The sequence below is a fragment of the Thauera aminoaromatica genome, from assembly GCF_000021765.1.
GTDB lineage: Bacteria > Pseudomonadota > Gammaproteobacteria > Burkholderiales > Rhodocyclaceae > Thauera > Thauera aminoaromatica.
This window is the reverse complement of record NC_011667.1, coordinates 1-54,931: the sequence shown is the minus strand read 5'-3', so window position 1 is coordinate 54,931 and position 54,931 is coordinate 1. Positions and strand designations below refer to the sequence as shown.

The following is a 54,931-nucleotide window of genomic DNA, read 5'->3' as shown; positions in this document are numbered from 1 at the left end:
TCGATCCCCGACAGATCCTTCCAGGCCGTATAGGCCGCCACGGGGCACAGACGCGACAAGGCCGGCACCTTGAAGCACCGTCCGGCCGCCTGCCGGTCGCCCTTGGTTCGAGGCAGGAAGCAGGTCATGCCTTGGGCGGGCACGAGTTCGACATCTTGCGTTTCCAGGCGGATCAACTCGTCACTTCGGAATCCGCGCCAGAAACCCAGGAGGAGTAGCGCCTTGTCACGGGTGTGGCGCAGTCGCGCGACCGCGCCCTGGGTCCCGATCGCGTGGTCCAGCCATGTCACGGCGTGGGACAGTTGGCCAATCTGTAGCGGCACCGCCTGACGGGTTTGCGGCGGATGCACGGTTTGAATGCCCTTCATGGTCTGTCGTACCAGAGGGGCCTTGGTAGGATCGGCAAAGCCGTGATCCTGGTGCCAGCGCGACAAGGCTGCGAGGCGCTGTCGCAGGGTAGCGATGGACAGCAGTTCGGCATGCCGCGCCAGATAGCGCGCGATGCTGTCCGCGCTCGCCGGCAGGAAGCCACCCCATTCCTCCTCGAAGTGGCGCACGGCGGAGGTGTAGCTGCGACGCGTATTGGCGCGTGTTGCCGCGTGTACGTAGACATCGACCTCATTCATGGGAGCGTCCTGATGACCGACTCAAGCATAGCGTGCGGCGTGGCTGAATGTCGTTCATTTTCGGACGCCGCCGTGCGCGCCATGCACGTGCCCGCCACTGATAGGTGCTCCCGGACACGCGGGCTGTGACAACTCGTGCAGGATGCCACAGTGGGCAGCATCCCGTGCCTGGGGACATTGTTCGCGCAGGCTCTTGAGTTGCCGCTCCAGCACACGCAGTTCGCGGATACGTGCCGCGACGTGAACGATGTGAGCATCGAGCAACGTGTTCACATCGCCGCAGTTCGCGCCCGGCGCATCCTTGAAGCGCAGCAGGATGCGAATCTCGTCCAACGACATGTCCAGCGATCGGCAATGGCGGATGAACGACAAACGCTCGGCGTGGGTGTCCTCGTAGATGCGGAAATTGCCGTCCGTACGTGCCGGGGCGGCCAGCAACCCTTCGCGCTCGTAGTAGCGGATGGTCTCTACCGGGGTGCCGGTCACTCTGGCCAGCTCACCGATTTTCATCGTGCTTGCCCTCCAGGCGGGAAGGAAGGTCCTACCGGCATTCTAGGTCCTTGACTCTGTAGTGACTACGGATTGTTAAATGACTGCAAGTCCAGACAGGGGAACCAAGCATGAGCAAATGCAGTGTTGGTAGTTGCGGATGTTCCATCGTGTCGCAGTCGCCGGGTGATTCGTCCCCCGACGGCCCCAACGGGAAGCTATACGGCGTCGACAGCACGGACTGCCCCACCGATGCGGCGCTGGTCCGCAACAATCTTGAACCCCTCGACGGCGTGACGGGACTCAACCTCACCGTGACCCGGCAAAGGTCGGACGTGAGCGATCGCCCCGACCCGCCGGTCGCGGCCGACGCCGCCGTGCCAGCCATCGGTGCGCCGGCACAGCGCATCGATAAGACCACTGCTGCCGTGCACACGACGCTCGCGATCGCCGGGATGGACTGTCCGACCGAGGAGGCGTTGATCCGGAGCAAGCTCGCTGGCATGGCCGGAGTGGCGGCGCTCGATTTCAACCTCGTCCAGCGTCGGCTGAGCGTGACGCATCGTCCGGGAGCATTGGAAGCGGTCCTCGGCGCCCTGAAAGCCATCGGTCTCGAAGCGAAGGTCGAATCGGCAGGCACGGAGAGCGCAGCGCCGCCGATCAAACCCGCGCCCAAGACCCACTGGTGGCCGATGGCGCTGGCCGGAGTCACCGCGACGTTGGCCGAGGGGGTGTATTGGCTCAACGGCGGTGACCACTGGACCGTCCTGGCTCTCGCGCTGGTGTCGATCTTCAGTGGCGGTCTGGCGACCTACAAGAAAGGCTGGATCGCGCTCAGGCATCGCAATCTCAACATCAACGCACTCATGTCGATTGCCGTGACCGGCGCGATGCTCATCGGACACTGGCCGGAAGCGGCCATGGTGATGTTCCTCTTCGCACTGGCCGAGGTGATCGAAGCGAAATCGCTCGATCGGGCGCGCAATGCGATTCGCGGTCTGCTGGAACTCGCGCCAGACACCGCGACGGTGCGCCAGGGCGATGGAAGCTGGGTGGTCGTGCCGGCCAAAACGGTGCCGCTGGAGGCCATGGTGCGCGTGCGCCCCGGTGAGCGCATCGCGCTCGATGGCGTGGTGATCAGCGGACGTTCGACGGTCAATCAGGCGCCCATCACCGGAGAGAGCCTGCCGGTGGACAAAGGCGAAGGCGATAGCGTGTTCGCGGGCACGATCAATGAAGCGGGATCGCTGGAATATCGCGTGACAGCGGAGGCGAAGCATTCCACCCTGGCCCGCATCATCCACGCCGTCGAATCCGCCCAGGGCAGCCGCGCGCCCACCCAGCGCTTCGTCGACCGGTTCGCCCGGATCTACACGCCCGTCGTGTTCGCCGTCGCGCTGCTGGTGGCCATCGTGCCACCGCTAGCTTTCGACGGCGCGTGGATGGACTGGATCTACAAGGCGCTGGTGCTGCTGGTGATTGCCTGTCCGTGTGCCTTGGTGATCTCGACGCCGGTCACGATCGTCAGCGGTCTCGCCGCGGCCGCCCGCAAGGGCATTCTGGTGAAAGGTGGCGTCTATCTCGAAGAGGGGCGCAAACTCGCCACGCTGGCCCTCGACAAGACCGGCACGATTACGCACGGCAAGCCCGCCCAGACGGACTTTCTGGTACTGAGCGGCGACGCGAACCAGGCGCATATCCTGGCAGGCAGTCTCGCGGCGCGCTCGGATCATCCGGTCTCGCTGGCGATCGCCCGTACCGCGGTTGAAATCGGATGGGTGCTGCGCGAGGTGACCGATTTCGCCGCCATTCCGGGCCGAGGCGCGCGTGGCAGCATTGATGGTCACGTCTATCAGCTCGGCAACCATCGACTGATCGAGGAAATCGGCCTGTGCTCACCCGACATCGAAAAAGCGCTCGACACGCTCGAGCGCCAAGGCAAGACGGCCGTACTCTTGGCGAACCATGCAGAGGTGCTGGCCATCTTCGCCGTCGCCGACACGCTGCGCGAGACGAGCCGTCAGGCGATTGCCGATCTGCATTCCCTGGGGGTGAAGACGCTGATGCTCACCGGCGATAACACTCACACGGCCGAAGCGATTGCCCGCGCGGTGGGTATCGACGAGGCAAGGGGCAATCTGCTGCCCGAAGACAAACTCAGCACCATCGAATCACTGCTGACGCACCGGAAGGGGGGCAAGGTCGGCATGGTGGGAGACGGCATCAACGACGCACCCTCGCTGGCCCGCGCGGACATCGGTTTCGCGATGGGGGCGGCGGGCACGGACACCGCGATCGAGACCGCGGACGTGGCGTTGATGGACGACGACCTGCGCAAGATCCCCGCCTTCGTGCGCCTGTCACAGGCCACATCCGACGTGCTGATCCAGAACATCGTAGTGGCGCTCGGCATCAAGGCGGTGTTTCTGCTGCTCACCGTGAGCGGGCAGGCCACGATGTGGATGGCGGTATTCGCGGACATGGGGGCGAGTTTGCTGGTCGTGGCAAATGGACTCCGCTTGTTGCGGAGATAACCGGCACACTTGGACGGCTTACCGGCTTGAGGCAAATGCAAGAATACTGAAACCGATCGTCGTCCTGCCGGCGGCCGATCGGGCGAACGGCTTGCCGCCATGCATGCGCGCGATCGCTGCGACGATCGACAATCCGAGTCCGTGATTGGTGCTTCCGTGTTCGCGCGCCGCGTCCGCCCGGTAGAAGCGGTCGAACAGGCGTGGAAGATGTTCCGCAGGAATCACCGGCCCGACGTTGCTAACGGACAGGCGAACGCCGCCGGCAGCGTCCGGCTCGATGTCGACGTCAACCATCGACCCGCGCTCCGCAAAACGGGTCGCGTTGGCGAGGAGGTTCGATATCGCCCGCCGCAACAAACCCGCATCAAAGCCGCCGCCGCCGTCCCCGCAAACCCGAACGCTGACGCCCGCCTCCTGGAGTGCTGCATCGTGGAATTCGACCACCTCGGTCGCAAGAGCGGCGAGGCTGCCGACAGGGCTTCGGCGCGCCCGCTCGCCGCGATCGGCCTTCGACAGGAACAGCATGTCATTGACGAGACTCGCCAGGCGGTGCAGGTCCTCGAGGTTCGATCCCAGCACGTCCCGCAACTCGGGAATGCCGCGTTCGCGGCTCAGGGCGAGTTCGGTCTCGCCGATCAGTGTCGCCAGCGGCGTACGCAGTTCATGGGCGACGTCCGCATTGAAGCCTTCCAGTTGCCAGTATGCGTTGTCCAGCCGCACGAGCAGCGCGTTGAACTGCGCGACCAGCGGCTGCAGTTCCTGCGCCTGCGCGGAACCATCCAGCGGCTGTCCGACGTTTTCCGGACTGAGCGCGGCGGCTTGCCGAGCCAGGTCGCGAACGGGCAGCAGCGCGCGTTGCACGAGCCACGCCCCCCCGGCGGAGACGACCACGGCGCCGGCCAGCGCACTCGCCAGTAACGTCCACGCCAGTTGCCTCAGCAATTGGGCATCGGAACTGCTGTCGAGCGCCAATTCGGCACGCAGCACGGCCGTGCCCGACCACGGTGAAGGGATCTCGAATTCAACCCGACGCAGGTGCGCGGGGGGCTCGGGGGCCGGCGGCGTCATGTACAGGAGCGTCTCGGCGTCCTCGGTCAGCCGCAGTTTGAGGTCGGCATGGCCGATGAAGAAATCGTCGAGCTTGTGACGTAGGCTCGGCAGTTCCTCCGGTGTCGCGATCTCACGAACAAGGTGGCGGATCACGTCCTGCTTGTGCCGAAGCTCCTCGGTCTGCTTCGCAGAAAAGTTGAGGCTGGTGGCCACATACACGACGACGCAGACGAATCCGAGTCCGATGAAGGTCTGTACCGCGAGCCACCATGACAGCCAGCGGCCCAGCGAACGCGGATTGCGCATCCTCAGGGTTCCCGGTCTTCCAGCACGTAGCCCATGCCGCGCACGGTGTGCAGCAGCTTCTTCGCGAAGGGGTCATCGAGCTTGCTGCGCAAGCGGCGCACCGCAACCTCCACGACATTCGTATTGCTCTCGAAGTTCATGTCCCACACCTGCTCGGCCAGTGCCGTGCGCGACAGGACCTGCCCGTGCCGGCGCAGCAGCAAGGTCAGCAGCGTGAACTCCTTGGCCGTCAGATCGAGGCGCTGTCCGGAGCGCGACGCCTTGCGCCGGACCAGATCGAGTTCGAGGTCGGCCAGTTTGAGAACGGTGGAATCCTGACCCGGTGTTGGGAGGGCGCCACGCCGTAACAGCGCCTGGACGCGTGCGAGCAGTTCGGACAGGGCGAAGGGTTTCACGAGATAGTCGTCCGCACCCGCCTGCAGCCCCTTCACGCGATCCTCCACCTTGTCGCGCGCGGTGAGCATCAGCACCGGTACGTGCTTGTCGCGCCGCAATTCGCGCAGGACGGCGAAACCATCCAGGCCAGGCAGCATGACATCGAGCAGGACGAGATCGTAATGCCCTTCGATCGCGAGGTAGCGACCCTCGGTGCCGCTGTGTGCGACATCGACGACGTAGCTGTTTTCGGTCAGCGCCTTGCGCAGGTATTCGGCGAGTTTGAGTTCGTCTTCGACGACCAGGATCTTCATGCGCGGATTATCTCGAAGAGCGCAGCGCGCCGACATTACGAATTCGTAATCGGGCTGTTCGCGATTCGACGTGGGCGGTTTTCTACAGTACGCCCCGTACCCGGCACATGGCGTATGCAGCGGCCACCGCCGGGACGCATATCCCGTGTCAACGATAGGAGCCTCATCATGTCAAAAATCCGAACCGCCACCGTCCTCCCTATCCTCGCTGTCGTCCTGGTCGTGCCGAGCGTCGCTCAGGCGAACTCGGAATGGCATTTCACCGGCGGCGAGGTGGGTTACACCTCTTTCCCCGATCACGTGACGAGCACCAAGACGCGTGCTGAAGTGTTGCGTGAGCTCGAGCAGGCCAAGGCGGACGGAAGCTATTTCTACCTGCAGCGGGGCGTGCCCGTTCCATCACGCGATACCGGCCCGGGTAAAACGCGCGAGCAAGTGCTCAAGGAGCTGGTGAACATATCGCCCGAGGAGCGGGCGCGCATGGACGAACTCTACTTCGGGCAATGATCGCGGCGGTGTGAGCACGGAGCCCTTGGTCCCTCGGGGCGGGCGGTCATGCGTCGCAACGATGACGGGCAACAAGATGTTGGCAACGCTATTTTTCATTTCCGTTCGTACCGCTACAATCCGTCCCCATGCGCCGCTGGTTCGCGATTCTCTTCCTGCTGTTTCTGCCAATCCAACTCAGTTGGGCGGCTGTGAGTGCGTATTGCGAGCATGAAGCCGGTGCTGCGGCGGACCATCTCGGCCACCATGAGCATAAACATCAGAGCGAGGTCGACGACGAGTCCTGGCCCAAGGGCGGCGGAGTCGATGTCGACTGCAGTTTCTGCCATGCGGCCAGTTGCACCGCGTTGCCGAGCGGCACGGGATTGCCGACCCTCGACCTCGCGATTGCGACGATCCGCGGGGGAGCCCAAGTGTGGCTCCTTGCCGGGCATTTCTCGGAACCAGAGCGCCCCAAGTGGCGACAGCCCGCCTGATCGGCAGGGCGGTCGCATCCATTCTCATTCCGGCAGTTTCACCGTTCTGAACGGTGTTGCCGCGCGCCCATTGCGATCGAGCTGATCGCGCCCTGCCGATTTTCCGTGTGTCTTGTCATCAACGGAGAATTGGATGTTTCGAAGAATTGGCATCAACTGGCTGCCGGGCCTGCTGCTCGGACTCGCGGCCAGCGGGGCGTGGGCGCAAGCCGCGTCCCCTGCATCGCCTGTCGTAACGACGCTCAGGCAGGCGTTCGACGCCGCGTGGGCGCGTCAGCCCGAGGCGCAGTCGCTCGACATGCGCCGGGCGGCTGCGCTGGCGCGACGCGAGAGCGCCGACAGCTGGTCGGCCGAACCACCGGCCTTCGAGGTGTCGGGCAAGACCGACCAACTCCACCGCAACGACGGCAGCCGCGAATACGAGATTGGCCTCGCGGTGCCGCTGTGGTTGCCCGGCGAACGCGCATCGACCGCAGCCCTTGCCGATGCCGAAGTGCGTGCGAGTACGAGCCGCACGCTTGCGGCACAACTGCGCACGGCCGCCGGGGTGCGGGCCGCGTACTGGGATTGGCAGCGTGCGCGGGTCGACGTCCTGATCGCCCGCGAGCGGCTTGCCAGTGCTCGCGAACTCGCAGCGGATGTGTCGAAACGGGTTCGGGCCGGCGAACTCGCACGCGCCGACCAGCATCAGGCGGACGGAGCGCTGGCGACCGCCGAAGCGTCGCTCGCCGAAGCCAGCGGCGCGCTCGCGGGTGCGGAACAGCACTTGCGCGCCCTGACAGGCATGACACCAGCGCTTGCCGCGGAAGGACTTTCCGTGGCCGAAGCCGAACCCGCCCCCGCCGCCCCCCCTGTCGCCCTGGGGGCGGGGCATCCGGCCATCGCCGAGCTGCGCGATCGGGCGGAGCTGGCACAACGCAGCATGACTCTCGCCGGGATTCAGGGGCGCGCCAATCCCGAGCTGAACCTGGCGACGACGCGTGAGCGCGGTGCATCCGGCGAATCCTGGCAACAGACGGTGACGATCGGCGTACGCATTCCCTTCGGATCCGATACCCGCAACCGCGCCCGTGTTGCCAGCGCCAGCGCCGAGGCGATCGAAGCCGAAACCCAGCTGAGGCTGGAACGCGAACGCCTGACGGCCGAAGTGGATACGGCGCGCGTCCGGGTCGAATCGGCGCGCACCCTGGTCGCCTCTGCCGAACAGCGCGCGCAGTTGGCCCGCGAGTCGCGCGGTTTCTTCCAGAAGGCGTTCCGCCTCGGCGAAACCGATCTGCCGACCCGCCTGCGCATCGAACTCGAAGCCGCCGAAGCCGAGCGTCAGGTGGCGCGTACCCGCATCGAACTGGCCGCAGCCGTGTCCGCGCTGCGGCAGGCCATGGGCCTTCTTCCCGAATGAACACCAGGAACCCGAACATGAAAGCTTCCCTTACCCTGGCGGCGTGGAGCCTTGCCGCCGTCCTTGCGGGCGTCACGCCCCAGGCCCTGGCCGGCGAAGGCCACGACCACGGCGACGCCCCGGCGCCCGTGGCGGGCCCGGCGCTGCCGCGATTCACCGCCGTTTCGGAGCTCTTTGAGCTGGTGGGCGTGGTCGATGGCAAGCACATCACACTCTATCTCGACCGCTTCACCGACAACAGCCCGGTCAAGGACGCGACGCTGGAGCTGCAACTCGACGGCAACGCGATCCCCCTCGAAACCCATGCCGACGGCGAATTCGAAGCCACGTTGCAGGACGCACTCAAGCCCGGGGTCGTGTCCGTGACGGCCACGGTCGTCGCCGGACAAGACGCGGACCTTCTTGCGGGCGAGCTGGATCTGCATGAACAAGCCGCCGAGGTGCACGACGAATCGGCCGGGCCAAGCTTGCAATCTTACGCAGGATGGCTCGGCGCCGGCGTTCTCGTGATCGGACTGGTCGGCTGGGCCGCGCTGCGCAAGGGAAACGCCCGCAACCGTTCGGCCGGAGGTGTCGCATGAAACCGGGAATCCTGCTGGTCATGCTGTGCCTCGTTACGGCAAGTGCATCGTGGAACGCATTCGCTGGCGACGGGCACGATCACGGCGACGAAGGCTCCGCGCCCGTCGGCGGCAACGGTCCGCGACGCTTGCCCGACGGCAGCGTATTCCTGCCCAAGCCGGCACAACGGCAGATCGGCGTGCGCACGCTGGTCACGGAAGCGGGGGAGCTGCCCCGCACCGTGGCGCTCGCCGGCAAAGTGGTGATGGACCCCAACGCGGGCGGAAAAGTGCAGGCGCTGGTCGCCGGCCGCCTCGAAGCCGGGCCGCGCGGCTTGCCCGGAGTCGGGCAGACCGTGAAGAAGGGCGAGGTGCTGGCGTATGTCGTGCCGTCGGCGGGGCAGATCGAACGCTCGAACCAGATGGCGCAGCTCGCCGAGTTGCAGGCCGCCAAAGTGCTCGCGGAGAAGCGCGTGGCGCGGCTGAAGGAGCTCGCCGACACGGTGCCGCGCAAGGAGATCGAAGCGGCCGAGAGCGAACTCGCGAGTCTCGCGGCCCGCGCGACGGCGGTGGGTGCGGGGCTCAGCAATCGCGATGCGCTCGTGGCGCCCGTCGCGGGCGTCATCGCGTCGAGCAACGCCGTCGCCGGTCAGGTCGTCGATGCGCGCGAACTGGTGTTTGAAATCGTCGATCCGAAGCGCCTGCGCGTCGAGGCGCTGGCCTACGATGCCGACACCGCCATCGATGTGGCCGGCGCGAGCGTTGCGGTGGGCGAGCAACGAGTGAGGCTCGACTTCCTCGGCGCGGCGCGCAGTCTGCGCGAGCAGGCGCTGCCGCTCGCTTTCGGTGCCGCGGGCGATTCCCTGGCGCGTTTCGCTGTCGGGCAACCGGTCGAGGTGTTCGTGCAGACGCGCAGCACGCTGCAGGGCGTGAGCGTCCCTGCAGGATCGGTGCTGAAGAACCCGGCGAACCAGATCATCGTGTGGGTCAAGACCGCGCCGGAACGCTTCGAGCCGCGCACCGTCACCATCGCCCCGCTCGATGGGGCGAACGTCGCCGTGACGTCGGGCCTCGCGGCCGGGGAGCGTGTCGCCACGAACGCGGCAACCCTGATCAACCAGATCCGCTGACGGGGAGCCTGACCGATGTTCAAATGGCTACTCGACAACAGTCTGGGCAACCGGCTGCTGGTGATCATCGCCAGCCTGGTGCTGATGGCCTACGGCGCGTTCACGCTCACACGCACGCCCGTGGACGTGTTCCCGGACCTCAACAAGCCGACGGTCACGATCATGACCGAATCCGGCGGCATGGCGGCGGAGGAGGTCGAACAGCTCATCACCTTCCCGCTCGAAACGACAATGAACGGGCTACCCGGGGTGGAGTCGGTGCGCTCCATCTCCAGCGCGGGGCTGTCCTTCGTCTATGTGACCTTCGAGTGGAGCACGGAGATTTTCCGCGCCCGGCAGATGGTGTCGGAGCGCCTGTCGGCGATGGAGGAAGGCCTGCCGGCGGACGTGATTCCGCGCATGGGGCCGATTAGCTCCGTGATGGGCGAGATCATGCAGATCGCGATCCCGATCGATACCGCTAAGATCTCGCCGATGCAGGTGCGCGAATACGCTGACTGGGTGCTGCGTCCGCGTCTCATGGCCATCCCCGGTATCGCGCAGGTCATCCCGATCGGCGGAGAAGTGCGGCAGTTCCAGGTGCAGCCAGATACGCGGCGCATGGCGGAACTCGGCATTTCGCTGGAACAGATGGAAGCGGCGATCCGCGGCTTTTCGTCGAACACCTCGGGCGGCTTCCTCGAACTCACCGGGCGTGAATACCTGATCCGCAACCTCGGACGCACCTCGAGCCTGGAGGATCTGAAGAATCTCGCGATCACGGCACGCGACGGTCAGCCGATCCTGCTGCGCCAGATTGCCTCCGTGACGTTCGCACCGGCGCTGCGCCGCGGCGATGCGGGTTTCGAGGGCAAACCGGCAGTCATTCTCGGTATCCAGAAGCAGCCGACCGCGGACACCATTCACCTCACCCGCTCGATCGAGGCCGCGCTCGACGAGATGAAGAAATCGCTGCCCGCCGGCATGGAAGCGCCGCAGGTTACGTTCCGGCAGGCGAGCTTCATCGAGGCATCGATCGGCACGCTGCAGGGCAAGCTGATTGGCGCCTCGGTGTTCGTCGCGGCGATCCTGTTCTTCTTCCTCGGCACGCTGCGCCCGACGGTGATCGCGCTCACCGCGATCCCGGTGTCGATCTTCATGACGGCGCTGGTGTTCAAGTATTTCGGTCTGTCGATCAACACGATGACGCTCGGGGGGCTGGCGATTGCGATCGGCGGCCTGGTCGACGACGCGGTGGTGGGCGTCGAGAACGTGTTGCGCCGGCTGAAGGAGGATCGCGCGAAGCATCATGACCATCGCCTGCACCCGATCGAACTCGTGGCTCATGCAACGATGGAGGTGCGCTCGGCCATCCTCTACGCGACGATCATCATCGTGCTGGTGTTCCTGCCGTTGTTCGCGCTGCCCGGGATGGAGGGGCGGCTGTTCGTGCCGCTCGGCGTGGCATTCATCGTCTCGACGTTGGCGTCGCTGGTCGTTTCGGTAACGGTGACCCCGGTCCTGTCCTTCTATCTGCTGCCGCGCATGAAGTCCCTCGACCATGGCGACACGCGCGTACTTGCCTGGCTCAAGGCGCGCTATCGCAACGGTCTGCAGGCCGTCCTCGAGCGGCCCAGGGCGGCCGTGTTCGCCGGCACAGTCGCGGTGATCGTCGCGGCCGCCGCCGTGCCCTTCTTTCCGACCACGTTTCTGCCGCCCTTCAACGAAGGCACCCTGCTGATCGGCATGCGGCTCAACCCGGGGGTGACGCTCGCCGAGTCCACCGCGCTTGCGCAACAGGCGGAGGTGCTGGTGAAACAGGTGCCGGAGGTCACGCACGTTGGTCGTCGCAGCGGACGTGCGGAACTCGATGAACATGCTGAAGGCGTGCACGTCAGCGAGCTCGATGTCGGGCTCAAGCCGGCGTCAGAACTCACCCGTTCGATGGGGGAGATCGCCGCCGACATCCGCGCCCGGCTCGTGAACCTGCCCGCTGCGATCGCGATCGGCCAGCCGATCTCACACCGCATCGACCACATGCTCTCGGGCGTGCGTTCGCAGATCGCGATCAAGATCTTCGGCGAAGACCTCGACACGCTGCGGGGGCAGGCCGATGCGCTGCGGGCGCGGCTGGCCGGCATCCCCGGACTCGCGGATCTGGAAATCGAGAAGCAAGTGCTCGCGCCGCAGATCAAGGTGCGCATCGACTATGCCGCAGCGGCCCGCTATGGCGTGCCGGCACCGCAGATCCTGGCCGCGCTGCAGAACCTCGTCGAGGGCGAGAAAGTCACCCAGATCGTCGAAGGTGGAAGGCGTTTCGCGCTGGTCGTGCGCCTGCCCGAATCGGCGCGTTCGGTCGAGGGGCTCGCGCAGATCCTCATCGAAACGCCCACCGGCCACGTCCCGTTGTCGAAACTCGCGTCGATCGAGGATGGCGACGGGCCGAACCAGGTCAGCCGCGACGACGGCAAGCGCCGCATCGTGCTGTCGGCCAATGCGCAGCAGCGCCCGCTCTCGGAAATCGTCGAGGACATCCGCGCCGTGGTGGCCGACATGAAACTGCCCGAAGGCTACTTCATCACGCTCGGTGGGCAGTTCCAGGCACAGGAAGAAGCGTCGCGTCTCGTGGGGCTGCTGTCGATCGTGTCGCTCGTGCTGATGTTCGTCGTGCTCTACAGCCGCTACAAGTCGGTGCGTCTCTCGGCGCTGATCATGGCCAACATTCCGCTCGCGCTGGTGGGCGCAGTGATCGGCCTGTGGATCTCCGGCCAGCCCTTGTCGGTCGCGGCGCTCATCGGCTTCATCACGCTCGCCGGCATCTCGGTGCGTAATGGAATCCTGAAGGTCAGCCACTACATCAATCTGATGCGCATCGAAGGCGAGAGCTTCGATCACCAGATGATCCTGCGCGGCTCGCTGGAACGGCTATCGCCGGTGCTGATGACGGCGCTGGTGACGGCCTTTGCGCTGGCACCGCTGCTGTTCGAGGCCGAACGCCCGGGTACCGAGATCCTGCACCCGGTCGCGGTGGTGATCTTCTCGGGGCTCATCAGCTCGACGCTCCTCGATACCTTCCTCACCCCGGCGATGTTCTGGCTTTTCGGCCGCCGCGACGTCGAGCGCCTGCTCAACGACCGCAATGCCGAAGCGTTCTGACGCTGATCCGCTTACACAATCGAATCCTGAAAGGAGAAAACATGAAACTCTCGAAGCTCATCACGCTTGCCGCCCTGGTGGCCGTCGGTCCTGCCTTCGCGGCGGACAAGCACGACCACGCGCACGAACATGAGTCCATGCACGGCGGCCTGGTGGTCGAGGTCAAGGATGTCGACCTCGAACTCGTCGCCAAGCCGGACGTCATCCAGCTGCACCTGCGCGATCACGGCAAACCGGTTGATGTGACCAACGGCAGCGCCAAGCTCACGCTCCTGTCCGGCACCGACAAACAGGAAGTCGAACTCAAGCCTGCCGGCGACCGGTTGGAGTCCAAGGGAAGCTTCAAGGTGGGCGCCGGCACCAAGTTGGTGGCCGTCGTCACGCTGCCGGGCAAGCCCTCCACCACGGCGCGCTTCACGCTGAAGTGACGTCGTCCGCTTGCCCGCAGCACGTCGCTGCGGGCGGCCAACTCATGTAACCCAGAGGTGACCCAATGAAAACTCTTGTGGCAGGAATGGTTGCCGTTGCCGTCGGTGGACTGGGCGGCTGTGCGAGCCCCACCGTGTTCGAAGGGAAATACGCGCAGGACGATGGGTGGCGCAAAGGAACTGTTGTCGAAATCGGTCCGGCGAATAGCTTGAAGCGGCCTTCGTTCTATGACTGCAGGGCCGAGGCGTCCGACGCGGAAGGCGACAAGCCGTACGTGATGGTTGCGTTTCTGCGCAATGGCCACCCGTACGCGCGCGCCGCAAAGTTGCCTGCCGATGCGCAATTGCAGGTCGGTGACAAGGTGTATGTGAACTTCAAGGACTGCAACGCACCGATCCCGAAGCGCAGCTCATCAACATCTGACGAGAAGGACTTCAATTGATGCGCCTGTCGCGCGGGACGCCAGGGATTGTTGCGACGGATCAACGCCCCAAGGGTCCGGGTTCGCCTCGTCAGGACCAAGACGATGCATGACGACGTCCATCACGAAGCCTGGCGCGATCGAGTGGCCCCGGAACTGCTCGACGCGGTTCGCCAGGGCAAGATCCCGGAAGTGCTGAGATGGCTGGAGGACGGACTTCCCGCCGATTGGCAAGATACCGAGGGGTGCAGCTTGATCTTCCTGGCGGCATATCACCGTCGGTGGGCCGTTATTGACGGCCTGTTGGCGCACGGCGCATCAGTCGACCTGCCCGATCGTCGGGGATGGACGCCGCTCTTCTGGGCCGCTTTCAACGGCCATGCGGACATCGTTTCATTCCTGATCGGCCGTGGCGCCAATCCAGACGTGCGGAACGAGGACGGGGAGTGGCCCTTGTTCTGGGCCGTCTACAAGGGGCACACAGCAGTTGTCCGGCATCTCCTGATCGGCGGTGCGAAGCGGAACCAAATCGATGCGGACGGACACGACGAGCTCTGGCTCGCAAAAAATTTGGGCCGACAGGACATCGTTGCCATCTTGGAGGGGCCTCGAGGCCCGCGCCCAAACCGTGCCCTGCGTGGGACTTCGGACGAGGGCATTTGATTCGGCCTCTCCACCCTTGCTCGCCAGCCGCGCGGGGCCGGGAACAGCGGACCTCTAGGCAAGATCCTGGCAACAGACCCGGAACTGACCGCATTCCCGGTGCAGTTGTACCGAAAATCTCGTTCTTGCCCCAGAACGTGGCCAACAGGCGTGATAATCCGCGATTATCCCGTGTCGTAATATGCATTTTCATACGCGTACGATCATTGACAATAGTATGTACAGGCGTACCATGTAATACAGTACGTAAAAATCAGGGGTGTCGCGATGGCCAGAAGCGGGATCTACAAGTCCGAGGTGGTGCGGGCACGTGACGCGTTGCGCGCGCAGGGGCGACACCCATCGATCGACGCCATTCGGGTCGAACTCGGCAATACCGGCTCAAAGGCAACGATTCACCGCTACTTAAAGGAGATCGAAGAGGAAGAGGGCGGAACCGGCGGCACACAGGTTGCCGTGAGCGAGGCAATCCAGGACCTCGTCGGCAGGCTGGCCGGCCGCTTGCACGAAGAGGCCGATGCCCGGATCGCGGAGGCAAAAACCCGCTATACCGGCGAAATTGCCCAACTCAAGGACGCGCTCCGGCAGCAGCGCCAAGAGGGTGAAGCACTCAAGACCCAGTTGCAGCATACCGAATCCCTGTTGAGCGAGGAGAGTGACCGTCATCGCCAGACGGCACTCACGCTGCAACAGGAGACCGTGCAGCGCGCGCAGGCCGCGCAACAGGTTGCCGATCTGCAGTCACAACTGGCGCAAGGCGAACAGCACCGGCAATCACTGGAGGACAAACACCGTCACGCCCGCGAAGCCCTGGACCATTTTCGGCAGGCGGCCAAGGAACAGCGCGATCAGGAGCAGCGCCAGCATGAGCAGCAGACCCAGCACCTGCAGGCCGAACTGAGGCAACTGAATCAGACGCTCGGAACCAAACAGGATCAACTGACCGGGATCAGCCGGGACAACGCCCGCCTGGCGGCCGAGTTGTCGCAGGCCCATGCGCAGCTTCACCAGACTCAGACGGAGGCGCGATCGCTCCGAGACGAATTGTCGGTGGCCAAGGAAACCGGGCAACGCGTCGAGGCGCTGGGCCAACGCCTGGCGGAGCGGGAACTGCAGATCGAGGATCTGCTGCGCGGCAAGAGTGTGGTCGAAGCTACGCTCGCCGAACAGGCCGAACGTCGTCAAGCCCTGGAAATCGAGCTTGGGGCCGCCCGGGCGTCCTTATCCATACAGGAAAAAGTGATTGCGGACATGCATGCACAGCTTCTACGTCATGGCAGCCGCCGGAAACAAAGCGGCAAACAGGACCACGTCGCGGGAGTCGGCGAGAAAGCCGCAACGCCCACCGCACCATAATTAAACATTTAAAACATACGCTTACAGCTCGAAAGTCCTAATATTGGCTTCATCCCGGCGCCGCAGGAGCCAAAATCTTTTGTTGCAAAACAACGGTTTGCGGCGGATATGTACAGTTTTTCCCTTCATCCCGGTCATACCCCGAGTTGGCGAAGATCGCCGGAGTCCATGTGCGCACGGTGCAGGCGTGGCTGAGGAAAGCGCGCACGGACGGTGTCGGGGCGTTGGTCGAGAAGACGCGAGGCCGTCCCTATGGGGCCTGCCGGAAGCTGACGATGGCGCAGGAGGTTTGGGTGCGGCAGCGCATCGTGGCTGCGGTGCCCGAACAGCTGAGCTTGCCTTTTGCCCTGTGGACCCGGCGGGCGATCCAGGCCTTGGTGGAGCAGCAATTTGGACTGCAGTTGTCCGATCGCCTCGTGGGCAAGTATCTGAAGCGCTGGGGCTACACCGCCCAGCGCCCGGTCAAGAAGGCGATGGAGCAGCGCAGCGATCTGGTCCAGGCTTGGCTGCGCGAGCGCTTCTTGAAGTCCTTGTCGGCCTCGGCGCCGCGGTACTCCTGGCCGAATTGCTCACGGAGAGACTTCCAGTGGAGCGTCACCGGACGGCCGCTGATGCGGTGCAGGCGCTCGGCCAGCATCGCGTAAATGTCCATGGCCAGGGCCGAGCCCTTGAGCGCGTACATGGCGCGCACGTCCTGCGGAACGGCGTGATCCATGAGGGACTGAAAGTAATCGTCGGAGAAGGTCACGGTGCCGGGCCACAGCGGGCGCTGCTGGGAGTCGCGCGGCTGAATCCACGCCTCGAACTGCCGCACCGGCTGGCCGTTGTAGGTGTAGGCCCGGCCGGCGGCGTTGAAGCCTAGCGTCATGTGGCAGGCGGCCAGCGCCTGGATCTGCTTCTTGAAACTGGTCAGCGTGCCGTTCCGGCCTCCGGTGGTTTCCTTGCCCAACATCCGCAGGAACTCGGTCGCGCTGTCGCCGACCGGGATGATCGGCGACCGGGTCCGCACCGCCTGGGTGTTCAACCAGGCGAGCACGAGCCGCGGGTTTGCGCCGTAGGGAATCGGCTGCTGCACTAACTGCCTGCCGTCCCACAGCGCGCCCGCGGTGACTCGCAGCGCGGCGCCGCCGCACATGCGCTCGAAAACGGTGAGGCCCTCGACGGCCTTCGGTCCGCGGGGCAGGCCGACTTGGCACAGGATGGTATGCAGGTACGCGATTTCGCTACCGCTCGGCGGCTCGGTGCCGATCGTCGAGGCGGCATCGAGTAGCGTAGGCGCGATCTGCTCGCGTGGCGTCGGCGGAACGATTGCCGTTCCTGCAGAACGCGCCGGCTCGACGGCAACGCCGAAGAGGTCTTCAGTCTGCGAGTCCGACTTCCTTTTCCCGGCAGTCTTGCGCGCGACCTCGCGCGCCTTCGCCGGGTCGATCCCCCCGGCTACGAGCGCCTGGGCGTAGCTCTCTTCGCTGTCGGTCCCGTCGATCCTGGCAGACATAGCAGCCTCGGCCGGTTGGTTGTTCAGGCCTTGCGTAGGCCGTCGATCTCGAGACCGTGCTCGACTGCGCGATGGATCGCGAGATTGATTAGCGCGGCGCGGCTCTGCCCGAGCTCGGCGGCGAGCTGGTCGACGCGCTCCAGGAGCGTGGGCGCGATCTTCAGGCTGATGAGTTTTTTCGTTTCGCGTCGAGCGGTCTGCGGCTTCGGCGTCGAGGCATCGGGCGCACCGCTGATGAAGGCCTCGGCTGCGGCGCTGTTATCTGCCACGGCAGGCGCCGCCTTGGGTTTCGGTTTGGTCGTAATCGCCATATCTGCACCTTTTCGATATCGTTACGATATCATATCGATATCTATTAAATCGCAAATCAAGATCAGAACAGCGCGTTCACCAGTGCGCTGATCTCGTCGCATGCCTTCTTGTCGAGCGGCTTCGCCTCGAGTACGGAGAGCCCCTGGCCCGCCGCGTTGGCGAAGGACTTCCGGCGCCGGATCGGCGTCTGCAGGAGCTCGAGCTGCGGCACTTGGGCGACCGCCTCCTCGGCGCCGACGTTGTCGGCGGAAGCCTCGCCCGGATCGGCACAGTTGAGCACCGCATAGGCGCGCAGACCGTCACGGACCGAACGCGCTTCCTCGATCAGGGCCGCGATGTCCTCCAGCGCCCACACGTCGTAGCTGCGCGGCTGGAACGGCACGAGAAGCACGTCAGACAGGATCAGCGCCGCGCGGAGCGCGGTCGAGTCCCGGCCGCCGGCGTCGATGATGATGTCGTCGAACTTGCCGCGCTGCTGCTGGACCTGGCTGCGCAGCGTCGGCCCGTCCGGGTAGGTAGCGCAGGCGATCCCGGGCTGGTGGCCGGCCTCGGCCCGGATCGCGATCGCGGTCTGCGCGGTGCCCTGGCGATCGCCGTCGATCAGCCACACGTCGCGACCGGCGAGGGCGCGCGCGATGGCGATGTTCACGGCGAGGGTGGTCTTGCCCACGCCGCCTTTGGTGTTGCCGACTGTGACTATCACTGACAAGCTCCCCGCAATCGTTCGGATATTTTAAGTATATCGTATCGATAGCGTAACGATACTTATCCACGACTTGAATAGCACCTAGCTTATCGCTAGGCGGGAGTCGGCGCGGCTTGATGCCCTCACCTTGATTGACTCGCTCAACTAGCCGCTGAGGAGCAGATTCTTGCGGTGCCACGCAAAAGCATCAGGATGAACAGAGCGCCTAGGGTCACTGGCCTCCCTGATTCGCCTACCCAAAAACGTGGAGATGCTTTTGTTCTGCACAAGTGACCGTACTGAGCTTGGAACAACGACAGTGCGATCATCCCCTACGCCGAACAGGCCTCTATCGAACGCCCAGTGATGTGCCTTACACAGTGAAACACCGTTTCGGGCATCATCCGCACCGAACTGAGAGCGGGGGACAACATGAGCAGCTTCAACCTCAGTAGCCCCAGCAGGTGACTTCAGCCCCTCTCCACAAACTGCGCAGCGTTCGTCGTAAAGCGCAATAACGATCGTCCTAAACGCAAGCGCCCGGGCAACCTTCTTCACAGTTACGGTTGTTGTGCCAGCTTCGTCGTCAATGAGTTTGAAAGGCTTGCCCTCACGCTCGAGTTCTTCCTTAAACGCATCTGTTAGATCATCGTCTGCAAGGGGAACTCGTTCTGGGTAAAGCACACCCCAGCGCCTCCCCGCCGCAAGGCGCATGACCAGCGCAAAATCAGGGCTCGACTGACGTACTAGTACGAGGCGGTACTGATCGAGAGTGCTGATATTCCGCTGGATGAGTAGGATGTCGCCACCGCTTGCGCGATTTCTGAGAGTAGAGAGCTGATCCGTCAAACGCGACTCTGGACTGCGCGCGCCGCCCCATGTCTGATACTGGTAGCGAGTGTTCACTGTCGCTAGAAATTTGTCTCCGTCAAAAAGCTGGGCATCAATACGTTGATCAACCGTTGGCCGGTAGTGCGACGTGTTGTCCACAAGCCCTGGAAAGAAAGAACGCAGATCCTTCGGGATAACAATCCCGCCCTGATGCCCCGGAGCACTCCCGGTGTCGTTGTTCGCCAGAATCTTGAAGATCGGAGCATCCCAGTCTGGCTGAGGTGTTAGGCAGATTATTGTCATATGCGTAGCGAGATCTGACTGAGCAAGCACCATTCTAACTGTGCATGGCTGGCAGATCGCCCTACCAGTGACCAGTTAGCCTCGAATCACCAACTGCGGGGCACCAATCTTGAGCCATGCCTGCAGGGATTCAGCTACGGCCATGACGCCGGCCTCCTTCTTTCCACGTATGGCGCACTCCCATATCACTGCAACGCGCCAACCCTGCGCGGCGAGTTCACCGCAAGCACGCTCATCGCGCGCGCGGTTCGTGTCGATCTTGGTACGCCAGAAATCGGTATTCGATGCCGGCAGCCTAAACAGGCTGCAGTCGTGCCCGTGCCAGAAACAACCATGCACAAACACCACGGCGCGATAGCGCGGCAGGACGATGTCAGGCTTGCCCGGCAGGCGGGCATCATTGATGCGGTAGCGGAAGCCCTGCGCGAACAGGGCCTTTCTGAGGCTGACTTCGATGCGGGTGTTTTTCGACCTGATACCAGCCATCATCCGGCTGCGGGTTTCCCGGTCGACAATGTCAGTCACGCTGCACAGGCGAGCGCTTCGGGCACATCGTGTCGGTCTTCTCGCCTAGCCAGAATGTGCGGAACCATGGCCCGGGCCACCTCACGCATGACAGGCATTACAACGCTGTTACCGAACTGCTTGTAAGCCCGCGTATCGGAGACCGGGATCCGGAAACTGTCCGGAAAGCCCATCAGGCGCGCGCACTCCCGCGGCGTGAGCCTGCGCGGGTTGATACCCTCGCCCTGATAGACAAGGATCTCCGAGCCATCCTTGTAGTACCGCGCGGACAGGGTTCGAGCCACGCTGCCAGGGTGCACCAGACCGAAGCCGAAGCCGTTGCCCTTTGCACGGTGCTTGTCTGCATAGTCCTGCAGGTAGCGCCAGAGCTTGGGGGTCAGTGTGTACTTGTCCTGAACCCTACGACCGGCATGATCGAAGAACCGGTCACCATCCCACGGGAGGACTGGTTCGGTACCGTCGGTACGGTGCAGGATGTCACGCATCACATGGACTCCCTTCTGCGGCAGGCCCACTGCATCCCAATCGAAGCGGATACCGTCCTCATTCCGGAAGCCCACGATGAGGATGCGTTCACGGTGCTGGGGCACGAAGTGGGCGCCATCAACCACACGCGGAGAAATGTTGTAACCCAGTTCGATGAGCGAGCTCTTGATGACATCCCATGTCCGGCCCTTGTCGTGGGACATCAGGTTCTTGACGTTCTCCAGCAGGAAGGCACGCGGGCGCTTCTCCTCGATGATCCTGCACACATCAAAGAACAGCGTGCCTTGAGTGTCGCAGGCGAAACCGTGCGCGCGCCCTAGCGCATTCTTCTTTGAGACGCCTGCGATGGAAAACGGCTGACAGGGGAACCCGGCCAGCAACACATCGTGGTCAGGGATGTCTGCAGCTTCAATCTTTGTGATATCGCCGTTCAGGGGGTGCTCGGCAGGGAAGTTTTCGGCATAGGTTTTCTGAGCATAACTGTCCCACTCGCTCGTGAAGACACAGCGCCCACCATGAGCCTCAAAGCCCATCCTTATACCCCCGACCCCTGCAAACAGATCAATGAAGGTGAAGTCCGGCTCCGCGAGCTCTTGGAGGCGCGGCGTGCGAAGCATCTCCCTTAGCGCGGGCTCGAGGATTGCCGGACATGGCGTTTCACCTTTCTCCCAGCGGCGAACGGTTTTGATGTCCTTGCCCACATAATCGGCAATCTCGCGCTGCGAAAACCGAAGGCGAGCCTCTTTCAGTAGGTCGATCGGGTTAGACATGGATGCTTCCTCTGGGAAAATTTGCGGACATTATGTCCTAAAATTGTTCCTTAAAACACACGTAAACTGAATTTTTTTACAGCTCTGCGGTTTCGATGCTGAACCGATAACCGCATCAGGAAGAAAACCATTCCGGATGGCGTTCGCGATCCATGCTCTGGACGGACTTCACCGCCTGAAGCAGATGCTCGACCGGCAGCACATCGCGGCCGCGAGTGTCGGCGGGAAGGGTGAAGGGCCTGAGCATCCCGTGTTGCTCGCCGGGCTCGCGGTAGTAGCTCACGATGAAGTGACCGCCCCCCTGGAGGCCGTTAGCAAGCTTGTAAGCCTGGGTCGTCCCGGCGTAGGCGGCCAGCATGGCGCCGAGCACCTGCTCCCACGAGGTCGAATCTTCAAGGTCGGGCGCCACCCCATCGGCCGCTCGGGAGATCACGTTACCGAGCTTGCCGCGGATGGCCTCGACCATTGCGGGCCGCTCGCGAGAAGCTTTCTCGCTGACCGCAGCGAACGCCTTCCGGGGAACAGAACAGAGCCAGGTCCAACCTGATGCGCTGTCCCATACGTAGAGGAGGACGCTCGGCGACGAGGCTGCTTGGGCGTCATGGATCTCGACGGACCAACCCGCCGCGCCGGCGCAAGCCGATGTGACGATGGAAGCCGAGCGCCAGAAGTCGGTGAGGGCCTGCTGTGCGATCGAGGTTTTCATGCTCCGACTCCCGTCGATTCGACATGCAGCAGGGCGCCGAGCGCACGCTCGAAGTCCTCGATGCGGGACTCGGCTTCTTCGTGCGTATGCCAGGAGTAGGCAAGAGCGGGGGTTGGCGTGAGATATGGGCCGGTACGGGTGTCGTAGGTAGCGAAGCTACCGTCCTCGGCCATCAGGACGAACAGCGGCGCGCGCCGCGTCCCTTGTGGGAAAATGGCATCAGCCATGGCACACCTCCTTACAGGTGGATTGTGGTCAGGCAGGGCAACGGTTGCCGCCGTTGCTTCTGCCGCTAGAACGATATCAATATGATATCACTTTGATATCATATTGATATGCTTTTGATGTCGAATCACCACCTTAAAGCATCCGATCAGCTGCTGGAGGCTGAGGGCTCGGACGCTGCCAGGAGCTCCGGCCGCCGCCGCTGCAACCACCGGTAAAACGTGTTCGGGGAGCACCCGCACAGCTTGGCGATCGCCCGACGGTTCAGGCCCAGGGCCAGATAGCGGTCGATCTCTGCAGCCTTCTCGTCGAGGCTCAACTTGGCAGCGTGGCCGGGCGTACGGCCGAGCGGCACACCGGACGCCTTCTTTTGCAGCAACGCCTCTTTCGTCCGGGCGCTGATGAACTCGCGCTCAATCTCGCCCGCCAGGGCGAGCACCGTTGCAGTGATCTTCGACGACAGCGACCCGTCCAGTACCAGGCGGCTCTTCACCACGTGCACGCTGATCTCGCGCTCGGCCGCGAGCTTGAGCATTTCGAGCACCTGGAGGGTCGACCGGGCGAGGCGCGTGATCTCGGCCGCCACGAGGACCGAGCCGGGCGGCATCGCCGCGAGGAGCTCGCCGATCTTCCGCCGCCGCCAGTCGATCTTTCCGGACACCGTGTCCTCGACGAGGGCCGGGGCACCGAATCCCTGCTGTGCGCAGTACTCGAGCACCCCGAGCTTCTGGTTTGCCACGTCCTGGGCGTCGGTGGAGACCCGCAAGTAAGCGAAGGTCGGCCCCTGCGGGTCGGCGGTGCGATCGGCCTGGTTGGTCATGTGAAGTGTCCCGTTTCGGCGAGTGTCCCGGAAAACTTGACTATAGCGTTTTAACGGGACGATATGCGTCCCGTTTTTCGGGTCGCCGGTGTGCGGGGAAAACCATGGTTTGTTCTGCGCAGAATTCCCCAAAACGTTTTACTCGAAGTGTGAAGAACGCATCGCCCATCATCGCCACACCTCCCCGACGCGCACGAAGCCCTTCCCTTTTTTTGCGCCGAATAGCTCCAGAAGATGGAGCTACTGACTGGACAGGACGATAGGCGATGAGAATTTCGATCAAGTGCAAGCACAGAAAGAGTTCGTTCCTCTTGAAGATGGCGATACGGAAGGCACGGACATGGATTGTTCTTCTGCTTACCTTCTCGATCATGCTATGGGCCGATAGGCCCCATTACATAGATGAAAGCGGGCAGTTCCAGCGTCAAGGGCCGGCCTCCGGCCGGGCGCCGCAGGCGCGAACCCTTGACGCCGCGCAAAAAAATACGCTTGCTCGAGGGCTGGGGGTGGCCTTTTACCCCCAGCCCCCGAGCCCCCCGCGATAGGGGCGGGTGTGGGCGGAGCCCACGGTTTTCCGGCGGCGCAGCACGCACCGGCTGCCGGCACGACCAGCCCGCCCACGGCCCCGCCCATAGCGACACCGCCGGCCGAAGGCACGACACCCTAAACACCGACACCGATGATGGCCGCGACACCCTCACCAGGGCGGGGCTGCGCGCGCCCCTCGCGGGGCAGCGCGCAGAGTGGGCGGGCGGGGGACGTGGCGGCGCATGACCGGAGCGCAGCGCAGGCCGTGCACCCACTGCCTTTGGCCCGACCGCGCAGCGGTGGGGCCACTGAAATGCTGGTAGGCCATGAAGCGGCCTGCGCAGCGGGCCGAGTGACATGACGAGCGGTGAGCGGCGACACGGGTGCATGCGCGAGGCGTGCGCCGTGCGCCCTAGGTTTTTCAGGGCGCACGGCGCTGGCCGAGCGCACCGCGGTGAGGGTCGAGCGGTGTAGGTGGTAAGCCACACTGCTGGCCTGCGCAGCGGGCCTGCTGACTTGGCGGACGAGGAGCTGCGGTGCGGGTGCTGCGCGAGACTTGCCGCGAGCGCCCGCAAGGGCGGGCGCGGCAGGACGAGCGCACGGCGCAGGAGGTGGAGCGCCGATGGTTTTCCGGCCGGCGACCGGCTTCGGGCGTGGCGGGGACTGGCGCGGCGCTTGCCGGCGCTGACCGGAGCGGGGTTAGGTGGGGCTGGCCGCTACGGGCAGTGACCCGCAAGCGCCGTGACAGGCCGGGAAGGGCGCCGGCCGGGCCACCCTTGCGGCGCTGCGCGCAGCGCGGCGCCTCTGACTTTCCGACCGTCGAGCGGCGCCGGCAGATCCGCGCCGGGCTGGCTTGGCGGCGGAGGGCTGGCGCGGCGCGTGCTGGCCGGAGTACTTGCCCGAAGGGCCGCAAGTACATAACGCCTATTATTTGCGGACCGCCTGTAGGGAGCCTGCGACCGGAAGGCGGGCTGCAAATAATACCCGGGTCGTTATGTAAAGTACGTAGGCAAGCACGCGCCGTGACAGACCGGAGCCGCCACGCGAGCCCGGCGCTCGCGCGGGCCGTCGAGCTGCGGCGGTTCTTGCTGCGCTCGGGACCGGTGCGGTCGTTCAGTCCGACCAAGTCGAATTCGGGCGCGCCGGACAGAGCGCCCAGCGCCCGAGCACGCCGGCACGATGTCCGGCGGTCGAATCGGATCGGGCCGCATCTCCACACAAAAAATCTCTATTCGATATCGATTGGATATCTTTCTGTACCTTGATCGATATCGCATGAATGGCAGTAGCAGCCACCCCAGCACGCCGGCAGGGGCGCGGGCGGGTGGTGGCCGGCGCATGGTGAGGCAGGGCGGCGAGCGTGCTACGCGCGGGAAGCGGATCACGCAGGGGCGCACCGTGCGAGTATGCCTTCAGGATACGGCGCCACTTTTTTGCGCAACGAGTGGGGGCCAAGCCCGGAGCGGAACTGGCCGGAGAGTGCAAAGGGTTATCCACAGAAATTGTGGATGACTGCGCGGTGCCCGAGCGTGGGCGGCGTAGGCCGTGCCGGGGGCGGCCGCAGGCCGACCCCGGCACGGCCGGGCAGGTTGCGCCGGCGCAGGGTCGGGCAGCGGCGCGGCGCCGGGCGGGGGTTTGCCGGGCGCCGCGATGCTGCCCGGGCCGGTCGGGGTGGCACCAGCGGCGCCGAGCGAAGCCGCAAGCACGCGGCCGGGGGGGTTTCCGGCCGGGTGCGGGGTGTCAGTCCGCGCGGCGCTCGGGGCGTCTGGGGTAGGCCGGGCCGGGGGCTGGCCGCAGGCCGCCGGGGCCTCGGCCGGGCAGGTTGCATCGGCGCAGGGTCGGGCAGCGGCGCGGCGCCGGGCGGGGGTTTGCCGGGCGCTGCGGTGCTGCCCGGGCCGGTCGGGGTGGCACCAGCGGCGCCGAGCGGAGCCGCAAGCACGCGGCCGGGGGGGTTCCGGCCGGGTGCGGAGTGTCAGTCCGCGCGGCGCTCGGGGCGGCCGGGGTAGGCCGGGCGTGGGGTTGGTCGCCGACATCCCTCGCCCCCTATCCGTCCCGTTTATTCCCTCGTATTATCGGGACAGCATACCTGAGGGGTGAGGACACACCCCCTGGAGCGGATTTTTCCCCCTAAGCCTGCGGCCTGGCGCGCGCGCCGATCGCACAGCCGCTCTGGTTTTTTCGGGACACCGCCCCGCGGGGCGGCGGGGCCGGAGAACACACACGAACGGGAGGCGGTGATGTTGATCCTGAAGCTAAGGCGCGGCCGAGTGAGGAACGACGGCGTGCGCTCGGTCGTGCCGCTCGTGCGCACGAAATCCCGGAAGTACGGCCCGGTCCTCGACGAGAAAGCGCTCTCGGTGAAAACCGATTGGCTGGTCAGCGGCGCGAACTCCTCGGGGAAGACGCGCTGGATCACCCGCCTGCACACGCAGGCACCGGGAATCTGGCGCAAGCACCCAGTACTGATGCTCCGGGCGCACATGCCGCTATCGGCGTGGGCCGAAGACGATCGCATCAAGGCCCACGTCGAGCAGAACGGCGAGCGGTGGAACAAGCTCCGCACCTGGGAGCGCACCGAGCGCCTGATCTCGTGGGTCGAAACGAACCGGGCCGCGGTGCTGATCGACGACGCCCACCTGCTCACCGGCCGGAAGGCGGACATCATGGTTCAGGTGGTGCGCGGCGCCGGGCGCGTGGTGACGACGACGACCAGCGAGGGCCGGATCCCGATCACGCTCCGGATGGCCCTGCAGGCGCGCAGTCCGGAGTACGTGCACCTGGACAGCGATGCGCCCTATGACATGACTGCGGTGATCGCTTGGATGATCGCCGTGCTGGCGACCGCCGCCGGCGCCTGGCCGGTGGCGGCTGTGGTCGGGGGCCTTCACCTTCTCGGGCGCGGCGCCCGTTCCGCAAAGCAATCATGAAGCTCTCGCCCTGGCTGCGCTTCGCAGCATTCTTCTGGCTCGCCGCCGTGGCCTGGTTCGTCCTCCTGGTCGCCGGTGTGCTGGCGAGCACAGCACACGCCGCAACCGCCGACGACAAACCACCGCCGCCGCCCTGGCACCTGCCGCGCTTCGACGGTGCCGACGAGGTGCGCGATCAACCGCCGGCCGGCGCGCTCGAGCCGCCGCCGGTGCTCGATGCGCGCGGGCTCTACGACTTGGTCATCACCTGCTTTCCGTCGCCGACCTGGTGGAAGCCCGAGATCGCGCTCGAGGGCCGCTACGCGAACCAGCAGGGCGAGTCGAATGCGCTCGTCCAGACCGCAGAAACCTCGACCTACGCCGGGATCGTCGCGCGCATCCCGCTATATTCGTCGCTCGAGCTCGATCGGGAGCGCGAGCGCGAAGCCATGCGGCGCTCGCTGGTCGCGCAGAACGTCGGCAAGATCGAACAGCTCCTCGCCGCGCGTGCGATCGCACGGCGCGAGCTCGGGCTCTGGCGCGCAATCGAGGCCCGCAGCAGCCGGCGGGTCGCCGCCGGCGTGACCGAGACGAAAGAGCAGATCGATGCGATCGCGAAGGTCGCCGGTATCGAGTCGACGCTAATGACGGTTGCCGCCGATCTGACCGCCGCAAAACTTCTGCTGGTAGGGATGTGCGTCGATCGCACCGACGTGGAGGCAGAGCTCGACCGCGTCATCAAGGACCGGCCGTGAGATGGTTCAACCATGTCGCCGTGGCCGGCTCGATCGCCGCGGTAATCGACCCTGGCATGGTCCCGCTGGCGATGCTCGGCTCGACCGCTCCCGACTGGATGGAGTGGATCGGTAGCACCGCCGGGCGCAAGGTGAAACACCGCACGGTTACGCATGTGCTGCTGACTTGGCTAACCGCCGCGGCCTTCTTCCTGCTGGTGTGGGATTTCCGCGGCTGGGGCGTGGCCTTCGCCGTGGGGGCGATCTGTCACTGGCTGCAGGACTCGCTCACCGTGACCGGCGTTCCGGTGTCGTGGTGGTCGGACCGCCGCACGACCCTGCTCGGCGGCCGGATGCGGACCGGCGGCATGGGCGAGTACATCCTGAGCGGGGTGGTCGTGCTGGCCTGCGGCCTGGCGGTGTTCATGTTCCGGGCGCCGGACACGGGTTTCGTGCCGTTCTTCCGCAACTGGCCGGAGCTGTACCGCGAAGGGATCGTGGACGGGGCAGAGTGGCGAGCGCATCGGTTCGAGTGGTTCTGACTACCAATTGCGCTGTCGAACGCCATCACTAGTTATCTCGCTCAGTCCAGAAACGTCTGCAATCCTCGCAAACGAAGCCGACCCTACCGTTTGAAGAAGCTGTTCTGTTACCAGCACCGCCGCAACGCAAGCACGTAGAAACGGTCTTGTAATTATAATTAGAAGGCTCATCATAAAATACTATGCCCTTAGCAAGACCCAAAGAAATTACAAAACAAGCAAGACCCCACCAAAAACCAAAAGAAAACCCAATATAAGTCAAGCCAGAAATTACAGCTAAAGAAATTAGAATCCTAACAAATAAAATTACAACAAATTTAATCATAAGAATTTTCAACCCCTTGACTTATATTATTTTTCTATTTTTTGCCGCCGCATTTTTTATACCATTTAATGCTTACGGCCAAGGATACACGTTGGATGGCCGGATCGTCTCGATTGCCGACGGCGACACCGTCACCCTGCTCGACGCCGGCAAGCGGCAGCACAAGATCCGCCTTTCCGGCATCGACGCGCCCGAGCGCAAGCAGGCTTTCGGACACCGCTCGCGGGAGCACCTGGATCAACTTGTGCTCGGGAAGCAGGTCACCACCGACTGCCGGAAAACCGACCGCTACAAGCGGGCGGTGTGCAAGATCAAGGTCGACGGGATCGACGCCAACCTCGCCCAGGTGGCGGCGGGGATGGCGTGGCACTACCGGGAATACGAGCGGGAGCAGTCGCTCATGGACCGGCTGCGCTACGCGCACGCCGAGAACCGCGCGCAAGAGGAGCGGCGCGGCCTATGGGCCGATCGGGCGCCGGTGGCGCCGTGGGACTTCAGACGAGCCGCGAAGCGGGACGCTGCGGGGCGGTGAAGGTTCTTCAGGCCTCGGACTCGACTTCACCCGGGGTCTTCCAGGTGCGCAGGTAGTCGACGAGGCGTTGCGTGCGCGCGTCGGGCGCATAGACGACGTGCAGCAGGAGCTGGACTGGCTTGGGGATGGTGCGCCCGCTTTCGTACCGGGATCCGCCCGACTGCGTGACACCGATCCTCGCCCAGAACTCGGCCTGACTCATGCTGTGCTGCCGGCGGAATAGCTTGATCTCGGTGGGCGTGGAGAAGATGAGTTTCGGTGCAGCCATGGTGCGCTCCTGAATTGATTAAGACCATTATCATACGCTTTTGTCATCAAATGAGCATGACATCGCGCGGATGATGCCGAGCGTCATCACGCAATCACCGAGCGCACGGTGTGCGTTGCCGACGGTCACACCCTGCTGTTCGGCTGCTGCCGAGAGCTTCTGCCAGCGATAGCGTCCCTTCTCCTCGCTCCACTCACCGCGGAACGCAGCATAGGCGTGCATCGCGCAATGAATGCGGTCGTCGTCGAGTACCTGGTCGAACCCCTTCGGCGCCGGCAAGCCGTACCGGCGCGCGGTCTGGCTGATCAGGCGCGCGTCGAATTCCCGGCTGTAGATCACGACCTGGCGGCCCTCGACCAGGCAGCAGAATCGATCGTGGATCTCTGACCAGGTCGGCGCGTCGGCGAGCATGGCGTCGGTGATGCCGTGGATCGCGACGGCCTCCGCCGGGACCGGCCCGCTCGGGCGAACGAGGGTATCGAGCAGCACGTTTCCGGCGCAGTCGATCACCGCGATCTCGACGACCTCGGCGTCGTCGCCGAGGCCCGTCGTTTCGGTGTCGAGGATCAGCGCATTGGCCTCCAGCCAGGCACAGGCCTGCCGGTTGATCGCCGCGCGGCGGGCTGGATCAACCATTGCCGCCGACCTTGCCGCGCAAGGTTTCCATCAGCGCCTTGTTCTGCGCCTGGACAGCTTCGAGCTGGCCGGCAAGACGTGCGGCCGACTCGCGCGCGTCGGCAGTCGCCTTGCTCATCTCGTCGCGCTCCTTCGCCGCAGCGAGAACCTTGTCGGCGCAGCGCTGCGCTTCTTTGGCAGCCTCTTTGCGGTGCTCCTGGTGGGCGTGCTCGGCAGCCTCCGCTTTCGCCCGCACCGCTGCGAGCTCACTGCGCAGGCCTTCGGCGTCGGTCGCGGCGCGCTTGATCTCGGCGCGCACCTGGTCGACATCGCCGTGCGCACGCTCGAGCTCGGCGCGCAGGTCGTCCACGCGATGCTCGAGCTCGGCCGCAGTCGCTTCGGCACGCTCGGCGCGACTGGTCGCAGCGCCCAGTTCGCCGCGCACCTGCCCAAGTTCATCGCGCAGCTTCTGGATCTCGACCGCGGCAATCTCCGCGGTTTCGCGCGCCTCGCGTTCGAGCGCCTCGATCCGCGACTTGGCCTGCTCGAGCTCGTCGGCCTGGGCCTCGAACGCATCGGAGAGCTCGACGCGCATCTGGTCGAGCTCGGTGCGCTCTGCGTCCCATGCCGATTGCGCCTCGCGCAAGGACTGGTTCGCCAGCTCCTGAGCTTGCGTCCAGAGCTGGGCGATCGCCTGCTCGTTCGCCTTGGCCACGACTTCGGGCACTGCGACGGCGATCGGCGCCGCCTGAGCGGTCTGCTGGCGGCGCCACTCACGCATTGCGGCGGTTGCGGCGTGCATGTCGACCTTGGCCAGGCGGCGCACCTGGTCGACCGTGGGCATCGTCTGCCGGCCGGACTCTTCGAAGATCTGGCTTGCCGCAGCGAAGACACGCTCGCGGGCATCGAGGGGAAGATTCGGGTTCATGTGGAGTTCTCCGGGCGTGACTAGATAATAATCATAATAATATGATTATTATGATTATGCAAGCAGCTATGCACCCCGATACCCCCGCTGGCAGCGACCGGCTTAGCGTGCTTTATTTTCCGTTTTCCGAGACGAGCCCAAGAAAGAGCCGTTTTTACCTGAGCCACCACGCTCGAAAACAGGCGCAGTGCCACGAACGGCGGGGAGACAAGGGAAGACGCCGGTCGATGGCCGAAAACCGGCTCAGAGCGGCTGTATCAGCCCCGCCCCGTCGTTGCGGACATTGCCGACCGCCTTCCCCACCGCATACGCCGCAAGCGCCGCCTCGGGACACGGCCTCACCAGCGCCTGCACCTTCTCGACCGCCGTCGCCCCGTTCAGCCACGCCCACCAATCCCCCGGCGCCAGGATCACCGGCATCCGGTCGTGCAGCGGCCGCATCGCCGCATTGGCCTCGGTGGTCACAATCGTGAAGGTGTCGATCGCCTCGCCATCGACCGGCCGCGTCCAGCGCTCCCACAGCCCGGCGAGCGCAAAAAACTCGCCCCCGACCGGATGGATGTAGAACGGCTGCTTTTCACCGGCGACCTGCTGCCACTCGTAGAAACCGTTCGCCGGCACGATGCAGCGCCGGCGGCGGAACGCCGCCCGGAACGAGGGTTTCTCGGCGACCGACTCGCCGCGCGCGTTGATCAGCTTCGTGGCGATCGCCTCGTCCTTCGCCCACGACGGCACCAAGCCCCAGCGCAGGCGGTGGATCGCCCGCTCGCCGTTCGGCCGCTGCCGCACCACCGGCAGCCACTGCATGGGCGCCGCGTTCCAGCGCGGCTCGAACTCGAACCCCTCGGGCTCCGCCTCGAAGGCCTCGCGCAGACGCGAGACCGGACCGTAGAGCGCATAGCGTCCGCACATGGCGTTTTCCTCCAGCCCCGGCGGTCGATCGCCGCCCCAAACCGACCGCATTGGGCGAAAATAAGCTGTATTTTTTTACAGTCAAATCATGCGCGTGAAAGTCATCGAACTGATGGTGGCCGGAGTTCGGCGCCCGCGCGAGGCGTGCCTGGCCGACCCCGGCATCACCGGCACCCTGAGCATAGGCGACATCCCGATCGGGACCGCCGAGAAGCGGCCGCTGCACGCGGCGCAACTGTGGGAACGCTGGGGCACCTCGGCCAAGCGCGGCTTGCTGCCGCCGCTGTTCGACGTCCAGGTGCTGCGGATCACCCCGCGCGGGCTGCTGCTGCGCGGGTTCCAGGTCGACAGCCGCAGCCCCGAGGCCATCGCGCAGCATGCGCAGGAATGGTGGGCCGTACCGGTCGACAAGCCGGGAGGGGCTTGACAGACGATTTTGGCTGTCTCGTAAGGCGTCCTCTCGATACAGCACCAGTCCAGGAAGACGCGTGGCAATTTATCTACATCGTCCTATGCTGACCGTATGCACTCACATCCTGAAGGCCAGAAGGTCCCCGGCGTGATGCAGCCGTAACAAATACGAAAAACGGAGGAAGCCATGAGACACATGAAACACGCCTTAGCGGTCTCGCTTATCACCATTGCGTGCCAGCCCGCGTTAGCCCAGGAGTTCAGGGCTCAGGCTTTGGTCTTTGATGTCACGATGGAACCCAAAGGGATCATGGACACCACAGCCGAGTGCCTGAACCATTCGGGGTGTTCGTCTGCACTGAAAAGCCTTGCCTCGTACGTCGGCGTCCCGCCCAATGCCGTAGATTTCGCCACGGTACTGGCCGGGCTCACATACCAGCCTGACGGGGAGACGACAAGGTACGACCTTCACACGAACAGCGGTTACCAGACATGCCGCATATCGATCGACGTGCTCTCAACGACGCCCGCCGACGGTTCCCATGCTTCGTTGCTAGACGTGGCGGTCCATCCCAACAGGGTCCATCTTGTCTCTTGGACACCGACGCAGAACATGGGCGGAGGGAGGTCATGGGTGGACGCGCGGATCACGTTGCTTGAGGTCCGGGACGACGTCGCCCAGTCATACCGCAACAACGGAGGATGCCACCCGACGGCAGATCGCGTGTGGGTCTACCGCTGCAGGGGAAAATCGGGGGACGGCGACGGGCGCCAGCCTTGTGGGTCTTACCGGGGATGACTTGATTCAGTCGGGAGCAGGGCCGGTCCGACACGCCAGGACGGATGCGATCGGTTGGATATGAATTACACCTGGTCAGTGCAGCGTCCCGCCGGCCCCGCCCTCGCCTTCCTTCACCGGCAACAGATCCGTGAACCGCCCCTGCACCTCGGTGTAATGCCGGAACTCGGGCACCCCGATCGTGCGCTTCTTCTTGCTGATCCCCTTCGGCTTGATCGGCACCTGGGCGACCCACACGCCGTGTCTCGTCTCGAGCGACAGGCTCACCACGTCGATCCGCCAGCTCGCCGGGCAATCAGCCAGCGAGCCGTACTCGTCGAGGATCTCTTCGTAACGGGCGACCTTGTCGGCCCGCAGGCTGTAGGCCTCCATCAGCACGAAGACGAAGTCGGCGTTGAGCTGCTCGGCGAGCATCTTCACCGAGCGCGCCGCGACGTCCTTGTCGGCAGGCCCACGCCCGAAGAGCGGCGTCGGCACCGTCGCCCCGGTAGTGAAGTTGCCGACGAAGGCCATCGCCGCGAGCTCCTCGCCCTTCTCGAGAAACTCGCGCGCCTTGTCGATCAGCGGCGCAATCGCCGCCTGGTAGCGTTCGGGGAGCTGGCTCATGTCGGGATCCTCGCCGGGCTCAGCGCTCGCGGCGCATCTTCACCGCCGCCTCGTATTCGCGATCGAGCCCGGTTCCGGCGTCGCCCTTGGCGTCGAACATCCGGAACCCCACGTGCATGTACGCCAGCAGGGCCAGCCCGGAGAACTCGCCCTCGAGGTTCTCGAGCGTGTAGCGCACGGCCGGCTTGTTGATCTCGAGCCCGTTGCGGCCGAGCAGCGCGATCTCCATCACGATCTGCCCGACCTTCGCCTGGTCGAGCTTGGCGAAGCGGTCCAGCGCCGCCTGCATGTACATCACCGCGTCCATGCGCAGCCCGCCGTCGACCGCCGCGCGCAGCTCGTCCTGCCCGATGCGCGTGAGCGCCTCTTCGGCCATCTCGCCCGCCTGGTGCTCGGGAAAACGCTTGACCACCGCCTTGTACTGCTCGGCCGCCTCCTTCACGTGCGAGGGCCCGAGCTCTTCCAGGCACTGCGCGAGCCCGAGCTGCGCCCCCGGATCCGCCGGCGCGAGGCTCGCCGCCTGGCGGAAGAACGGCAGCGCCTCGGCCGTCCGGCCGGAACGCATCAGCACCGCCGCCAGGTTGCGCTTGGCGAAGGCGTTCTCCGGCTCGAGCTTGACCGCGTCGCGCAGCGCGTCGGCGGCCTCGTCGGCGCGCCCGGTGCGCGCGAACGCTACCCCGAGCGCGATGAACGCGTTCGCGTGCGTGGGGTCGAGTTCGACCGCCCGCTGCAGCGGGGCGACCGCCTCTGCCGGTCGCCTCAGTTCGGACAGGCACAGCCCGTGGCTGTAGGCGATCTCGGCGTCGTCCAGCATGCCGTCGAGCGCCTCGAGCACCGGCAGCGCATCCTCCAGGAAGCCGTTTTGCAGCAGCCCCAGCACGTAGGCCTTCGGCTCGACCCCGCGCTCGGGGACCGCGACCACGCGCACGAAACCCTCATCGACCGCCACCACGGCCTGCCAGCCCCGCGCCGCGTAGTCGAGCGCGTAGCGCCCGATCACCGCCTGCTCGAACTCGGGCGTGCCGCGCGGCGGCAGGCCCGCCGGGTCGAGGTCGTCGAGCGGGATCTGGAAGATTTCTGGGGCTTGGCGGGTGGTCATCGGGGTATTCGGAGGATTGAGTTCGGCCTGGATTGTCGCACCGCGCGCCGCCCATCTGCGGTTCAGTGCGTCACCCTGCTGCAGGAAAGCTGCTTGCCGGCTCCCTGCTTTGCTTCTCTGCAGACCGCCTTTTTCGGCGGTGCCGGGGTGGTTGGGCTAGAGATTGCCGGAGCGGTGAAGCTCGGTTGGGGGGGCTGGTTTATGGCCCCCCTGGGGGGGCCTGTTCAATGGGGAGGGGGGGCCGGCGCAGCCGGGGGAACCCCGTAGGGGTGCCCCTCGCCCGGCTTCGGATATGCGATTTATCCACAGTGCGTGCGACCTATTACAGGTCAAGAGATAAAGGAAAAAAGCTAAAGGCATTACCTAAAGGTTTAGGGGGGGGGTCTTTATGCGTACCTGGGGGGGGCGACTATGCGCGCAAATCCCGGAAAGGGGGGGGCGACTATGCGTGGACGGGGGGGGCGACTATGCGTGGACAACTCCGACGGTCCACAGGCTTATCCAGATCCTGGCGATCGCCCCCACCGCGCGCCGTTACATTCCATGCGAATTGGCTAAAAGGGGTGCGATTATGCGTGCACCTGCAAAATTCACAATGAATACAATTATTTATAGGGGATAGGAGGCGGTGAGGGGAAAAGCAGCAGCCCGCCTGTGACTTGCTCGACTTTTGCCTTCGGATACACCGCGAGCACTTTCTTGAGTGCGGGCAGAAAAGCCTTCTTGGGGGCGTCTCAGAAAACGGATCGCAAAGTACGCTAAGCGTGCGCTGAGGCCGGCTCCCAGTGGTACAGCGTAGGAATGGGCGGTAGAACAAGCAGTCGTGTCACCAGCCGCCAGCCGCCATTTGAGTTATTAATCAGGCCCTTAAATAGGCTGTTTTCTCTATAATGTGTGCATGGAAAAGATCGATGCACGCAAGCTGGGTCCTGAAGGGCGCGAGACGCTGCGCAAGATGGTGCTGCGCCTGAACACGCAGTCCGGAATGACGGGCGTGGAGTTGGCGAAGATCGCCGGAGTCCATGTGCGCACGGTGCAGGCGTGGCTGAGGAAAGCGCGCACGGACGGTGTCGGGGCGTTGGTCGAGAAGACGCGAGGCCGTCCCTATGGGGCCTGCCGGAAGCTGACGATGGCGCAGGAGGTTTGGGTGCGGCAGCGCATCGTGGCTGCGGTGCCCGAACAGCTGAGCTTGCCTTTTGCCCTGTGGACCCGGCGGGCGATCCAGGCCTTGGTGGAGCAGCAATTTGGACTGCAGTTGTCCGATCGCCTCGTGGGCAAGTATCTGAAGCGCTGGGGCTACACCGCCCAGCGCCCGGTCAAGAAGGCGATGGAGCAGCGCAGCGATCTGGTCCAGGCTTGGCTGCGCGAGCGCTACCCGGCCATTGCCACGCGCGCCAAGGCCGAAGGCGCGGTCATTTACTGGGCGGACGAAACGGCGGTCAAGGAAGATACGAACTGGATTCGAGGCTTTGCGCCGGCCGGCCGCACGCCCGTGCTCGAGGCGTCGGCCCGCTGGGCCAAGCTATCGATGATCTCGGCGATCACCAACCGGGGCGAGATCGCTTTCCAGATCGTCGAGGGCACGATCAACGCCGAACGCTTCATCGAGTTTCTCGAGCGACTGATCGCCAGTGCGGCGAGCAAGGTGTTCCTGATTGTCGATAACCTGCGGGTGCACCACGCCAAGCTCGTCCAGGCCTGGGTCGAGACGCGTCGTGCGCAGATCGAGCTGTTCTACTTGCCGCCCTATGCGCCCGAGTCCAATCCGGACGAATACCTGAATCACGACTTCAAGACCGCGCTGCGCCTGGAGCCGCCCAGCCGCGATGATTCGCAGCTCTTGAAGAAGGCCCACGCCATCATGGACCGCATCGCCTCGCTCCCCGAGCGTGTCCGGTCCTACTTCGAACACCCGGCCGCTGCGTATGCTGCGTAGTGAGCGTATTTAAGGGCCGGGTTAATAATCAGTGGCGCTGGGGCGCCGCAGAACTCGGAAATAATCGTGCGCTAAGTATTTGACATTTTTAGCGACGGTCTCTTGACGACCCAAAGCGGCCATCCAGACTTCTCTGAAGCCGCCGGTCAGGCAGACCAGCCTACTGCGAGTTTCGTTGCCATGAAGCTGCCGTTCGTGACCTCACACACCCGGCCATCAGCAGCCGGTCGCCACCCGATCCGGATAGCGGTCATCCGGTCGAGTCGGTATGCTCTCCACCTAAGTCCAGCATGGATCGGATCACCCCACTATGTCGTTGACCGCAACTTTTCCCACCATTCTATTCTGCACTTAGTTTTTTCCTATGCAATTAGCCGAGATACATGCGCTACTTACTGCCTGGGCTGCCAAAGAACCTTTGGTTGGTCGACTCTGGTTGTTCGGTAGTCGTGCTCGTGAACAACATCGCCCTGACAGCGACGTTGATGTTGCTATCGAACTCGATATGTCGGCTGTGAAGGGAGTGGATGAAAGTGGAGGCATGGCTACTTGGGCGTTTGATGCCAAGCCGTGGAAGCCAGAGCTTGAAGATTTGCTTTCGCTGATCGTTGACCTCCAGCGTTATAAGGCCGGGGAAACTAGAATTGTTCAAGCTGGCTTGGATCAATCTAGCATCCTCGTTTATGAGAAGCAAAAACGAGAGATCTTGGTTTGAAAGGATGACATGATGAGTTTGCTCAAAATGTTTGGCCTCGGGCCGAAAGAGAGAATCTGTGCTGGTTGTGGCGAAAAAAGAATCCTGCGTGATCGGAAGCAACCCAATCCTCGCCACCCGGATAGCACAAGATACTGGGGGTGCCCATACGGACCCGGCCTGTATTGCTGCAAACCCGAGAACGTTGGTAGGAAGATCGCAATAAATGTGTTTGCCCGGGGACAAAAACGTTATGCGTGAAACCACCAAGGTGGCTTTGAAAATTCGGCTGTGACCCGTGAGCGTTGAGCGACTTCTTTCTTTAAAGCCCAACGGAGGTCCAGGGTCGAACCGAGCCAGTAACGGATGAGCAAGTAAAAGACCAAGCACTGTGATTCCAAAAGTCGTCCCCAAATAAAAAGGAAGTTTCATGGGAGCCCGAAGAGTCTCGACGAACGGCTGGCTATTCTGGCTTGCACAGCATGCAAAACTGGGGCTTGTGCTCCTAGATGAGGCTGTGCAGAACGGAGTTGAGAACGGCATGCTGCGTGCCTTTGTTCTTGCTTCGCGAAAAACTGCTGACTTCGAACGACAGGACTTCAAAGAACAACTATCGCCAAATGTGTCCGACCAAGAGTTTGTCCAACTTGTCGGCGCCTACAATGATTTCAAGATTTACAACGGAATGTCGCTTAAAGCACCTCCAGATGTGGCTCACGCCAATTTTCTTCGACACAGGGGGCTTCCCGATTATGGAGTGAGGAAGAAGAATCCAGTCAAGACCCATCGGGTTACTCACTGCTGGTCATGTAAGAACCCGCTTGATAATAAAGTTGAAATTGAATGTGTTGAGTGCGGCTGGATCGTGTGTACGTGCGGCGCGTGCGGATGTGCGCGGTAAGCGCTGTCTGCCGGGCTTCCGCACTCGGACATCATCACGCCGGCGTTCGCTAAGTTGCTGAGATTCCTAGCGCTTCTACCTGAGTCCAGAACGGGAAGGAGTCATGAGCTAGCCCAAACTTGCGGGCTCCGATGAATGGCTCTATGCCGTTTCCAGTGGAAATTGACTTCTCAACAAACATGACGGTAGCGCCCGTAGTCGCGGGGGAGGCTCTATGCCGTTTCCAGTGGAAATTGACTTCTCAACAAACATGACGGTAGCGCCCGTAGTCGCGGGGGATGGCCGGCACCAAGGGGCTTTGTGGTAGATGCTTGAGCTTGGACATGCGCAGGTAGGCAATCGCGATGAAGTTCTCGGGGTCCCGGAAGCCTCGGGCAGCGGACTTCGCTTTCTGAAGCAGGCCGTTCATCGCCTCGACGTAGGCGTTGCTGCGCCCATCGAGCATGCCGCGCACGACGCCACCGAGATGTTCCTTCAACGTGGCCGCCAGGCGCTTGAACGGTTCGAGCCGCGAGCGTCGCGCCCAACTCATCCACTTCGTCAGTGCCCCGAGGGCGATCGCGTCGCTGTTGCTGTCGCGCGCCTCGCGGTAGACGAGCCGCAGGGCCTGCTTGAGCCGCCAGGCCCGCGCGCTCTTCAGGTTCGAGCGCTGCAGCCAGTGCATCGCCTCGAACTGCGCGCGGGTCCAGCTCGCCGCGTCCTTTCGCATGCCCCACAGCAACTGGCGAAGGGTCTTCTTGCTGTCTGCGCCGACCGCTTCGCGGACCGCCGCAGCCGAGGTTCGCATCTCCTCGCGGCGCACCTCATCCATCGCCGCATTGGCCAGGGCAACGACGTGGAAGCGGTCGTAGCTGATCTGCGCGCTGGGCAGCGACTGGCCAATCCCCTTGGCGTAGGCCGCGCTCATGTCGATGCAGGCGTGCTCGATCCTGGCCGGATCGCCGCCGTGCGCACGCAGGTCATCGGCAAAGGCTCCCAAGGTTTGATGGTCACGACCGGGGCAGGCGAACAGCAAGCGCTGGGCCGCCAAGTCATGCACCACGGTGATGTACTGGTGCCCACGCTTGACGCTGGTCTCATCGATGCCCACGTGCCGCACGCCCGACATGTCGTCCTTGGCGCGGGCCACCTCGACATAGTGGCGCACCCGCCGCCACAGCCGCTTTGGCGCAACCCGCATCTGATTGGCGGCCTGGGTTACCGGCAATTCCCGGCACAGCGACAGGCCCAGCGCCTCGAACAGCAACGTGAAGCCACTGCCCTCGCGTGCCCACGGCACCGGCAACTGCGCGGTCTTGCCGCAGCCCGAGCACTGCACGCGCGGCACCTCAGCATGCAACCACGCTTCGAACTGGAAGAAATCCAGGTGTCGCCAACTGCGGCGCACCCGGTCATGGATCAACTGATGCTCGACCCCGCACGCAGGGCAGGCTGCACGCTTGCCGGTGTGCTCGACCTCGAAGTCGATGCGCCGCTTGGCCGTGTTGAGCTCGACCTTGGCGACGTGCCAGGGCGGCTGCAGGCCAAGTGCGGTGGTGAAGAGGGCTTCGATCTGGTTGTTCATCGGGTGCGAGGTCGGCGTCAGTGTCGGGCGGTTGTACCACCGCAGATCATGTTTGTTGAGAAGTCAATTTCCACTGGAAACGGCATAGAGCCTCGCCAACTGCGGCGCACCCGGTCATGGATCAACTGATGCTCGACCCCGCACGCAGGGCAGGCTGCACGCTTGCCGGTGTGCTCGACCTCGAAGTCGATGCGCCGCTTGGCCGTGTTGAGCTCGACCTTGGCGACGTGCCAGGGCGGCTGCAGGCCAAGTGCGGTGGTGAAGAGGGCTTCGATCTGGTTGTTCATCGGGTGCGAGGTCGGCGTCAGTGTCGGGCGGTTGTACCACCGCAGATCATGTTTGTTGAGAAGTCAATTTCCACTGGAAACGGCATAGAGCCCGATGAATAGGAGGGCGGTGTTGCACTTCAGACTTGAAACCGCCTTAATAAAGCCCCTGCTATGTCGTTCTAATGGAGATTCAAGTGGCAAAAGGATTTCTGTACGTCTTGACAAACCCGACGATGCCCGGCCTTTCCAAGGTTGGAAAGACCACGAGAGAGCCCGATACTCGGGTCGCCGAACTTTCCTCTCCAACTGGAGTGCCTCAGCCCTTCTCACTTATATTTCAGCAACCGGTTTCAGACTGTGACAGCGCTGAAGCCTGGGTGCACCGCGAACTTGAGCGAGGTGGGTATCGCCACGCGCAGAATCGGGAGTTCTTCAATGCCCCTCTACACGTCGTAGTTCAGACCGTCGCTCAGGCAGCTAATCTCATGCCTATCAGTACAGGCTACAGTGAGGACCCCAGCGAAATACCACCTCAAACGTCTGAGGACTTGGCGGAAAATCTCTACGAACTCGGGCTCGCATACATGGATGGTACCGAGACGACGCTGCCGAACCCAAGAGAGGCCGTCAAATGTTTTGAGCAGGCCGCAGCCCTCGGGCATGCCGCAGCATGTTCGGCGGCAGGTAGCATCTATCGTTGGGGCAATGGTTTTGTGAGACAAGATCTCGAAATGGCGTTGCGAGTCTATCTGCGGTCCGTGAAACTCGGCACGTGGTCAGATCTGGCACTAATCGCTGGAATATTTGCAGAGAGAAACCTAAAAGAAACTGCCAATAAATATTGGAATAAGTTCTTTGCAGCCGCTCAAGAAGATTATGGAGAGCGTCGCGACCTTAATGTTATGCAATATGGCGTTTGGTACTGTGAGGCGGTAGCAACCGGCGAGCTTGAGCACAGCATTGACGACTCATGCTTGACGTATTTCGAGCCCTTGTTAGTAGCCGGCATTGAGAAATCAATGGAGAATTTAGTTAACGACCACGATGCAAGTTATGCCGATTACAAAAATGGACGGCTTCGTTCTGCTCGGATGTTCGTAGAGCAGCTAAAGAGGCGGAATACGATCTCCCAATAGCGATATGCAGTTGCTCCATGAGTTTCACACCGCACCGCTAAGCCCAAGATCGCACGGAATCAGCGCCAAGGGCCGCACAGTCGGGCGAGTCCCGCGATATTAGGCGTCAAGAATGAAAAATACCAACCGTGTTCCACTCATTTGGGAAGACGCACAGACTTGGATGGCGAAGGTCGAGCGTCTTCTACCTGCAATCTTTAACGACTCGGTAGTGAGTCAACTGAGGCAAGAAGAATGCGACGATGTCACCACTGACGATCTGAGTTGGCTCTCGCGTCTTCTTCCTGGTTATCTTAGCGACGCACACGAACTGCGATCAAAAATACTTGAAGAATTGCGGTCTTGCTTTACGCACCTGGCAGCGCATCACGGATGCCGGCCTGCGAGTCTCGAATCCTATACAAGCTTTGGTATAAGACCATTGGACGCAGAGTCCGCACTCGAGGCACTGATCAAGCGCGTTTGCGACGATCATAGCCCGAGCCCCACGGAAGAAGAACTTCGTTCAGCTAGCGCGCAAGTGGACCCCAGATATCGAGAAGGTCGGGTATTTTTTGAAGCCAGTAGGCGTCATCTAGTTGAGCATTGTGGTCACTATCTGCTCTACGGAAGCGAGTACGCGATCGGAATACTTAGGAATGTCTCTTCAGAAATAGATTACGCGCAGTTGCTGAAGCTTCAAGGTCGGCCGACACTTCTGACATGCGAGGTCCCACTGAATTGGCTTCAATGGGGAACTCTCGAGGAACTCACCGGTAGCCTCGTAGCAACGTATTTCAAGAGGAGATTGGAGCCCCAGTACATGCACCCTCAGCGCGGCGAAGGCTTCGGATTTGAGATTTTTCGGGCACTGCCACCAGAGTTCATCGTTCAAGTCAGCCATCCTGATCATGTACGTGATCCAATCGCACTCTACGCCTAGCGGCAGCTTTCCAAGAGAGCGACCGGCTCCTCAGGGTCGGGATGCGACCGACACCTACTCGGGTTCATCGCCGGAAAGCCGTCGCTGGAGATTCGCTTCCCGTAAGCCGCCGCTCGCCGACGAGTCGTCTCGACCCGTTGCGGGCTGTGGTTTCGCGGAAAAGGAGCCGCTCAAGGTTCAAGGTGAGGGGCGCTGTGTTGGCAGGCTATTTCTATTTGTTTGAACACTGCTTGGGAGATGCAGCACAGATCTCCTTGAAGTAAGCGGAACAGCTCTCCGAGGTTCCTTTTTGAAACTTTGCACATCCTGTACCGTCACTGCGAAATTCTGCACAACCACCGGCACACGCAGTTTCTAGCCCCTTACTATCAGTTGTCCGTCCCGCATGCCCCGCCGTGTAGCAACCAGACAGTAGAACCAATATCCCGACGATAAATCCTATTCTCATTTCTGCCCCCGTTGGTTATTCACAAGCAAGCCCCGGCACAGCAAAAGGTCCATACGGCCCCACTCCTTGACAATAGCAGCCGAACCCCTTTGCTCCTGGAACAAAAAGCTGACATATTTCGTTCCCTGCTCGGTCGCAGCACGAATAGACCGTCGTGTATTTCCCTACGCATGCGTCAGAAGCCGTGGAAGCCCAATCGACACATGATTTCCCATCAGCGGCAAGGGTCCGACATGACGCTTTGCAACTCCGTCCACTCGGGCCATCCCAATAACCAACTGCGGTACAGCCCGACAGTGCACCGAGCATCGCCCATGCAAGAACTAGCGACGACCACGGGTCAGAAGTTCGATGCAACGTCTTGACGTCCATTCGTGGAATCCTAAGCAGATTTCCCTTTCGTCATCCCACACTTGGCAATCAGCCGCACATGAGCTCGTTCTTGTGCCGTAATCGAACCATCCCCGTCTCTTGCCTTCACTAGCACCGGCGCAGCCGAGAAGCTGCACTATCAAGACAAAGAGAAGGGCTGATCGCATTCGCGTACTGACAGAAATAGCTAATTCATTGGTTACAGCAGCATCCCAAAGCTTTGGAATGCTGCTGTAACCTCCAGTTAAACCGACAGTATCAGGCGACGCTCTTTTCCTGAACGATGACATTTGTGATCCAGCCAAGCGCTTTCGATCCCTTGGTTCCATCTTCGGTCACAAACGCATCGGAGCAGTTAGGGTTCCCATCCATCGCTAGTTTAATGGCGATGAGCTTTGCATCCTTACCTACCGTTGCGAAGGACTGGAAGATTGTCTTCAGCTCTTCCTGTGCCAAGAGATCTTTCAGTGTGGCATCCGCCAACGACGTACCACCGCCTTGGGCGAGCTTGACCAAAAACTTGTCGATAAAGCTCCGGTGTAAAACAAAAAGAGCTTTGCCCGCGCTGTCAACGATAGGCAAACGATTACGATTATTCTTTTCAAGAAGCGCTTCAATGAGGTCAGTTTTCAACTTGATTTTCTCAGCATCGCCTGGAGTGGAGAGTAAAAGCTTTGTCGTTGTTGAAGCGGTCATATCGAGCATCACCTCGGTAACAGGTATGCTCTGTAGCCTCTGCTCCGGGGTAAGCTGACGAACGAGATCTGCCGTCTGTCGTGAAGCAGCAACGAAGTTCTCTCGGGAAAAATAGAATGCCAGGACAGTTCCAACCCAAGTGCCAATTAATGGCAAAACTATTGTCAAGATGTCTTTGACGTATATAAAGCGCTTCTCAACACTGGTCTCATTGATGGCAACCAAGATTGCCACGAACCCGAGTAACCCAGTGACAGTAAGCGCAAAGTACGTGACGTGCCGCCCAATCTTAGACCTCGCGATGGCTTCTTCATCGGAGATTTGTGGGTTATCTGTCATGCTTCCTCCACCCGATATTGAAGGTTCGGAGAAGAGTGATTGTGAGGCCCAACATTCAAGGTTAGCTAGGCAACGGTCAGGAGGCCTCGCCGTTGAAGCCTCGCCCCCACCGAGACGTTAAGCCGCACTACTCGCCCACCTGCAAATGAGACTAAACCCGACTCTATTGATGGCCGGCGCGAATCTCATCGCTTCCTCGCACAAAACGCCTCCAGCATACCGCTCGCTTGCGGTGCATGTCCGCCTACAAGAACACGTGATCGCCGGCTACCACTAGCCGTAACGAACCAAGCGTCATCCGATTACTTCAACATAGACGAATGTCAGCGGCCTGCAAATGAAATGTAACGGTCACCGGCAGTTCCTGGCCGTAGTGAGCCATTCGCCTCCAGGCCAAGATCAGCCCCGTGAAAGCAACTTCAGGCCATCTGGACGCATCTCGCCCTTTGGCGAGACGTGCCGGTACAACGTCTGTCGAGTGACGCCGAGTTCCTCACACAGATCGCCAACCACGGTTTCAGGCTGCCCCATCGCCGCCATGGCCAATCGCAGTTTCGCGGCGGTCATCTTGAACGGCCGCCCGCCGTTCCTGCCGCGTGCTCGTGCCGATGCCAATCCTGCCATCGTGCGCTCGGAAATCAACTCCCGCTCGAACTCGGCCAGTGCAGCAAAAATTCCGAACACAAGCTTGCCCGCGGCGGTCGTCGTGTCGACCGCCGCACCGTGACCGGTCAGGACTTTCAATCCCACGCTACGCGCAGTCAGGTCGTGCACGGTGTTGATCAGATGGCGCAGGTCTCGGCCGAGCCGATCGAGCTTCCACACGATCAGCGTGTCGCCTTCACGGAGCGCCTTCAGGCAAGCACTCAACCCAGGTCGATCATCGCGCCGGCCTGAAGCCAGATCCTCGTAGAGATGTGAAGGACTCACCCCGGCGCCGATCAGTGCATCGCGTTGCAGATCGGTGGATTGGGATCCGTCCGCTTTCGACACCCGCATATAGCCGATCAACATCTCTTCACCTGTCACATATACGTTCGATTACGTGACAGTGTGAGTCAGAAAGTTCAGGCCGTCAAAATTTGTCATTTAACCCGTCATCTATACTACGACATCCAAAGGGTCAGTCAGGCACATAATGTGACGTAAATTCCGGGGGATGCCCTCCTTGGCCAACGTGGTGCGTAACCGCTCCAGGGACTCCGGGTCTCGCCGCCCATAGGATGCCAGCGCGAACAGCGAGCGGGCCGTCTCGGGAAGCTCGGGCGGACTTGTCGCAAACCTTCATTTTCAAGAAGAGGGAGTCTGCATGCCCCGCCGTTCGATCCTGTCTGCCGCCGAGAGCGAAATCCTGTTGGCGTTACCGGAAACGAAGGAGGACTTGATCCGCCACTACACGTTCAACGAAACCGACCTCTCCATCATCCGGCAGCGGCGCGGCCCAGCCAATCGTCTTGGCTTCGCGGTACAGCTCTGCTACATGCGCTTTCCCGGCGTGATGCTCGCGGTAGATGTGGAGCCGTTTCCGCCGTTGCTGCGTGTGGTGGCTGCGCAGTTGAAGGTGCCACCAGAGGCGTGGGCGGACTATGGCCAGCGCGCCGAGACACGCCGCGAGCACCTGCTGGAACTGCAATCGGTCTTTGGTTTCCAGACCTTTGCAACGCGGCACTATCGCCCCAGCGTGCACGCCCTGGATGAACTGGCTTGGCAGACAGACAAAGGTTTCGTGTTGGCGACGGAGTTGGTCGAAGGGCTGCGACGAAAGAGCGTGTTGCTCCCGTCACCAGGCGTCATCGAGCGCATCTGCGCCGAGGCGATTACCCGTGCCAACCGGCGCATCTACGACACGCTGTCCGCGCCGCTGACAGACACCCACCGGCATCGCCTCGACGAGCTACTGAAACGCCGATACGACGGCAAGACGACCTGGCTGGCCTGGCTGCGCCAGTCACCCGCCAAGCCGAATTCGCGGCACATGCTCGAACACATCGAACGCCTCAAGGCGTGGCAGGCACTCGACTTGCCTTCCGGCATCGAGCGGCTGGTCCACCAGAACCGCCTGCTCAAGATTGCCCGCGAAGGCGGCCAGATGACGCCTGCCGACCTGGCGAAGTTCGAGCCGCAGCGTCGTTACGCCACCCTGGTGGCGCTCGCCATCGAGGGCATGGCCACCGTCACCGACGAAATCATCGACCTGCACGATCGCATCCTGGGCAAGCTGTTCAATGCCGCCAGGAACAAGCATCAACAGCAGTTCCAGGCAGCCGGCAAGGCGATCAACGCCAAGGTGCGCCTGTTCGGCCGCATCGGCCGGGCGCTGATCGAAGCCAAGCAGGCGGGCAGCGACCCGTTCGCCGCCATCGAGGCGGTCATGTCGTGGGACGCCTTTACCGAGAGCGTCACCGAGGCGCAGCGGCTCGCGCAGCCCGAGGACTTCGATTTCCTGCATCGCATCGGCGAGCACTACGCAACGTTGCGCCGCTACGCGCCGGAATTCCTCGCCGTGCTCAAGCTGCGGGCCGCGCCTGCCGCCAAGGACGTGCTCGACGCCATCGAGGTGCTACGCGGCATGAACAGCGACAACGCCCGCAAGGTGCCCGCCGATGCGCCGACCGACTTCATCAAGCCGCGCTGGCAGAAGCTGGTGATGACCGACACCGGCATCGACCGGCGCTACTACGAACTGTGCGCACTGTCAGAACTGAAGAACGCGCTGCGCTCGGGCGACATCTGGGTGCAAGGCTCGCGCCAGTTCAAGGACTTCGAGGACTACCTGGTCCCGCCCACGAAGTTCGCCAGCCTCAAGCAGGCCCGCGAATTGCCGCTGGCCGTGGCCACCGACTGCGACCAATACCTGCACGACCGGCTGACGCTGCTGGAAACCCAGCTCGCCACCGTCAACCGGATGGCGCTGGCCAACGAACTGCCGGACGCCATCATCACGGGGTCGGGCCTGAAGATCACGCCTCTGGATGCGGCGGTGCCCGACACCGCGCAGGCGCTGATCGACCAGACGGCGATGATCCTCCCGCACGTCAAGATCACCGAACTGCTGCTGGAAGTGGACCAATGGACGGGCTTCACCCGGCACTTCACGCACCTCAAGTCGGGCGACCTGGCCAAAGACAGGAACCTGCTGCTGACCACGATCCTGGCCGACGCAATCAACCTCGGCCTGACCAAGATGGCGGAATCCTGCCCGGGCACGACCTACGCCAAGCTGGCCTGGCTGCAGGCCTGGCACATCCGCGATGAAACCTACTCGACGGCGCTGGCTGAACTGGTCAATGCGCAGTTCCGGCATCCTTTCGCCGAGCACTGGGGTGACGGCACCACGTCCTCGTCGGACGGCCAGAACTTCCGCACCGGCAGCAAGGCCGAAAGTACCGGCCACATCAACCCGAAATACGGCAGCAGTCCCGGGCGGACGTTCTACACCCACATCTCCGACCAGTACACGCCGTTCAACACCAAGGTCGTCAACGTCGGCGTGCGCGACTCGACCTACGTGCTCGACGGCCTGCTGTACCACGAGTCCGACCTTCGCATCGAAGAGCACTACACCGATACGGCGGGCTTCACCGATCACGTGTTTGCGCTGATGCACCTGCTGGGCTTTCGCTTCGCGCCGCGCATCCGCGATCTGGGCGACACCAAGCTCTACATCCCGAAGGGCGATGCTGGCTATGAGGCGCTGAAGGCCATGATCGGCGGCACGGTCAACATCAAGCATATCCGTGCCCATTGGGACGAAATCCTACGGCTGGCCACCTCGATCAAGCAGGGTACGGTGACGGCCTCGCTGATGCTCAGGAAGCTTGGGAGCTACCCACGCCAGAACGGCCTTGCCGTCGCCCTGCGCGAGCTCGGCCGCATCGAGCGCACGCTGTTCATTCTGGACTGGCTGCAAAGCGTTGAGCTGCGCCGCCGCGTGCATGCCGGGCTGAACAAGGGCGAGGCCCGAAACGCGCTGGCCCGCGCCGTGTTCTTCAACCGGCTGGGCGAAATCCGCGACCGCAGTTTCGAGCAGCAACGCTACCGAGCCAGCGGCCTCAACCTGGTGACGGCGGCCATCGTGTTGTGGAATACGGTCTATCTGGAGCGGGCGGCGAACGCCCTGCGTGGCCATGGCCACGCTGTCGATGACGCCCTGTTGCAGTACCTGTCGCCGCTGGGCTGGGAGCACATCAACCTGACCGGGGATTACCTCTGGCGTAGCAGCGTCAAGATCGGCGCGGGCAAGTTCAGGCCGCTGCGGCCGCTGCAACCGGCTTAGCGTACTTTGCGATCCGTTTTCTGAGACGACCCCGATAACTCTCACGCGCATGATTGGACTGTAAAAAAATACAGCTTATTTTCGCCCAATGCGGCCGGTTTGGGGCGGCGATCGACCGCCGGGGCTGGAGGAGGACGCCATGTGCGGACGTTATGCGCTCTACGGTCCGGTCTCGCGCCTGCGCGAGGTTTTCGAGGCGGAGCCCGAAGGGTTCGCGTTCGAGCCGCGCTGGAACGCGGCGCCGATGCAGTGGCTGCCGGTGGTGCGCCAGCGACCGAACGGCGAGCGGGTGATCCACCGCCTGCGCTGGGGTCTGGTGCCGTCGTGGGCGAAAGACGAGGCGATCGCCACGAAGCTCATCAACGCGCGCGGCGAGTCGGTCGCCGAGAAACCCTCGTTCCGGGCGGCGTTCCACCGCCGGCGCTGCCTCGTGCCGGCCAACGGCTTCTACGAGTGGCAGCCGCTCGGTGACCGGCAGGGCGGCGGCAAGCAGCCGTTCTACATCCATCCGGTCGGGGGCGAGTTTTTCGCGCTCGCTGGGCTGTGGGAGCGCTGGACGCGCCCGGCCGACGGCGAAGCGATCGACACCTTCACCATCGTCACCTCCGAGGCCAACGCCGCGATGCGCCCGCTGCACGACCGGATGCCGGTGATCCTGGCGCCGGGGGATTGGTGGGCGTGGCTCAACGGGGCGACCGCCGCCGACCAGGTGCAGGCGCTCCTGCGCCCGTGCCCGGAGGCGGCGCTTGCGGCGTATCCCGTCTCGAGCGCGGTGGGCAACGTCCGCAACGATGCGCCGGCGCTGATACAGCCCGTTTGAGCGGCGTTTTGCCCGCTGCCGAGGCCGTCCCCTCGGTTCTGGGCGCCTGAGCCGTCCTGAACGGGCGTGGCGCCCTCCGTGGAAAAGGCCCCCTGCGTGAGCAGCGGGCAAATAATCACTTGCATAATCATAATAATCATATTATTATGATTATTATCTAGTCCCGATTGGAGTGCCGTTATGAACCCGAGCCTCTCCCTCGATGCCCGCGAACGTGTTTTCGCCGCGGCGAGCCAGATTTTCGAAGAATCCGGCCGGCAGACCATGCCCACGGTCGACCAGGTCCGCCGCCTGGCCAAGGTCGACATGCATGCGGCGACCGCGGCGATGCGCGAGTGGCGGCGGCAACAGACCGCCCAGGCGGCGCCGATCGCGGTCGCCGTGCCCGAGGTGGTGGCCAAGGCCAACGAACTGGCGGTCGCCCAGCTCTGGACACAGGCCCAGGAGCTGGCGAACCAGTCCTTGCGCGAGGCGCAGTCGGCCTGGGACGCAGAGCGCACTGAGCTCGACCAGATGCGTGTCGAGCTCTCGGACGCGTTCGAGGCCCAGGCCGCCGAGCTGGAGCTCGCGAAGTCGCGGATCGAGGCGCTCGAGCGCGAGGCGCGCGAGACGGCGGCGATCGCTGCGGCCGAACTCCAGAAGCTGCGCGACGAGCTCGCCCAGGTGCGCGCCGAGCTGGGGGTGGCGACCACCCGTGCCGAGCGTGCTGAAGCCACTTCGGCCGAGCTCGAGCACCGGGTTGCGGATCTGCGTGCCGAGCTCGACCGCGCCCACGCCGATGTCGATCAGGTGCGGGCCGAGCTCAGCCGTGCGCACGCCGACGTCGACCAGGCGCGCGGCGAACTCAAACGCGCGGCGGCCGATGCCGAGGGCCTGCGCAACGAGCTCGCCGCGGCGAAGGCGAAGGTAGACGCTGCCGAGCAGGCGCACCAGGAACACCGCAAAGAAGCGGCCAAGGAAGCGCAGCGTTGGGCCGACAAGGTGCTTGCCGCGCAGAAGTCGCACGATGCCATCGCGAAGGAAGCCGCCGCCGCGCGTGAAAGCGCCGCGCGTCTGTCGGGCCAGCTCGAGGCCGTGCAGGCGCAGAACACCGCGCTGATGGAAACCTTGCGCGGCAAGGTCGGCGGTAATGGCTGATCCGGCTGTTCGCGAGGCCATCAGCCGGCAGGCTCGTGCCTGGCTCGAGGCCAATGCGCTGATCCTCGACACCGAAACCACGGGCCTCGGCGACGACGCCGAGGTCGTCGAGCTCGCCGTGATCGACTGCGCCGGGGCCGTGCTGCTCGACACCCTCGTGCGCCCGAGCGGACCGGTCCCGGCCGAGGCCGCCGCGATCCACGGCATCACCGATGCCATGCTCGCGGGCGCGCCGACCTGGTCAGAGCTTCACGCCCGATTCTGCGGCCTGGTCGAGGGCCGCCAGGTCGTGATCTACAACCATGAGTTCGACGTCCGCGTGATCAGCCAGACCGCGCGCCGCTATGGTCTGCAGGCGCCGCAGGGGTTCGACCAGGTGCTCGACCCAGGCCGCATCCATTGTGCGATGCAGGCCTATGCCGAGTTCCGCGGCGAGTGGAGCGCGGAGAAAGGGCAGTATCGATGGCAAAAGCTCTCGGCCGCAGCGCAGCAGCAGGGCGTGACCGTTGAGAACGCCCACCGTGCGCTCGGCGACTGCCTGATGACGCTCGGTGTCGTGCGCGCCATGGCGTCTACGGGAAATGCCCAAGGAGTATGATGAGGGCGTTCAAAGATCAATGGTGAGCACGATGGCTGCCCCGAAACTCATCTTCTCCTCGGCTGACGAGATCAAGGCGTTCCGCCACAAGCATGGCATGAACCAGTCACAGTTCTGGGGGCGGGTCGGGGTGACCCAATCCGGTGGTTCGCGCTATGAGAGCGAGCGCAATATCCCCGTTCCGGTTCAGCTTCTGCTGCACATCGCCTATGCGCCTGCCGAGCGCGCGAACCGGCTCGTTGATTACCTTCGGAAGTGGAAAACCGAGGCGAAGTCCGGCGCGTGAGGGCTCACCGGGCGGTGGTTTTCCTCGCCTTCCTGAAGTCCCAGGGCGCCACCGGCGCCCGGTCGGCCCACAGGCCCTGCCGTTCGTCACGTGCGCGGTCTTCCGCTTTCGCGTAGCGCCACCTGTCCGCTGGGGACTGCTCCCGCGTGTACGCCTTGTAGTGCCACGCCATCCCGGCCTCGAGCTGGGCGAGGTTGGCATCGACGCCGTCGACCTCGAGCCGGCACACCGCGCGCTTGTAGCGGTCGGTTTTCGGGCAGTAGGCCGTCACCTGCCTTCCGAAGACGAGTGCGCCCAGGTGCAGCCGTGAGCGGTTGCCGAACGGCTGCCGGCGTTCGGGGGCATCGATGCCGGAGAGGCGGATCTTGTGCTGGCGCAGGTTGGCATCGAGCAGAGTGACGGTGTCGCCGTCGGCAACCGAGATGATGCGGCCGGTGAGTTCATCGGCGCTGCTGGTCTGGACGCCGGCCACGAACAGAATCGCGGCACCCACCCAGAGCGCTCCTTTCACCGTCCTGGCTCCATCTCCTTCGCCTGGAGCGGGAAGGGGAGCGTGAGGGCAGAGATGAGGGTGACCGCCAAGGCCGCGTTTCTCATCGGCAACCCAGGGCGTGGGTCAATATTCATACGTCACATGATATAGAGTTGTTCTGGCGCGGCAGGTTAGCACGGGACGTCGAGCTGGTTCAGGCGCTGTCAAGGTCGGCCAGCGGCCGCCCGAAGGGTTGCCTTGACAGCGTCTGAACCAGCATAGCCTCGAGCTCGGGGGCAGGTTTCGCATCGCGGGACCTGCCCCCGAGCCCCTGCGGGCGGTGTAGCGCTCCCCTCGCCGGGGCGAGGGGCGGGGGGGAGTGGGGCCCTGCGATGTGTCCAGCGGCACGATGTACAGCTAGTCCCCCCAGAGTGGTAGTGCCGCCAACGCCTCCTCCGCAGCAGTCCTGGTGAGTGCCTCGCCAAACTCGAGAATCAGCGGGTATCCGTCCTGACCCACACGGTGTGTGTCTTCAACCTGCCATCGCCAAAGGGTGTTCTTTTTTTGCCAGACCGAGAGTAGCAGTCCCTCCAAGATGAGTTCCTGGCCGCCCTCGAGGTTCTCCGTGGTGTCGCACCAGAGGGTGCGCCACTGGTGTAGCCGCTGCTTCACAGCATCGCGCGTGATCGTGACGACCTCTCCGGAAAAGTCCGTGACGGCAAGCCCCTTCAGGCTCAGTTTGTACAGACACACCGCGACGGTGTCTGAGGCATGGCGCTGCAGCGCGTTGAGGACACGCGCCCGATGATCGAGGCGATAGCCCCGCTCGTCGGTGGCTCCGTCCGCATAGCAGATCATCGTCTGGTTTGCCTTCAGCCTGGACAGTGTAGGTGCCTTGCCGAGAGCAACCTTGATCAGGGCCCGCGCCATCAGATCCATGTTCCTGCCGGATTTGCGGGTGGACTCAATTTCCACCCAGAAGACATCACCTTTGTCTGGTGGAATCGCGAGGCCGTCCGGAAGCTTGTCGACCGCGTTCTCCCGGCGCAGCCGGCGCTCTGGAATGACGGTGTAGCCTTGGCTTGAGAGCAAAGCAAGAAAGCTGTGGGCCAGGAGATCATGGCGCCACCACTTTGGGGCAACCCAGACACCGGCCAGAGTTTCACCCCAGTCTTTTCCTGAGCGTGCAGTGATGCCTGTACTTTCGAGCAGAAGGTCGGCGCCACGCTGGCTCAATACGAAGGCGCTTCCGCTGTGCGCGGGCAGCGGGCGGGGGATCACGAGGTGGCGAGCCGCCAGCTTTCGCAGGATCCTCTCTCCATATTTGATGTGATGTGTGTGCGCTCCCCAGATCAGCAGCCCGAGCTCTGGTGCTCGGAGCCAGCCAAAATCATGGATCAGCCGGAGCGCGGTGCGATCATTTTCCTGTCCGAGCAGGTGGCTATTCATTCCCATTTGCATGTTCCAAAGTCGTTTTCTTCGGGTGTTCCAGAACCTGTTCCCTTGAGGGTACGGATTGGAACAGGTGAAAAGAAACGCGAGCTATGGATTTGTCATGAAATGGGGTTCGGCTCTGGTCGATCCTTGAAGGTGTCGTTCCTGTTGGGGCGCACGGGCTGGGTCGGCCGCCTTCGGCGTCCTCCTTGCCGCCCTTGCCTTCACGCCCTTACGGGCTACAGCGCGGCCTTGCCGCTCGTGACTCCGCCCTGGGTCGGCCGCCTTCGGCGCCCTTCTTGCCGGGCTGCGCGGGCTGGGTCGGCCGCCTTCGGCGTCCTCCTTGCCGCCCTTGCCTTCACGCCCCTGCGGGGCTCCAGCGCGGCTTCGCCGCTCGGGGCCGCCCCCTCCCTACGGGCGGGCAAGGGCGTCTCAGGCTCCCCCGGCGTTCGGCTCTGCCGCCCCCCGGTCTCACCTCCTCGGACGGGGCCGAGGACCTCCGCGAGCGGGGTGACACGCCCTTGCCCTCCCATAGGGAGGGGGCGGGGCTTCGCCCCCTACGCTTTGGAGCGCCCGACTCGGCTTCGCCTCGCAAATGGGCGATCCAAAGCGTGGGCCCCCCACCAGGGCCACCGCCCTGGACCCGGGGCTGCGCCCCCGAACAGCGCCAGAGGCCGCCCGACTCGGCTGCGCCTCGCAGATGGGCGTCCCCTGGCGCGTCGGTTCCCCGCCCCGGTGGCAGTCCTGGCTTGGCCAGGCCTGCTGAGGCCACGCGTATTCATCCGAGCGCATGCCACATGCTGCATGCGCATGCAGCATTCAGTATGCGCATACAACATGCAGCATGCTGCATGTTGTATGCGTCTGGATTGCCACCCCTGCCGGTGGGTGGCCTGCAGGCTCCCATCCCTGTCTGGGGGGAGCCAGTAGCGTCCCGATTGGTTGATTAATCTTTAGGCAGCCGGGAAATCCCTTGCGCAGCAAGCACCCCGCAGACTTAACCGACCGACTGTCCACAGATCCTGTGGATAAGCTTTGGCCAGTGTCCCGCGTGCTCAGCGTTCAGTCGGCAGGCGGTGTCAGGAGCACGTGAAACGGCACGCCCAGGGTGCGTGCAAGCCGCTCGATGTTGTCGAGGGAGATGTTCCTTGCCTGGCGTTCGACGTGGGCGATGAAGCTGCGATCCAGTCCGCTCTCGAAGGCGAGCTTTTCTTGTGACCATCCACGCTCGCGTCGGAATCGAACCAGATTCGCAGAGAGTACGGCTCGAGCGGCGGGGGAATCTTGTGGAGTAGGGTGGTCGGGAGACATTTTCCAGAGTCTCCCGGCTTGATGTTTTTAAGTCAGTGGGTTTTGAGTCACAATATAGGGGCGAAAAATATCCAAAACGCCTCGACCGTCCCTCACCGCTCTGGCCCAAACGAGCCTTGATGAGACGGTCGAAGTCCCCAGAACCGTCAAGAATGGAGCGCAGAAATGTCCTTTTTCAGGACCTACAAGAAGTCGGAGTTGAAGAGCGTGCATGGGGCTGAGCCGGGTGAGCAGCGCTGGCCGTTCGTCCAGGTCGGGCTCCCGACGCCCATCTATCTCATGCAGCTCGAAAGGGCCGTCGAGGAGGACGCTACGATCGACTATGAGATCCTGACCGCAGACCTCGCCGAACTGGTCAACTTCTCTGAGGGGCGGTACCCGCCGCTTCGGCTCGTGAGCGTGGATCTCCTGATCAGCATCCCGCCTGTGAGCCGGCGCACCTTCCATGCGCTGCGGGAGGTCTGGGTCCCGCCGCAGGGGGGCGCTTACCGCTTCATCGTCGACGACCAGGTCACCCTGGACTTCAACCCGCTACAAAACCGATTCGACCCGGACGCGCTTCAGTGCATTTTCCGGGCGCCGGCAGCGTAATCAGCACTCTCATCAGCGAGCGCAGCAGGCGGCCACAGGCGCGCAACATGCACCACGGCCAGCACCCATACCGCGTCCTCGGCAAGCTCATAGACCAGGCGGTAGTTCTCGTGCGGAAAAAGCTCGCGCGTCCCTGCGATGAGGCCCGGTTTCCCGAGCTCCGGATGGGAGGAAAGTCTTTCGGCCGCCTTGCTGAACAGCGTATCCATGCGTGCAGCAGCACCGGGGTTCCGCTCGACGAGGTAGTCCCAGATTGCGAGACGGTCCTGCACGGCCTCGGGCGTCCACTGAACCCTCACAGGCCGCTCTCGGCACGCGCACGCCGAGCGGCGAACTCTGCCTCGACGTCCTCATTCGAGCGCCCACGTCCGGCACGGACCGAGGCGCGCGCTGTATCCACCTTCTCGTGCAAGAACGCCGCGTACTCGCGTGCCTGACGCTGGCGTTCGACGAACTCGCGCATCAGTTCTCGCACGACCTGGGAGGCTGGGCGGTGCGCGGCCTCTGCCTCAGCCATGAATGCGGCACGCAGCTCGGGCTCGAGCTTCAGGGTAAAAACGGCTTCTTTGGACATGCCTGCCTCGCTTCATTAATAC

54 protein-coding genes and 3 pseudogenes (1 of these 57 cut by a window edge) are annotated in these 54,931 nt (G+C 63.4%); 28 read left to right on the top strand and 29 right to left on the bottom strand.

Annotation, left to right across the window (positions count from 1 at the left end):
- Positions 1-626 (bottom strand): annotated as a pseudogene (locus tag TMZ1T_RS20080) (site-specific integrase) (its annotated part extends 283 nt beyond the left edge of the window); the annotation flags it as partial.
- Between the two features lie 54 nt (positions 627-680).
- On the bottom strand, positions 681-1,136 hold the full coding sequence (gene cadR / locus TMZ1T_RS20075; RefSeq protein ID WP_004355852.1) for a Cd(II)/Pb(II)-responsive transcriptional regulator: 456 nt from the start codon (positions 1,134-1,136) through the stop codon (positions 681-683).
- Positions 1,137-1,246: 110 nt separating this feature from the next.
- Here cadR and TMZ1T_RS20070 point away from each other — a divergent pair, with 110 nt between their 5' ends.
- Positions 1,247-3,649, top strand: a complete 2,403-nt coding sequence (locus tag TMZ1T_RS20070; protein WP_012585362.1) for a heavy metal translocating P-type ATPase — start codon at positions 1,247-1,249, stop codon at positions 3,647-3,649.
- Between the two features lie 18 nt (positions 3,650-3,667).
- On the opposite strand, the gene TMZ1T_RS20065 is transcribed toward TMZ1T_RS20070, so the two are convergent.
- Both TMZ1T_RS20065 and TMZ1T_RS20060 read right to left on the bottom strand, forming a co-directional pair.
- Complete coding sequence (locus TMZ1T_RS20065; protein ID WP_012585361.1) at positions 3,668-5,005, bottom strand: heavy metal sensor histidine kinase; 1,338 nt, start codon at positions 5,003-5,005, stop codon at positions 3,668-3,670.
- A 2-nt stretch (positions 5,006-5,007) separates the two neighbouring features.
- A complete protein-coding gene (locus TMZ1T_RS20060; protein WP_012585360.1) occupies positions 5,008-5,694 on the bottom strand; it encodes a heavy metal response regulator transcription factor in 687 nt (228 codons plus the stop codon).
- A 168-nt stretch (positions 5,695-5,862) separates the two neighbouring features.
- Here TMZ1T_RS20060 and TMZ1T_RS20055 point away from each other — a divergent pair, with 168 nt between their 5' ends.
- The 11 genes and pseudogenes from TMZ1T_RS20055 to TMZ1T_RS20835 form a co-directional block, all read left to right on the top strand.
- On the top strand, positions 5,863-6,201 hold the full coding sequence (locus TMZ1T_RS20055; protein ID WP_012585359.1) for a DUF4148 domain-containing protein: 339 nt from the start codon (positions 5,863-5,865) through the stop codon (positions 6,199-6,201).
- A 128-nt stretch (positions 6,202-6,329) separates the two neighbouring features.
- Positions 6,330-6,677, top strand: coding sequence for a hypothetical protein (locus tag TMZ1T_RS20845; protein WP_012585358.1), 348 nt, complete (start codon positions 6,330-6,332; stop codon positions 6,675-6,677).
- Positions 6,678-6,810: 133 nt separating this feature from the next.
- On the top strand, positions 6,811-8,076 hold the full coding sequence (locus TMZ1T_RS20045) for a TolC family protein (RefSeq protein ID WP_012585357.1): 1,266 nt from the start codon (positions 6,811-6,813) through the stop codon (positions 8,074-8,076).
- 17 nt (positions 8,077-8,093) lie between these two features.
- Positions 8,094-8,657 carry a hypothetical protein gene (locus tag TMZ1T_RS20040; protein ID WP_012585356.1) on the top strand — a complete coding sequence of 188 codons (564 nt, stop codon included), beginning with the start codon at positions 8,094-8,096 and terminating at the stop codon, positions 8,655-8,657.
- Positions 8,654-9,766 carry an efflux RND transporter periplasmic adaptor subunit gene (locus TMZ1T_RS20035; RefSeq protein ID WP_012585355.1) on the top strand — a complete coding sequence of 371 codons (1,113 nt, stop codon included), beginning with the start codon at positions 8,654-8,656 and terminating at the stop codon, positions 9,764-9,766. The genes TMZ1T_RS20040 and TMZ1T_RS20035 overlap by 4 nt, the downstream gene beginning before the upstream one ends.
- A gap of 15 nt (positions 9,767-9,781) precedes the next feature.
- Positions 9,782-12,901 carry an efflux RND transporter permease subunit gene (locus TMZ1T_RS20030; RefSeq protein ID WP_012585354.1) on the top strand — a complete coding sequence of 1,040 codons (3,120 nt, stop codon included), beginning with the start codon at positions 9,782-9,784 and terminating at the stop codon, positions 12,899-12,901.
- Between the two features lie 41 nt (positions 12,902-12,942).
- Positions 12,943-13,329 carry a hypothetical protein gene (locus TMZ1T_RS20025; RefSeq protein WP_004355830.1) on the top strand — a complete coding sequence of 129 codons (387 nt, stop codon included), beginning with the start codon at positions 12,943-12,945 and terminating at the stop codon, positions 13,327-13,329.
- A gap of 65 nt (positions 13,330-13,394) precedes the next feature.
- Entirely contained in the window at positions 13,395-13,772 is a 378-nt protein-coding gene (locus tag TMZ1T_RS20020) for a hypothetical protein (RefSeq protein WP_012585353.1), read from the top strand.
- Between the two features lie 84 nt (positions 13,773-13,856).
- Complete coding sequence (locus tag TMZ1T_RS20015) at positions 13,857-14,414, top strand: ankyrin repeat domain-containing protein (RefSeq protein ID WP_004355824.1); 558 nt, start codon at positions 13,857-13,859, stop codon at positions 14,412-14,414.
- Positions 14,415-14,681: 267 nt separating this feature from the next.
- Complete coding sequence (locus TMZ1T_RS20010; RefSeq protein WP_012585352.1) at positions 14,682-15,770, top strand: DNA-binding protein; 1,089 nt, start codon at positions 14,682-14,684, stop codon at positions 15,768-15,770.
- A 170-nt stretch (positions 15,771-15,940) separates the two neighbouring features.
- A pseudogene (locus TMZ1T_RS20835) lies at positions 15,941-16,225 on the top strand (winged helix-turn-helix domain-containing protein); the annotation flags it as partial.
- Here the strand turns inward: TMZ1T_RS20835 and TMZ1T_RS20005 are convergent.
- From TMZ1T_RS20005 to TMZ1T_RS21240, 10 genes are all read right to left on the bottom strand, one after another.
- Positions 16,213-17,265 (bottom strand): replication protein RepA, encoded by a 1,053-nt coding sequence (locus TMZ1T_RS20005; protein WP_012592911.1) that lies wholly within the window; start codon positions 17,263-17,265, stop codon positions 16,213-16,215. The pseudogene TMZ1T_RS20835 and the gene TMZ1T_RS20005 overlap by 13 nt on opposite strands.
- A 23-nt stretch (positions 17,266-17,288) precedes the next feature.
- Positions 17,289-17,576, bottom strand: coding sequence for a ribbon-helix-helix protein, CopG family (locus tag TMZ1T_RS20000; RefSeq protein ID WP_012592910.1), 288 nt, complete (start codon positions 17,574-17,576; stop codon positions 17,289-17,291).
- A 62-nt stretch (positions 17,577-17,638) separates the two neighbouring features.
- On the bottom strand, positions 17,639-18,280 hold the full coding sequence (locus TMZ1T_RS19995) for an AAA family ATPase (protein ID WP_012592909.1): 642 nt from the start codon (positions 18,278-18,280) through the stop codon (positions 17,639-17,641).
- Positions 18,281-18,427: 147 nt separating this feature from the next.
- A complete protein-coding gene (locus tag TMZ1T_RS20830; RefSeq protein ID WP_012592908.1) occupies positions 18,428-19,429 on the bottom strand; it encodes an HNH endonuclease in 1,002 nt (333 codons plus the stop codon).
- A 42-nt stretch (positions 19,430-19,471) separates the two neighbouring features.
- Positions 19,472-19,921: a very short patch repair endonuclease gene (locus TMZ1T_RS19990; RefSeq protein WP_041589933.1), complete on the bottom strand. Its 450-nt coding sequence runs from the start codon at positions 19,919-19,921 to the stop codon at positions 19,472-19,474.
- On the bottom strand, positions 19,918-21,177 hold the full coding sequence (dcm, locus tag TMZ1T_RS19985) for a DNA (cytosine-5-)-methyltransferase (protein ID WP_012592906.1): 1,260 nt from the start codon (positions 21,175-21,177) through the stop codon (positions 19,918-19,920). Before dcm ends, TMZ1T_RS19990 begins: the two co-directional genes overlap by 4 nt.
- Before the next feature lie 115 nt (positions 21,178-21,292).
- A complete protein-coding gene (locus TMZ1T_RS19980; protein WP_012592905.1) occupies positions 21,293-21,883 on the bottom strand; it encodes a hypothetical protein in 591 nt (196 codons plus the stop codon).
- Complete coding sequence (locus tag TMZ1T_RS19975; protein WP_012592904.1) at positions 21,880-22,110, bottom strand: hypothetical protein; 231 nt, start codon at positions 22,108-22,110, stop codon at positions 21,880-21,882. The genes TMZ1T_RS19980 and TMZ1T_RS19975 overlap by 4 nt, the downstream gene beginning before the upstream one ends.
- 146 nt (positions 22,111-22,256) lie before the next feature.
- Positions 22,257-22,928 carry a recombinase family protein gene (locus TMZ1T_RS19970; protein ID WP_012592903.1) on the bottom strand — a complete coding sequence of 224 codons (672 nt, stop codon included), beginning with the start codon at positions 22,926-22,928 and terminating at the stop codon, positions 22,257-22,259.
- 40 nt (positions 22,929-22,968) lie between these two features.
- Complete coding sequence (locus TMZ1T_RS21240; protein WP_144312247.1) at positions 22,969-23,301, bottom strand: hypothetical protein; 333 nt, start codon at positions 23,299-23,301, stop codon at positions 22,969-22,971.
- Between the two features lie 2,392 nt (positions 23,302-25,693).
- Here TMZ1T_RS21240 and TMZ1T_RS19965 point away from each other — a divergent pair.
- The 4 genes from TMZ1T_RS19965 to TMZ1T_RS19950 all read left to right on the top strand — a co-directional run bounded on the left by TMZ1T_RS19965 (position 25,694) and on the right by TMZ1T_RS19950 (position 28,495).
- Positions 25,694-26,383: a hypothetical protein gene (locus TMZ1T_RS19965; protein ID WP_012592902.1), complete on the top strand. Its 690-nt coding sequence runs from the start codon at positions 25,694-25,696 to the stop codon at positions 26,381-26,383.
- A complete protein-coding gene (locus TMZ1T_RS19960) occupies positions 26,380-27,117 on the top strand; it encodes a hypothetical protein (RefSeq protein WP_012592901.1) in 738 nt (245 codons plus the stop codon). Before TMZ1T_RS19965 ends, TMZ1T_RS19960 begins: the two co-directional genes overlap by 4 nt.
- Positions 27,114-27,638: a metal-dependent hydrolase gene (locus TMZ1T_RS19955; protein ID WP_012592900.1), complete on the top strand. Its 525-nt coding sequence runs from the start codon at positions 27,114-27,116 to the stop codon at positions 27,636-27,638. Before TMZ1T_RS19960 ends, TMZ1T_RS19955 begins: the two co-directional genes overlap by 4 nt.
- Positions 27,639-28,054: 416 nt before the next feature.
- Positions 28,055-28,495: a thermonuclease family protein gene (locus TMZ1T_RS19950; RefSeq protein WP_315968374.1), complete on the top strand. Its 441-nt coding sequence runs from the start codon at positions 28,055-28,057 to the stop codon at positions 28,493-28,495.
- 7 nt (positions 28,496-28,502) lie between these two features.
- Here the strand turns inward: TMZ1T_RS19950 and TMZ1T_RS19945 are convergent, their stop codons facing one another.
- The 4 genes from TMZ1T_RS19945 to TMZ1T_RS19930 all read right to left on the bottom strand — a co-directional run bounded on the left by TMZ1T_RS19945 (position 28,503) and on the right by TMZ1T_RS19930 (position 31,218).
- Positions 28,503-28,763, bottom strand: coding sequence for a helix-turn-helix domain-containing protein (locus tag TMZ1T_RS19945; protein ID WP_012592898.1), 261 nt, complete (start codon positions 28,761-28,763; stop codon positions 28,503-28,505).
- 30 nt (positions 28,764-28,793) lie between these two features.
- The gene (locus TMZ1T_RS19940) at positions 28,794-29,399 is read right to left on the bottom strand and encodes a 3'-5' exonuclease (protein ID WP_012592897.1); all 606 of its coding nucleotides are present in this window, start codon (positions 29,397-29,399) and stop codon (positions 28,794-28,796) included.
- Positions 29,392-30,306 carry a DNA-binding protein gene (locus TMZ1T_RS19935; RefSeq protein ID WP_012592896.1) on the bottom strand — a complete coding sequence of 305 codons (915 nt, stop codon included), beginning with the start codon at positions 30,304-30,306 and terminating at the stop codon, positions 29,392-29,394. The genes TMZ1T_RS19940 and TMZ1T_RS19935 overlap by 8 nt, the downstream gene beginning before the upstream one ends.
- A gap of 243 nt (positions 30,307-30,549) precedes the next feature.
- Positions 30,550-31,218 carry an SOS response-associated peptidase gene (locus tag TMZ1T_RS19930; protein WP_012592895.1) on the bottom strand — a complete coding sequence of 223 codons (669 nt, stop codon included), beginning with the start codon at positions 31,216-31,218 and terminating at the stop codon, positions 30,550-30,552.
- Positions 31,219-31,306: 88 nt separating this feature from the next.
- Here TMZ1T_RS19930 and TMZ1T_RS19925 point away from each other — a divergent pair, with 88 nt between their 5' ends.
- Complete coding sequence (locus TMZ1T_RS19925; protein WP_012592894.1) at positions 31,307-31,645, top strand: hypothetical protein; 339 nt, start codon at positions 31,307-31,309, stop codon at positions 31,643-31,645.
- 171 nt (positions 31,646-31,816) lie between these two features.
- On the top strand, positions 31,817-32,428 hold the full coding sequence (locus TMZ1T_RS19920; RefSeq protein ID WP_012592893.1) for a hypothetical protein: 612 nt from the start codon (positions 31,817-31,819) through the stop codon (positions 32,426-32,428).
- 75 nt (positions 32,429-32,503) lie between these two features.
- Here the strand turns inward: TMZ1T_RS19920 and TMZ1T_RS19915 are convergent, their stop codons facing one another.
- Positions 32,504-33,034 (bottom strand): hypothetical protein, encoded by a 531-nt coding sequence (locus TMZ1T_RS19915; protein WP_012592892.1) that lies wholly within the window; start codon positions 33,032-33,034, stop codon positions 32,504-32,506.
- A gap of 19 nt (positions 33,035-33,053) precedes the next feature.
- A complete protein-coding gene (locus TMZ1T_RS19910) occupies positions 33,054-34,133 on the bottom strand; it encodes a tetratricopeptide repeat protein (protein WP_012592891.1) in 1,080 nt (359 codons plus the stop codon).
- Positions 34,134-35,031: 898 nt separating this feature from the next.
- Here TMZ1T_RS19910 and TMZ1T_RS19905 point away from each other — a divergent pair.
- The 3 genes from TMZ1T_RS19905 to TMZ1T_RS21235 all read left to right on the top strand — a co-directional run bounded on the left by TMZ1T_RS19905 (position 35,032) and on the right by TMZ1T_RS21235 (position 37,664).
- Positions 35,032-36,069, top strand: a complete 1,038-nt coding sequence (locus TMZ1T_RS19905) for an IS630 family transposase (protein WP_012592890.1) — start codon at positions 35,032-35,034, stop codon at positions 36,067-36,069.
- 364 nt (positions 36,070-36,433) lie between these two features.
- Entirely contained in the window at positions 36,434-36,784 is a 351-nt protein-coding gene (locus tag TMZ1T_RS20820) for a nucleotidyltransferase family protein (protein ID WP_012592889.1), read from the top strand.
- 409 nt (positions 36,785-37,193) lie between these two features.
- On the top strand, positions 37,194-37,664 hold the full coding sequence (locus TMZ1T_RS21235; protein ID WP_144312246.1) for a hypothetical protein: 471 nt from the start codon (positions 37,194-37,196) through the stop codon (positions 37,662-37,664).
- A gap of 241 nt (positions 37,665-37,905) precedes the next feature.
- Here the strand turns inward: TMZ1T_RS21235 and TMZ1T_RS19900 are convergent, their stop codons facing one another.
- Together TMZ1T_RS19900 and TMZ1T_RS19895 are read right to left on the bottom strand one after the other, a co-directional pair.
- On the bottom strand, positions 37,906-39,228 hold the full coding sequence (locus tag TMZ1T_RS19900; protein ID WP_012592888.1) for an ISL3 family transposase: 1,323 nt from the start codon (positions 39,226-39,228) through the stop codon (positions 37,906-37,908).
- Between the two features lie 92 nt (positions 39,229-39,320).
- Positions 39,321-39,515 (bottom strand): annotated as a pseudogene (locus tag TMZ1T_RS19895) (ISL3 family transposase); the annotation flags it as partial.
- 176 nt (positions 39,516-39,691) lie between these two features.
- On the opposite strand from TMZ1T_RS19895, the gene TMZ1T_RS20815 reads away from it, so the two are divergent.
- Positions 39,692-40,633 (top strand): GIY-YIG nuclease family protein, encoded by a 942-nt coding sequence (locus tag TMZ1T_RS20815; RefSeq protein ID WP_144312245.1) that lies wholly within the window; start codon positions 39,692-39,694, stop codon positions 40,631-40,633.
- A 2,000-nt stretch (positions 40,634-42,633) separates the two neighbouring features.
- Here TMZ1T_RS20815 and TMZ1T_RS19885 read toward each other — a convergent pair.
- Together TMZ1T_RS19885 and TMZ1T_RS19880 are read right to left on the bottom strand one after the other, a co-directional pair.
- Complete coding sequence (locus tag TMZ1T_RS19885) at positions 42,634-43,410, bottom strand: hypothetical protein (protein WP_012592884.1); 777 nt, start codon at positions 43,408-43,410, stop codon at positions 42,634-42,636.
- Between the two features lie 399 nt (positions 43,411-43,809).
- Positions 43,810-44,424 carry a recombinase family protein gene (locus TMZ1T_RS19880; protein ID WP_012592883.1) on the bottom strand — a complete coding sequence of 205 codons (615 nt, stop codon included), beginning with the start codon at positions 44,422-44,424 and terminating at the stop codon, positions 43,810-43,812.
- A 295-nt stretch (positions 44,425-44,719) separates the two neighbouring features.
- Between TMZ1T_RS19880 and TMZ1T_RS19875 the strand changes: the two genes are divergently transcribed.
- The 5 genes from TMZ1T_RS19875 (at position 44,720) to TMZ1T_RS19855 (ending at position 50,527) form a co-directional block, all read left to right on the top strand.
- Positions 44,720-47,686: a Tn3 family transposase gene (locus tag TMZ1T_RS19875; RefSeq protein ID WP_012592882.1), complete on the top strand. Its 2,967-nt coding sequence runs from the start codon at positions 44,720-44,722 to the stop codon at positions 47,684-47,686.
- Positions 47,687-47,825: 139 nt separating this feature from the next.
- Positions 47,826-48,506, top strand: a complete 681-nt coding sequence (locus TMZ1T_RS19870) for an SOS response-associated peptidase (protein ID WP_012592881.1) — start codon at positions 47,826-47,828, stop codon at positions 48,504-48,506.
- 180 nt (positions 48,507-48,686) lie between these two features.
- Positions 48,687-49,643, top strand: coding sequence for a DNA-binding protein (locus tag TMZ1T_RS19865; protein ID WP_012592880.1), 957 nt, complete (start codon positions 48,687-48,689; stop codon positions 49,641-49,643).
- Positions 49,636-50,241: a 3'-5' exonuclease gene (locus TMZ1T_RS19860; protein ID WP_012592879.1), complete on the top strand. Its 606-nt coding sequence runs from the start codon at positions 49,636-49,638 to the stop codon at positions 50,239-50,241. Before TMZ1T_RS19865 ends, TMZ1T_RS19860 begins: the two co-directional genes overlap by 8 nt.
- Positions 50,242-50,272: 31 nt before the next feature.
- Entirely contained in the window at positions 50,273-50,527 is a 255-nt protein-coding gene (locus TMZ1T_RS19855) for a helix-turn-helix domain-containing protein (RefSeq protein WP_012592878.1), read from the top strand.
- A gap of 4 nt (positions 50,528-50,531) precedes the next feature.
- On the opposite strand, the gene TMZ1T_RS19850 is transcribed toward TMZ1T_RS19855, so the two are convergent.
- The 3 genes from TMZ1T_RS19850 to TMZ1T_RS20800 form a co-directional block, all read right to left on the bottom strand.
- Entirely contained in the window at positions 50,532-51,020 is a 489-nt protein-coding gene (locus TMZ1T_RS19850; protein WP_012592877.1) for a thermonuclease family protein, read from the bottom strand.
- 396 nt (positions 51,021-51,416) lie between these two features.
- Positions 51,417-52,448: a hypothetical protein gene (locus tag TMZ1T_RS19845; protein WP_144312244.1), complete on the bottom strand. Its 1,032-nt coding sequence runs from the start codon at positions 52,446-52,448 to the stop codon at positions 51,417-51,419.
- A gap of 1,047 nt (positions 52,449-53,495) precedes the next feature.
- The gene (locus TMZ1T_RS20800; RefSeq protein WP_012592875.1) at positions 53,496-53,744 is read right to left on the bottom strand and encodes a helix-turn-helix domain-containing protein; all 249 of its coding nucleotides are present in this window, start codon (positions 53,742-53,744) and stop codon (positions 53,496-53,498) included.
- Positions 53,745-53,909: 165 nt separating this feature from the next.
- Here TMZ1T_RS20800 and TMZ1T_RS19840 point away from each other — a divergent pair, with 165 nt between their 5' ends.
- Positions 53,910-54,335 (top strand): hypothetical protein, encoded by a 426-nt coding sequence (locus tag TMZ1T_RS19840; protein WP_012592874.1) that lies wholly within the window; start codon positions 53,910-53,912, stop codon positions 54,333-54,335.
- On the opposite strand, the gene TMZ1T_RS19835 is transcribed toward TMZ1T_RS19840, so the two are convergent.
- Both TMZ1T_RS19835 and TMZ1T_RS19830 read right to left on the bottom strand, forming a co-directional pair.
- Positions 54,305-54,634, bottom strand: a complete 330-nt coding sequence (locus TMZ1T_RS19835; protein ID WP_012592873.1) for a type II toxin-antitoxin system RelE/ParE family toxin — start codon at positions 54,632-54,634, stop codon at positions 54,305-54,307. The genes TMZ1T_RS19840 and TMZ1T_RS19835 overlap by 31 nt on opposite strands.
- Positions 54,631-54,909, bottom strand: a complete 279-nt coding sequence (locus tag TMZ1T_RS19830) for a hypothetical protein (protein ID WP_012592872.1) — start codon at positions 54,907-54,909, stop codon at positions 54,631-54,633. The genes TMZ1T_RS19835 and TMZ1T_RS19830 overlap by 4 nt, the downstream gene beginning before the upstream one ends.
- Positions 54,910-54,931 lie beyond the last annotated feature (22 nt).

What these genes read in the sequence shown, in the direction of transcription:
- TMZ1T_RS19860 (WP_012592879.1), top strand. Translation starts at nt 49,636, where the DNA reads ATGGCTGATCCGGCTGTTCGCGAGGCCATCAGCCGGCAGGCTCGTGCC.
- TMZ1T_RS20010 (WP_012585352.1), top strand. Translation starts at nt 14,682, where the DNA reads ATGGCCAGAAGCGGGATCTACAAGTCCGAGGTGGTGCGGGCACGTGAC.
- TMZ1T_RS19960 (WP_012592901.1), top strand. Translation starts at nt 26,380, where the DNA reads ATGAAGCTCTCGCCCTGGCTGCGCTTCGCAGCATTCTTCTGGCTCGCC.
- TMZ1T_RS20015 (WP_004355824.1), top strand. Translation starts at nt 13,857, where the DNA reads ATGCATGACGACGTCCATCACGAAGCCTGGCGCGATCGAGTGGCCCCG.
- TMZ1T_RS20070 (WP_012585362.1), top strand. Translation starts at nt 1,247, where the DNA reads ATGAGCAAATGCAGTGTTGGTAGTTGCGGATGTTCCATCGTGTCGCAG.
- TMZ1T_RS19945 (WP_012592898.1), bottom strand. Translation starts at nt 28,763, where the DNA reads ATGGCTGCACCGAAACTCATCTTCTCCACGCCCACCGAGATCAAGCTA.
- TMZ1T_RS19865 (WP_012592880.1), top strand. Translation starts at nt 48,687, where the DNA reads ATGAACCCGAGCCTCTCCCTCGATGCCCGCGAACGTGTTTTCGCCGCG.
- TMZ1T_RS20065 (WP_012585361.1), bottom strand. Translation starts at nt 5,005, where the DNA reads ATGCGCAATCCGCGTTCGCTGGGCCGCTGGCTGTCATGGTGGCTCGCG.
- TMZ1T_RS21240 (WP_144312247.1), bottom strand. Translation starts at nt 23,301, where the DNA reads ATGATCGAGAAGGTAAGCAGAAGAACAATCCATGTCCGTGCCTTCCGT.
- TMZ1T_RS19925 (WP_012592894.1), top strand. Translation starts at nt 31,307, where the DNA reads ATGCGCGTGAAAGTCATCGAACTGATGGTGGCCGGAGTTCGGCGCCCG.
- TMZ1T_RS19935 (WP_012592896.1), bottom strand. Translation starts at nt 30,306, where the DNA reads ATGAACCCGAATCTTCCCCTCGATGCCCGCGAGCGTGTCTTCGCTGCG.
- TMZ1T_RS20025 (WP_004355830.1), top strand. Translation starts at nt 12,943, where the DNA reads ATGAAACTCTCGAAGCTCATCACGCTTGCCGCCCTGGTGGCCGTCGGT.
- TMZ1T_RS19840 (WP_012592874.1), top strand. Translation starts at nt 53,910, where the DNA reads ATGTCCTTTTTCAGGACCTACAAGAAGTCGGAGTTGAAGAGCGTGCAT.
- dcm (WP_012592906.1), bottom strand. Translation starts at nt 21,177, where the DNA reads ATGTCTAACCCGATCGACCTACTGAAAGAGGCTCGCCTTCGGTTTTCG.
- TMZ1T_RS19845 (WP_144312244.1), bottom strand. Translation starts at nt 52,448, where the DNA reads ATGAATAGCCACCTGCTCGGACAGGAAAATGATCGCACCGCGCTCCGG.
- TMZ1T_RS21235 (WP_144312246.1), top strand. Translation starts at nt 37,194, where the DNA reads ATGGGAGCCCGAAGAGTCTCGACGAACGGCTGGCTATTCTGGCTTGCA.
- TMZ1T_RS20845 (WP_012585358.1), top strand. Translation starts at nt 6,330, where the DNA reads ATGCGCCGCTGGTTCGCGATTCTCTTCCTGCTGTTTCTGCCAATCCAA.
- TMZ1T_RS19905 (WP_012592890.1), top strand. Translation starts at nt 35,032, where the DNA reads ATGGAAAAGATCGATGCACGCAAGCTGGGTCCTGAAGGGCGCGAGACG.
- TMZ1T_RS19880 (WP_012592883.1), bottom strand. Translation starts at nt 44,424, where the DNA reads ATGTTGATCGGCTATATGCGGGTGTCGAAAGCGGACGGATCCCAATCC.
- TMZ1T_RS19910 (WP_012592891.1), bottom strand. Translation starts at nt 34,133, where the DNA reads ATGACCACCCGCCAAGCCCCAGAAATCTTCCAGATCCCGCTCGACGAC.
- TMZ1T_RS20800 (WP_012592875.1), bottom strand. Translation starts at nt 53,744, where the DNA reads ATGTCTCCCGACCACCCTACTCCACAAGATTCCCCCGCCGCTCGAGCC.
- TMZ1T_RS19870 (WP_012592881.1), top strand. Translation starts at nt 47,826, where the DNA reads ATGTGCGGACGTTATGCGCTCTACGGTCCGGTCTCGCGCCTGCGCGAG.
- TMZ1T_RS19900 (WP_012592888.1), bottom strand. Translation starts at nt 39,228, where the DNA reads ATGAACAACCAGATCGAAGCCCTCTTCACCACCGCACTTGGCCTGCAG.
- TMZ1T_RS20040 (WP_012585356.1), top strand. Translation starts at nt 8,094, where the DNA reads ATGAAAGCTTCCCTTACCCTGGCGGCGTGGAGCCTTGCCGCCGTCCTT.
- TMZ1T_RS20020 (WP_012585353.1), top strand. Translation starts at nt 13,395, where the DNA reads ATGAAAACTCTTGTGGCAGGAATGGTTGCCGTTGCCGTCGGTGGACTG.
- TMZ1T_RS20005 (WP_012592911.1), bottom strand. Translation starts at nt 17,265, where the DNA reads ATGTCTGCCAGGATCGACGGGACCGACAGCGAAGAGAGCTACGCCCAG.
- TMZ1T_RS19965 (WP_012592902.1), top strand. Translation starts at nt 25,694, where the DNA reads ATGTTGATCCTGAAGCTAAGGCGCGGCCGAGTGAGGAACGACGGCGTG.
- TMZ1T_RS20820 (WP_012592889.1), top strand. Translation starts at nt 36,434, where the DNA reads ATGCAATTAGCCGAGATACATGCGCTACTTACTGCCTGGGCTGCCAAA.
- TMZ1T_RS19920 (WP_012592893.1), top strand. Translation starts at nt 31,817, where the DNA reads ATGAGACACATGAAACACGCCTTAGCGGTCTCGCTTATCACCATTGCG.
- TMZ1T_RS20035 (WP_012585355.1), top strand. Translation starts at nt 8,654, where the DNA reads ATGAAACCGGGAATCCTGCTGGTCATGCTGTGCCTCGTTACGGCAAGT.
- TMZ1T_RS19915 (WP_012592892.1), bottom strand. Translation starts at nt 33,034, where the DNA reads ATGAGCCAGCTCCCCGAACGCTACCAGGCGGCGATTGCGCCGCTGATC.
- TMZ1T_RS20060 (WP_012585360.1), bottom strand. Translation starts at nt 5,694, where the DNA reads ATGAAGATCCTGGTCGTCGAAGACGAACTCAAACTCGCCGAATACCTG.
- TMZ1T_RS19940 (WP_012592897.1), bottom strand. Translation starts at nt 29,399, where the DNA reads ATGGTTGATCCAGCCCGCCGCGCGGCGATCAACCGGCAGGCCTGTGCC.
- TMZ1T_RS20830 (WP_012592908.1), bottom strand. Translation starts at nt 19,429, where the DNA reads ATGGTGCTTGCTCAGTCAGATCTCGCTACGCATATGACAATAATCTGC.
- TMZ1T_RS19885 (WP_012592884.1), bottom strand. Translation starts at nt 43,410, where the DNA reads ATGACAGATAACCCACAAATCTCCGATGAAGAAGCCATCGCGAGGTCT.
- TMZ1T_RS20030 (WP_012585354.1), top strand. Translation starts at nt 9,782, where the DNA reads ATGTTCAAATGGCTACTCGACAACAGTCTGGGCAACCGGCTGCTGGTG.
- TMZ1T_RS20055 (WP_012585359.1), top strand. Translation starts at nt 5,863, where the DNA reads ATGTCAAAAATCCGAACCGCCACCGTCCTCCCTATCCTCGCTGTCGTC.
- TMZ1T_RS19855 (WP_012592878.1), top strand. Translation starts at nt 50,273, where the DNA reads ATGGCTGCCCCGAAACTCATCTTCTCCTCGGCTGACGAGATCAAGGCG.
- TMZ1T_RS19930 (WP_012592895.1), bottom strand. Translation starts at nt 31,218, where the DNA reads ATGTGCGGACGCTATGCGCTCTACGGTCCGGTCTCGCGTCTGCGCGAG.
- TMZ1T_RS19830 (WP_012592872.1), bottom strand. Translation starts at nt 54,909, where the DNA reads ATGTCCAAAGAAGCCGTTTTTACCCTGAAGCTCGAGCCCGAGCTGCGT.
- TMZ1T_RS19875 (WP_012592882.1), top strand. Translation starts at nt 44,720, where the DNA reads ATGCCCCGCCGTTCGATCCTGTCTGCCGCCGAGAGCGAAATCCTGTTG.
- TMZ1T_RS19980 (WP_012592905.1), bottom strand. Translation starts at nt 21,883, where the DNA reads ATGAAAACCTCGATCGCACAGCAGGCCCTCACCGACTTCTGGCGCTCG.
- TMZ1T_RS19970 (WP_012592903.1), bottom strand. Translation starts at nt 22,928, where the DNA reads ATGACCAACCAGGCCGATCGCACCGCCGACCCGCAGGGGCCGACCTTC.
- TMZ1T_RS20045 (WP_012585357.1), top strand. Translation starts at nt 6,811, where the DNA reads ATGTTTCGAAGAATTGGCATCAACTGGCTGCCGGGCCTGCTGCTCGGA.
- TMZ1T_RS19975 (WP_012592904.1), bottom strand. Translation starts at nt 22,110, where the DNA reads ATGGCTGATGCCATTTTCCCACAAGGGACGCGGCGCGCGCCGCTGTTC.
- cadR (WP_004355852.1), bottom strand. Translation starts at nt 1,136, where the DNA reads ATGAAAATCGGTGAGCTGGCCAGAGTGACCGGCACCCCGGTAGAGACC.
- TMZ1T_RS20000 (WP_012592910.1), bottom strand. Translation starts at nt 17,576, where the DNA reads ATGGCGATTACGACCAAACCGAAACCCAAGGCGGCGCCTGCCGTGGCA.